This window comes from Carboxylicivirga marina (genome assembly GCF_016612505.1).
Taxonomy (GTDB): domain Bacteria; phylum Bacteroidota; class Bacteroidia; order Bacteroidales; family Marinilabiliaceae; genus Carboxylicivirga; species Carboxylicivirga marina.
Genome location: NZ_JAENRR010000044.1, coordinates 1 through 43,254 on the forward strand (window position 1 = coordinate 1; position 43,254 = coordinate 43,254).

The following is a 43,254-nucleotide window of genomic DNA, read 5'->3' on the forward strand; positions in this document are numbered from 1 at the left end:
TTCGGCTGATTTTATCGCCTGAAAATACTAATACACATCTGTATGTCAAAGTTTTAATTTATAGAAGTCCCCTTAAGAGGTATACTGTTTTTTTTTATTATTATTTTCCTGGATAAAGTCTGGTGATTATTGTTCTGTAATGTGCTGGACAGACTGCTAATCAATGTTTTGGCTTTTACTTAACGATAATTGCTCACGCTCACCAAGTAGTTTGAAAGCATCGTAAACATTAACGATACCGCCACTTTTTGAGAGGGTTGAAAACTTAACTTTTTTCCGCTTTTCGCCTGACAGGCTCGGGATAAGCACCTTCTTAGGTTTTTTAACCTTGTAGGCGCTATCCATGATAATTGCGATTAATTCATCGGTTGATAACTCAGGGTAATATGATAGAATAAGTGCTGCAACTCCAGAGATAACAGGAGCGGCAATACTGGTTCCGCTTGTTTTCAGATAGGCATCACGCTCATCTAAGGAGATAACGTCAACACCAGGGGCAAAAATATCAACGTGATTTTCGCCGTAGTTAGAGAAGATGCCAGCGAGTTCTTCGTCCAGCTTCATTTGGGTAGCGCCCACATTTAACCAGTTGTAAGGTTCCGAATTATCAAGGTACTTGTCGCTCGGAAAGCGTTCGTTTACATCCAGGTTTTCGCCCTTATTGCCGGCGCCATGAACCAATAGAACACCTTTTTCTTCAGCATATTTAACAGCGATATCTACAAACTCTTTTTGAGGCGAAAGGTCCTTGCTAAAACTCATGTTAATAATATCAGCACCGTTATCAACGGCATACATGATGGCTAAGGCCACATCTTTATCTCGTTCATCACCTTTAGGTGTGGAGCGTAATACCATTATTTTCACATGGCTGGCAATGCCATCAATACCAATGCCGTTGTGGCGATTAGCAGCTATAACACCTGCCACCGATGTGCCGTGATAAGCTTCCGGACCAGCGACATCATTATTGCCATAATACTTGTCTTCTATATTTAGAGGGTCGTCGCCAACTAGCTCTCTTGGGTTGAAGTTCATGTTTAAATAATAATCCAAGTACACAGCATTATTTTCCAGCAAACGATTAATCATAGCATCGTTGACCCCTTGTGCGTATTTTTTCTCTAAAAAGCTCTTAGCCTTTAGCACCGCCTCATTATTTGATTTTACCTTTAATAAATCTTCATGCGACTGTACCTCAATGCTTGTGTGTTCCTTTATCAGAGAATTGGATTTATCCCACATGGCTTTAAACTGCGTATAGTCCTTTTTTTGAGCCAGTCGTTTTTTTAATTCGCGCTCATATAATTCTTTGGCCCTGGCATAATCCTTATGGTTGGCATCGTTAGACTTTACAATACGTGTATACTCCAGGTTCTCGTAATAAACGTTTTTGCCATCGGCATTGCCAATGAAATTCCATCCATTAATATCATCGATATAACCATTGGCATCATCGTCAATGCCATTGTCGGGTATCTCATCGGTGTTAATCCATATTTTTCCTTCTAGATCTTTGTGGTGAATATCAACACCACCATCAATAACAGCTACCACCACCGTCTTTTTCGGCGTGAGGCCACTGAGCAGATCGCTATAGGTTTTATCAATGCTGGAGCCAATTATATTATCGCTCGAATAGTCTTTGTTATACCAATTGATATAATGTGGTTCAAAGTCATCAATCGATTGTTTTTGAGCCAAACAATTTCCTGCTATCAGGAAAGAACAAAAGAGGCTTAGTACGTTTTTCATAAGGGTTGTTTGTTTTAATGCATGTTATTTTGTTGAAAGAGACGTAGCGAGACGCTACGCTGGGCAGCGGTATTAATTACTTCTCTCTATTTCACTTAATTCAAAGGTGATAGTGTTGTTTTGAGCTAAACTGTAGTTGGCGCTTACCGAGCCTTTAGAAGTACCATTTTCTGCTGAAGTAACTGTCCAGGTTTCTTTCCAAGGTTCGGCTGTATAGATTTCAAGATTATCATTAACCAGTTTGGCAGTAACCAATACGATTGTTTTCTGTGTTTCATTTTGTTGACTTCCATGCCACAGGCCATTTTCATCTTTGTCATAGAAATAAAACGTACCGTTACAGAACACTTCTTCATTAATGTAAGACGTAAATTGATAGGATTTATCCAATGGAATGCCCTCTTTTCGTGCTTCAAAAGTGATGGTGCTATTTTGTGCCAGACTATAACTGGCAGTTACCGTACCACTTGCTATTTCATTCTTTATTGAAGTAACTTTCCAGGTTTCGTTCCATGGTGCAGCCGTGTATACCTCCAGGGTGTCATTAAGCACTTGGGCAGTAACAATGGTTTCTTTTTGCGTGGTCTCATTTTTTTGAATACCATGCCAAACTCCCTTCTCATCAATTTTGTCAAATACAAATATTCCACGACAGAAGAATTTCCCGTTCACCTGAGAAGCAAATTGGTAATTTTGATTTAACTCAATGGCATTATAATTTGTTTGTACCTTGCATGTCAAAACAAGTAATAGAGCAGGAAGTATAAGAAGGACTTTTTTAAAGGATGAGGTGTTTTGTTTAACTGGTTTCATCATGTTTTTGTTTTAAAGTTATTGTTATCAGCTTATTTTGTTAGCGCTTTCTTTCGTTTTATCTTTCGATAGAAGTATATGATTAGCAGACCAATAATCCAGAATGGCCAAAACTTTGTTAGGAGAAGTAAAAAATCGATGAATCCAAACCACCCTTTGGATAACGATTGTTTGATCCTTTCAGAGAATTTATCTCTTTGGGCAGGGTTATATTTGAATTCCTTTTGTTTACGAATATTTAATCTAAGTGTACTGTAGTCCACCAAATCACCTAAGTATTTGAGTCGTCCTGTTGTACTTTCAATTTCTTCTTCTAACCGGCGTATCTTTTCTTCAATCGCTAAGATTTCTTTAATAGTTTGGGCTTTCTTTAATAAGTCCTGATACCTTTTTAGATAAGCACGTTTATTTTGAAGCCTTGTTTCCAAGTCAATAAACTGATCTGTTACATCTCGTGCATCAATCTCTTTGTAAAGTATCTCGCCTTTAGTTCTTTCAATAGCAGTAATAAAGCCTTCGAAAGTAGAAGATGGTATTCTAATTGTGAGGTTATAGGATGATTCCCAATCCGTATTATTTAGCTTTTCATTTGAGTAGTAGGCTTTATGGTTCTCAACAAGAGAATCAACTCTTGCTTTTGCTAATTTCAGGTCTGAAACCTTAACGCCAATTCTACCATCCTTAATGATTTTCTTTTTTATAATTTCTTTGGTTGTAATTGGAGGCGCTGGAGGGGGAGGAGGCGCTACAGATGCTTGTCTGGTTATTGGAGCAATTTCCTCTTCCATAAATGAGTCAGCACCGTTATAACCTTTCAATGATGGTTCTTGATGACACGATGTGATTATGACGGTTAGAATGATTAATTGAATTACTTTTTTCATGGTTTGGAATGATGTTTTGATGATTGTTATTTATTGCAGCTTTGACCAAAATGTCTCGTCATTGGTTAAGAAATACATATCCCGATGTTTCCATTCAAGTTTTTGATTTAGTGTATATTTATTTGGGTTGTAATTGCTTGGATATAGCTCTACATATGTTTTTCTTTTATTGGATGTCTCATATCCACTTTCACTATTTAATGGGGTGGAAAAACGATATAAATTCTTAGTCATGTACTTGTAAAGGTATTTATTTCCTCTTGCCAGTTTAGTATTTGATAGTATTCTTTATTCAACTGTATGCTTGTTTTAAGACGACGTAGCGTGACGCTACGTCGAACTATGGGCTTGTAGGCTGAAGCGTTTGTAGAATATTTCAAACGGCGTTTTCTCTTCATTAACTAAATCAAAAGGAATTTTAGCCAACTCAGCATCAAACCATATTTCCCGCACTTTTGACAATGAGATATTGCCTGACTTACTTAAATGAACATGAGGATAGTGAATGCCAAAGTTCTTATTGTTTCTAAAGCTTCCAATAAAATCATCGTTGGTAGTATCATTATCGATTTTACAGATAAAATCCTCCATTGCGATACGTTGATTCTGACAGAAAGCGATGACGGCCGATGGCTGTTTATATTTCATTGATTCATCATCTAACCACCAGACCAGGGAGATGAAATCAGAAAATGTACTATTCTTTACTTCTAATATATGCCAACTTTCGCGCTTTAATATAGAGAGAACTTCAATTTGAAGACTATTCTCTCCAGCAAAAATCTTATCCCAGTCCTCAGATATTTTCTCATACAAGGTATTGAGATCAACAACATCATTGTTATCTCTTTTATTAACTTTTATATACTCATCAACTGATAGACCTGAATCAATATAGTTATCAAGTTCTTCAAACGAAGCATCTGTACCATCTTGACCCAGAAAACGCTTTATCTTCCTTATAATATATTCTTCATCTGTATCCTTGATGAAGATATAAGTACGGTAATAGCTAAAGTTAATTGGTTTCCAATTGGAATCTTTATCTGGTTCTGGTTGAACCATATGGTGGTATGACTTTTTCTTAAAAGATCTGCTTAACTTGGCATAAAGCACATACAATAAAAAAAATACGCCATATACGCCTGCTACAGCCAAAATTCCTATTAATATATCTATTAGAGTCATGTGTATTTACCTTATTTACCGCGTGTTGTAAACCGTTTTATTCTTCTTTAATTCGTTTTTCAGTCTTAAAGTATTTGTAGGTTGATGCTAAAGACTCCCAATCACTAATTTCTTTCATAATTAAGCTGTCCGAATCTAGTTTTAGCAATTCATATTTTCTGTTTCCTAAAGTAAGTTCTTTAAGGCTTAACTGATATTGTGCGTCGTAGCTTTGCGGTCCTTGTTTAACTTTAATAGTCCCATCTTCTTTAAACATCAAAAGAACTTCAATTGGTTCATTATTTGAAATTCCAATCTGGATTTGGGGGTCTGCACGTTTTTCTTCTACTCTTTCCCAAGTGCCAGTTATCTGATTTTTCTCTTGATGGTCACAAGATGCAAAGGTTATTGCAGTAAAAATGGCAACTACGATTATTAGTCTTTTCATTTCAAGTATTGATTATATTTCTGTTTTACTACGTTATGCAGAATGCTTTAACTATTTCTACCCGCACATTTATGCCCTATATATCTCCGATAAGCATTGTCAATATGCCTATACAGACGTATATAAACATATATCGGCACCATTATGCAGATACATTTATTTTCCCTATTGATTTACCGCCCTGCTAACGCTCACATTATCCCCGGATGGGGGCGGCTTTTCCCGATTAGTGCTTACTAAAATAGCTTTTTTATGTTGGCTTCTATCATTTTGTTGATTAAATTCTTCAATTTGTTGGTCGGGAATTGTAAATGTTGGATGGGTAAATGGTAGGTATGAAATAGGTAGTGTCAAAAGATAGTTGCAGCTAAAATACTTTGAAACCAAAGCCAACACTAATACCGATTATTCAATGAAATAAGCCTTATCTTAAACTTCGTTTGGCCAAGTCTCTTCATTGATATATCGGCATTTACTCCCGTTTTAAACGGGACAAGCTATTGTAAATCCAAGTTTCGCTTAAGGCTCAACTTGAACAACAATTGGTATAAGTTGAATTTGAGAGTTGCAATGTGAAATATTTTTAAAATCCTTGATTTTACTATCCCGCAGAGGTTTTCAATAGTTCTCGTGCAATTTAATTAAGTCATCGTACAAAAAAAATTAAGACATCTTGCAAAAAAATAAAGCCATCGGATAGCCAGGGACACATTTCGTGCAATTAATTAAACTTTTCGTTTTATTTTTCTGACTTTGGGATTAAGTATTGGCAGCTCTCGGGCTAATATTTGCATTTTTCGTTCATTTAAATAATCTACTCGCGCCATTGTATTAGTGTATTGTGCAAAATAGTTGATTGTTCGTCAAGATTATCCGTTTCAATCAAATATTAGAAAGCTAAATGTAGTATAATCTTAAAATTTACGAGCCTATGTAAGTGATAGAAAATCAGATGTTATTATGGGACCGAAAAAACATACTTACGTTTTTTTATTTACAGATTCTAAAAATCAAAAATGGACGTTATCATTCATTGCACAAACAATATTTCAACCCTTCGGTTGGCTTTGCGACCCGCCTCTGTATCATTGTCGTCAATGGGCTGTGATTCGCCAAAGTATTGGATGGCTATTCGCTCATTTGATATATGATGTTGAACCATAAAGGTTTTTACCGCCTGTGCCCGCAGACGAGAGAGTTCCTGGTTGCTGTCAGAACTTCCAATATTGTCGGTATGACCGTGAATCTCAATTTTTAAACTACTTTGTTTATTCATGAGCTTCACTAGCCTAAGCATTTCACTCTTCGATATATCGAGTAAGTCGGCCTTGCCCGATTCAAAAAGTATATTATTAAGTGCGATGGTTGATGAGTGGTGAAGTGGCATCTAATCATGGCTGACCCATATGGGAACATTAGATATTCCTGTGGACAAAATTGAACTCTAACAGCTATCAATGGTATGGCATTCGTGGTTTTTTTGAAAAACTCTTCGGCATGCTTGCGATCATTCATTGGCATTGCTTTGTATCTGCTTCGGGTTCTCATTGTTACTTCTTCGTTTCTGTTTCGGGGCATCTTCGCACCTGCAGCGGTACAACTACGCTTCCAGCGAGGTTGAGCCGCAGCAGACTACTAGTTGGTACAACGTAACTACCAGTGAGAGTTGAAGGGAATGTCGGATTGGAGACCTATCAGGTCTGTGGGGGCAGGCGTGTGTATTACTTAAATAACGCAGAACCCCCATCGCCTTCGGCACTTGCCAATTTGTGTTTGTTTTTAATGGTATTAGCGAAACTTCGTTTTCCCCCGGTGGAAGATGATTGCAGCTGTGAATTTTTTCGTCATGTTAATCAATGCTCTCCCTGATGGTCAACGATCTGCTCTCTTCAGTTTAAGTGAACATTTGAACTGTTAAACAACTGCAAAAAGGGCAAATACTTATTGAAGATGGATTAGAAATAATGGTTTGTTATCCCTAAAGGTTGTTGGCCAAATAATTACACTTGAGAGTTTGAGATGAACACCGTAACTTGCCAGATCTATTTTTTAATATAAACCGTTGAGTTATGAGAAACAATTACACTTTTAAAAAAGGACTAAGTCCGTTAATGTGGCTTAGCTTATTATTCTTTGTACCATTACTCGTTCAAGGGCAGATGCATCATAAAGAGGCCTGGAAGCAAGTAACAGACGATGCACAATGGTCTCCAAGAGCCGGATTACAAATTGTTCACCTGAATAATAATCTTTATGTGCTGGGGGGGCGAACCCCTATTCAATCAGATATTCCGGGTGACAGTGAGATATGGGGGGATGTTTGGAAAAGCAATCTTAAAGGTAAAAAGTGGAAGAGAATACTTGAAACAAATGATCAGGATCATTGGCCGGCACGTGCCTATTTTAGTGCTTTTAGCAAAGGTAAATATATGTATGTTGTTGGTGGGCAAAACTTTAATCCATTCGGCCCCTCCACTTTCTTTAACGATGTGTGGCGTAGTAAAGACGGCGTCAAATGGAAGAAGATGACTAAAGATAATGATGATAATATTTGGGTAGGACGCGCCGGATTAAGTTGCTTTGTCTTCAACAATGAGATATATGTACTGGGTGGTTCTAAAAATGATGACAGTGCAGTAGTTGGTGGCCCTCCGAAGCGTATATATTTTAAAGATATTTGGAAGTCAAAAGACGGTAAACATTGGGAATTAGTGACAGATGATCCGGGTTGGGAGCCTCGTGCTGGTATGCGTACCGTTGTGAAGGGAAAATTCATTTATATGATGGGTGGAGAGCGTGGCTTTACCCCTGAGGAAAAAGGTGAAGATCCTCCATATTACAATGATGTATGGCAAAGTAGCGATGGCAAAAACTGGACAAAAATGATTGATCATGCGCCTTGGTCTGCACGTCCCGGATTTGAAGTATTACTTTATAACAAGCATTTTGTATTATTTGGAGGGTTTAACCTGGATCCAGAATTCAATGTCGATCCAGATTATACCAAAGGAGAACAATATTCTGCCAAACCCAATAATCCAATGGATATTTGGATGAGTCGTGATGGGAAAAAGTGGATTCAGCTTCCTGGTTCTCCCTGGAATGCTAAGGAGCCGATGGATGTTAAATATGATTTCCATGCGATTGTGGTACCTGAGTCAAAAAGAAACAGAAGCAAATCGATTATGACGGTTGGCGGAGACCGTGAAACCTTTGATTTCAGAGATCCATTCAATTACCTGAATGTAGACAATGATGTGTGGCGTTTTTACCCGAATACCAGTATTCGTCATCATGTTCATGATAAAGTACATGAGGTTGTGAAACTCTTTAAGCGTGCTTATCCAAATCCTTTTGTACATGATTGCACATTCGAATACCATTTGCCTGAAGATGGTCATTTAGCGATTCATATTTATGACGTTGCGGGTAACTTAATTCAGACCTTATGTGATAAACACCATGTCAAAGGCGAGTATAAGTTCGTTTGGAATGGTAGGGATATTAGTGGAAAAACAGCACGAAAAGGCATGTATTTTGTAAAAATGACCTATCAAAATAAAACCGATGCAAATATAGTTATTAAGAAATAAGGATAGTAGAAGTTAGTTTGATGACTGTTAGTCAGGTGGATGGGGTGTCAGTAAAGATGCCCCATCTATTTTTCTTACAGGGCATAGGTGGGGCTGTAGAAAATGCCCCCATCGCCTCCGGCACTTGCCAATTTGTGTTTGTTTTTAATGGTATTAGCGAAACTTCGTTTTCCCCCAGTGGAAGATTATTGCAGCTGTGAATTTTTTCGTCCTGTTAATCAATGCTCCACTTGGGGAGCTGTCCGCAGGACTGTGGGGCGGGAGTAATTAGCGCTTAAATAACATAGAACCTCCATTGGTACTGCACCATCCTGGCAAAGACAGGCCAACACACTTTCAAAACACTGTTTTGATAGAGGAATGAGCCTGACGATATTTACAAGGATTCTGACATCAGCAACGCAACTTGGGCCCCACTTGATGAAGCGTAGGAAATGAAAGATTTGGAGCATGTAAAGGGAATCTTTAAATTTTTCCCGTAGCAAGTCAATAGTGGGTAAGTGAGTGCTGTAGTCAGCGGGGTTTTTCGTTAGTATTTGTTCACAATAGTTTAATATTTAATGGAGTTCACGATTTCCACTTCGTTTCAATTGCCCTGCAGCAAAAAGTAACTCTGGTTTGGGCGAAACGCCAATTCTTACTTCCTTTTGCATTGCCCAAAAGGAACAATCCCGTTCATGATTTTTGTGGATTTTAAAACTAAAATCCTACAAAATCGATGTCGGGCCTAGTCTGGCAAAATGTCCCTCACGCTCAAACTAATTTCTATACATCTAATAAAAGTAAAGCCTTTTATCAAAGGCAAAAGCAAGCTCCTTTAAAGAAGTATCACGAAATTAGTTTTTCACCCCACCACTGGCTCTATTGCCAGACAGGCCACCGCGCTGTCAAAACGCTGTTTTGATTGGTGCATGAAAAGACGATAATTTCCAAGGGGTTCTGACATCAGCAACTTAGATGGGCACCTTTCAATCGAATTGAACGTAGAATAAAAAGCTGTTTGAGACCGATGACTATCGGTTGAGTTCTTTTAATTCAGTGAATAAGATTAGAAAGGTCATCGAGTGCTGTAGTCAGCGGACTTTTTGTATACTTTCTCGACTGTAGGAGAAAGTATAAGCCCTCGCGGCTAGAGCGAACGCCTTATCAGGCAGATTTTCTTTTACCATTGCTGTAAAAGAAACAAAAGATCTATCCGGAAAGAATGCCCTCCCGCTCTTATCTCTTCTCAATAATTCTAATGAAGTAAGATGTTTTTCAAACATAAAGGCAAGCCCCTTCATTGAATTATTAGTAGAAGAGACAATTCACTCCATATCTGGCCTCCACTTTCCGGCGGGCTATCGCGCCATCCAAAAAAACCGTTGAATTCCCTAGGGTTCTGACATAAGCAACGTAACTTGGGACCCACTTGATGAAGCGTAGGAGATGAAAGATTTGGAGCACGTAAAGGGAATCTTTAAATCTTTCCCGTAGCAAGTCAATAGTGGGTAAGTGAGTGCTGCAGTCAGCGGGGTTTTTCGTTAGTATTTGTTCACAATAGTTTAATATTTAATGGAGTTCACGATTTCCACTTCGTTTCAATTGCCCTGTAGCAAAAAGTAACTCAGGTTTGGGCGAAGCGCCAATTCTTACTTCCTTTTGCATTGCCAAAAGGAAATAAAGTCTAGTTCCATTGATGCTTCTTAATCTTTATCCTTTATAATATGAATATCCCTCTGTGGGAACGGAATCGATATACCTTCCTTATTCAATGCATCATACACCATTTGAGTGACTTCACTTCTGATTTCCAGAATATTTGGAAGGTTCGAAATCCAAAACAGCAGTTTAAAGTCCAATGAACTTTCACCCATGTTTATAAAGAGCACTGTTGGGGCAGGTATCTTAAGAATGTCTTCGTGTGATTTCAGTACCTCTTGAAGGATGTTACTCACTCTTTCAGCATCTGAGCCATAGGCAACACCAACAATAATTTCCAGGCGTCGAAGTTGGTCAGAGTGGGTCCAGTTAATCACTTCATTGGATATTAGCTGGCCATTTGGTACAATCACTTCTGCTCCGTCAAAGGTACGTACAATGCTCGAACGAATACCAATTGACTTGACTTTGCCGAGTAATTCGCCTACTTCAATGGTGTCGTTGATCTTTATGGGACGTTCAAAGAGTAAGATTAATCCGGATACGAGGTTGTTAAAGATATTTTGCAGACCAAAACCAATACCAACACCAAAGGCACCAATCAAAACAGCAAAATTCTGCATGGGAATACCAGCTGTATAAATGGCAAATGAGACACCAATGGTTATCAGGCTATACTTGGCTAACAAGGCGATGGTATGCGGCAGTCCCTGGCCCATTTTGGTGCGCGCCAAAAGGTCTTCCTCTAAGAGTGTTTTTATCACATTGGAAACAAAAATAGATAATGATAAGACGATAATGAGCATGATGATGTCTCCCAGCGAGAAACTCATGTTTTCACCAATTTCAAAGTTGTAAATGATCACCTCTTTGATGAATGAAACCACATTATCGCCCATATTAAAAGTTTCTAATATGGAATAAATGGCCAATAGCTGTGCCGTGAAGGTTAAGCCTTTTATAAGTTTGTTTTTAATGCTTTGGCCATAAAACTGAAAAACTTTGAGGTTGGATTTACTGAGTTTTTTGAATGCTATTTCGAGTAAGCCATTGGCAATTAATAAGGATACAAATAGCAGTGCAAGGGTATAAGTGTTGGTAAGAATAGAGCTGACAATTAACTCCATTAAAACCACAAAGCCCAAAAAGCCAAGTATTAAAACCAATGCCAATGTCATCAATGATATAGTGAGTGTTTTGCTTAGTATAGTGCCAAACACCTTCCTTTTAAAAGGGTAGCTATTAATAAAATTGCGTAAACGAAATACAACCATAAACTCCAATATCACTGCCATAAACAAGAAGACTTTGTATATCATGTGATTGGGCGGAAATAAATTGACAAATGATTGGGCTATAACCAACACAAACAATATTAGAATGGCAAAGAACAATTTGCGATCGAGCAAACGATGCAGGATAATGGCCAGAGGCACACATATAATGACGCGCATGGCATCTTTAAAGAGCAAAGGCTGGTTAGGGAATATTACAGCCGATAACCATATGATTAAAACAAAAGCAGTGCTTTTATAGGCCGATAGGATTCGAATAAATTGTTTTTCGAAATAACTGTCAGTTACCGTGTCGGTATGGCTATAGGCCGCTTTTTTAACTTGTCGGAAAGCCATCATACCAATGGCCATAATAATCAGTAGCAGAAAACCGCTCGTGCTGTTCGTAGAAAGGTAATCAGCCAGAAATCGAGATTCAATGATGATGCTTTTTTTCAATTCATGATATGCCGAACGATATTGGTAGCCATCAATCAGTTTACCATATACTATTTTACTTCGTGCAAATACATTATTCTCTTCATCATCAATCCTTATCTGAATCATTTCAAGCATGGTTGTTAGCTCAGATACATCGAATATGGCTTTATCCTGAAGGACCAGTAACTCGCTTCTATGATGTATTAACTTATTGAGTATGCTATCTTTAACAATGCTTACCCGTTGAATATTTACATTAACCACGCTATCAACTTCTTCATCACCTAAGCCCTTAGCTATTTCAATCCATTCGTTCTCAATATCCTTTACCTTTAAGGTTTTAGCCTCAATTTCTTCAAGGCTTTGCGACATGTTATTTTCAATGGATTGTGTTTGTTTAAGGCGTTGTTCCCAATAGGTCTTTTTATTGATGAGGTGCCGTAGATTAAATATTTTTAGATTAACCTGCTTTTCATTGATAAGCATGCTGTCAATAATATCCAGCTTTAGCAGGTTGCTCTGAATTAGCTGATTAAACTTTGCTTCGCTTAATATGGATTTATTAATTCTATTTAGCTCGGCTATTGAAGCGGCACTTTTGCTGGGTATTTCAATAACATCAACTTGTTGATGAACAATCGTATCAGTGGCTTCTTCTTGCTGTGTTTGAGCAATGCCTATATTGTAGCTAATAGCTAATGTCAAAAGTGCAATCAGTCGAAGTGGCTTCATAGGTTTTGGTTTGTTATAGCGTAATCAATACAGATTCTATAGAATTTTGTTAAACTGGCTGCGTATCATTTTCCATTCTTTGTCAGTCATGATATGCGTTAAGTCAAAATAGGTTTTCTTAAACTGTTCATTAAAATCAATCCTTATTTGAATGATCTCATTTCGGATATTAAGCATTTCTTCATCGCTCGAGTCGTATTTTATTAAATGATTGTTCAGTTCCTTTCTTTTGGCCACAAATGCATCCAGCGTATAGTTCAGGTGTTCTTCAAAACTCTTAATAATCAATTTAGCCGATGGATTCATTCCCTTTTTTAATATCATTTTTTCGACCTTATTATGCAATTTATTAAAACGTTTGTCAAGTTGTTTACGCTTTTTTACGAAAGATTTTTCATGTTTTTCAATGGTTTTATCAATGTCTTTCACTGATTCTTTCCACTGTTGGGGTGTAAACTCTGCCTTTAGTGTTTTTCGCCTCACGTTTGAAAGGCTGTCCAGTGTTTTAAAACCTGATATTCTTTTTGCAAAAAAAGCATCAAATTGCTCTTTCTTAAGGTCTTTCCTAAGTCTTTGTTTTTGAAAGCTTTTAACGCGCTTATGATGTTTTTTATAAAACTCTTTGGCTTCAGCTTCATAGCTGTCGAGCCCTTCTAAAACAATGGTCTTTGAAACGTTATCGAGGTTTCGCTTGGCATATTTCTCAATGGGAGGCATCATAAAGTCATCTTGTCCGCCGCCAAAGAATAAGGAAATTAAAAGTGCGATTATCATATTATCTGATTATCAGTGTAGATTATGCTTATTAAACTATTAAACAGGGGTATGTGTTCAGCTTATTTTTTTATTTTCAATCAATAGCGTCCTAAACGATTTTATTCAAGGCTCTAAACATCATGTTACGAACCGGCCTCAGCCGGTAAACAAAAAAACAAGTTTGATTTGACGGTTAAGAATCGTTTTCTGTGTGAGCGAAGCGAGTTTAAACGATTTCAGTCAAAGAACTGTAGTTTTATGAGTGAAGCAGGTGCAGCCTTGATGCTTTTTCCTTAGTTTTTGTCATCAAGAACAAAAATGAAAAGCCTGTCCGGCTGGAGGATAATGGTTGTTAATATCAGATTTTTGTTTACCCACTATAATCCATATAGAAAGACTATCTTTAAAGGTACTCAACAAATCAGTTATGCTCAATATCTATCAAAGTCTGCTCAAATTTATTAACGATGGTGATTCAGTTATTTTGGGAACCTTAGTAGTTAAGAAAGGCTCTGCGCCGCAAATACCTGGTTCATCTGCTATCTTTAATGCGAAAGGTTTGCTGACCGGAACTTTGGGTGGTGGGATTTTGGAGGCGGAAGCCGAAAGGTTGGTGACCGCACCATCTGCTGGCATAAACTTGTTTCGTACCATTAAATATAATGCGAAAATTGAAGATGATACTGGAGCCATATGCGGTGGTGAAGCGAGTTTTATTCTCGATTTTTCACCCCAAAAGCATAGTCATGTATTTGAACAAATGCACCAATCTTTATCGAATGGTTTATCTGGATACTTGATAACGTTTATTGAAAAGAATCATAACATTAAACGCTATTGGCTGCAAGAAAAGGATCCAATAAGTGATGAGCTAATCAAGTTTCGAAATGACATAGTCAATTGTAATAAACAGCAGGCTGTTGTGACTTACCAACTAGAAAATGGGTATTTAATGATTGAATTGTTACAAGCTGCTCCTCGTTTAATAATAATAGGTGGTGGGCATATCGGACAAGCTCTGTGTCATTATGGTCATATGTTAGGTTTTGAGGTGACTGTATTGGATAACAGACCAGAATATGTCAGGGCTGAAATGTTTAAGGAAGCCAAACAATTACTAATTGGGGATTTAACAGATAGTATGCAGGCATTGAAATTAAAGCCGGATGCTTATGTTGTCATCGTTACGCAGGGGCATAAAACCGATTATGCCGCATTGCTTGCCTGTCTTCAAGCTGATGTTGCCTATCTTGGAATGATCGGTAGTAAACGAAAGGTGAAGCTCATAAAAGAAGATTTATTGAAGAAAAAGTTTTCTACGCAATCGGAGCTTGATACTATATATTCGCCTATTGGCTTGGATATTGGCGCTAAAACGGTGCCCGAAATAGCCTTAAGTATCGCTGCAGAGCTGGTTCAGGTGCGTCGCTCTAAAAAAGTTAGGAATGATGTGGCGATGATCATCCTGGGAGCTGGTAAAAGCTCACGCATGAAACAAGTTAAAATGCTTCTGCCGTTTAATAACGAAACCATTATTGAATCAGTAGTTCAAACGGCCCTGAATTCAAAGGCATCACATACTATTGTGGTTACCGGTGCATATGAAAAGCAGATATCTCAACAGATTAAGCATTTGCCTGTAAAGGTGTGTTATAATGCTGATTTCGAGCAGGGGATGCTCTCTTCGGTGCAATGCGGCGTTAACAATGCCGATGCATTTGAAGCATTTATGGTATTACCAGGCGATCAGCCGCTGGTTAAGGCATCCACAATCGATCGCCTTATTGATGCTTGGCGCAGAAGTGATAAAGGCTTGGTTATTCCAACTTTCAATGGTAAAAAAGGGCATCCGGTATTAATCCATCATCGATATAAAGAACAAATCAATCACTTGGATTCTAACATCGGGCTACGGCAGCTTTTTCATGAACATACTGACGATATTCTTTATGTAGAGATTGATTCAGAAGAGGTATTGATGGATTTGGATAAGCCAGATGATTATAAGAAGGCCTTAAAATGGGATGCTAAATCTAAAAAATAACCAACAATCGGCTGTATGTAATTGGATTGTTAATTGCTTAATGGTTAACTTTATGTCATTGGTTTCATATCACTTAGTCGCTTATGATTTCCCGGATCAATTGTTTTATGTGCCTGATTGTGCTGCTTGTTTTGGCAAGCTTTGTATCGTATCAGCAATCATCAATCCCATTAGAGGAGCAGTTAGATGCCATCTTTGAATGTGATCGCTTTAAGGTGACCATTCCTCACCACGGCGGTTATGCAGCCAGCATTTTCGGCAAAGGTATTTTACGTCTTCAACGGCAGAAAAGCGATTCGACATACCTGGTTTGTTATAAAGATGCCATTGACAAACGTAAGTTAGAATTTACCATTGATGAAAAAGAGTATGGTAAGTTTAAAGACTTGTTTCTGAGGCTGATTGACATTCATAACCCTTCAAAGAAACTTTCGGGTAATTGCCTCACCATTGACCACAATTACATCTTGGAAGCAACAAAGCATACGTTGGTTATTAAGCCAGATAAAGGGCAGACTGAGTCAAATTGTTTGATTAATTGGATATATAATAAGGAACTAAATAATTAGCTATCTTACGTTATTAATTTACCAGATAAACTGAAAACCTTGCATTATGGAACAAATTTCATTCACGCTTAATAATAAAACCGTTAATGTGGATTCTGATCCCAATGATCTTTTATTATGGGTTTTGCGGACCAAGCTTGGACTAACAGGTACAAAATATGGATGTGGTATCGGTTTTTGCGGTTCATGCACCATTCTAGTTGATGGTGAAGCCATGCGTTCATGTGGGATGGCTGTTAGTGAAGTAGAAGGCAAGCAGGTTACCACTATTGAAGGTTTGGCAGTAGGCAACAAGCTTCACCCTGTACAAGAATCGTTTGTGATGCACGATGCGCAGCAATGTGGCTACTGTACACCCGGTATGATAATGAATGCTGTGGGCTTGCTCAATAATAACCCTAATCCGAGCCGAGAAGATATTATAGCCGGGATGAATGATAATCTGTGTAGATGTGGCTCGTATGGAAGAATTGCTGATGCAGTTGAATCAGCTGCTCAAAAAATGAATGGAGGGCATGAGTGATGAATGAAAAACAGATAAACAAACTCTATTTTGGTGATGTCGATCGTCCTGTACGAAGCATGGATCGCCGTAACTTTATAAAGAAGCTGGGTGGTGGTTTAATTATCGTCTTTTCTTTAAGTACCCAGGCTTTTAAGTCAAGGTCGGAAGATGATCATGATAAAAGAAGCGATGAGGAACTAGACCTCAATGCCTACCTGAGAATAAAGGAGGATGGCACCGTAGATTGCTATACAGGTAAAATTGAAATGGGACAGGGCATCATCACGTCACTGGCTCAGGTATTGTCAGAAGAACTGGAAGTGCCTATGAATACCATTAATATGGTGATGGGCGATACCGATTTGTGTCCATACGACGCGGGCACCTGGGGTTCGTTAACCACGCGCTTTTTCGATCCGCTTCTTAGAGCAGCTGCTGTAGAGGCCAAAGGCGAATTGCTTAAGATGGGTGCTGCTAAATTGAGGTGTCAAGAAAGTGAGTTGCTTAATAAAGGCGGATTTGTCATTTCGAAAACGAATTCTGCACAACGGGTTAGCTATGCTGAGTTAACAAAAGGGGAGAAGATTGTCAAAACCATCAGTTCACCACCCATTCTTAAAAAAGCCAAAGATTTTAAGACCATCGGTCAGCCAATCATTAGCACCGATGCCATAAAAAAAGTAAGCGGACAAGCAATTTATACCTCCGATATCCAATTGCCTGGAATGCTATACGCCTATATAAAAAGACCGCCGGCCCATGGAGCACAACTAAAATCAGTGGATATAACCAGGGCTAAAACTTTAAAAGGTATCACCATTATCAATGAAGATGGCCTGATTGCTGCCTTACATGAAGATCTGCTAATGGCAGAGGAGGCCATGGTGAAGATAAAAGCTGAATGGGATATACCAGCTGCTAAGGCTGATAGTGAAAGCATTTTTGACCATATATTGACAACCGCTACTAATAGCAGAACAACTGAAGAGAAAGGCGATTTGTCTATCGGCTTTGAACAGTCAGAACAAATTATAGAAGCAACATATTTAGATGGCTATAAAGCGCATGCATCCATCGAAACACATGCGGCAACAGCCCAGTTTGAGGGAGATAAACTCGTGATGTGGGCTTCCACGCAAACACCTTTTGGAACCAGGGAAGCTGTAGCGAATGCGTTGAATATGCCTATTGATAAGGTACACATAAAGCAGGTTTTCATAGGTGGTGGATTTGGCGGTAAAATATATAACCAACAAGCCATTGAATGTGCTAAATTGACAAAGATTAGTGGTAAGCCGGTTCAGGTAGCCTGGTCGCGCCGCGAAGAGTTTATGTACGACTGTTTTCGTCCTGCTGCGGTAATAAAGGTAAAAGCTGGTTTACAAGGTGGTGGTAAGTTAAAGGCCTGGAGTTTTGATGTTTATTGTGCAGGACCAAGAGGGACGCAGGATTTTTACAATGTGCCGAATGTGAAAACACAGATATTCAGAGGTAAAGAAGTTCATCCGTTCGCTACAGGAGCCTGGCGTGCACCTGGTAATAACACAACTACTTTTGCTCGTGAGTCACACATCGATGTTTTAGCGCACAGTATCGGGATGGATCCCATAGAGTTCAGATTACTTAATGCTGAAGATCTGAAAATTAAACGAACCATTAAACTGGCAACAGATACCTTTGGCTATAAAAAGGCCCAAACGGGAACTAATCGTGGTTGTGGTATGGCCATTGGTACCGATGCTGGTACTATTGTTGTGTTAATAGCTGAGGTAGAAGTGAATCCTGCAACAGGTGTTGTAACACCATTAAGAATGGTTTGTGCCCAGGATATGGGACAAGTCGTTAATCCGCATGGCGCAATTGTTCAGACCGAAGGTGGTTTAACCATGGGCTTAGGTTATGCATTATATGAAGATGTTGAATTTAACTGGGGCACTGTTGAAACTCAGAATTTTGATTCTTACGAGATAACAAAAATGGCGGTTACGCCACCAATAGAATGTGTGTTTGCTGATGATATGGATTCACCACCACAAGGAGGCGGAGAACCTGCCATTGTAACTGTTGGAGGAGCTATCGCAAATGCTGTTTTCCATGCCTGTGGAGCCCGGGTGAAGCAGATGCCTGTAACACCTCAGCGAATATTGGAGGCATTAAGGTAATTAATTATAAAAGGCTGTTAGCTATACGTTAACAGCCTTTGGTATTATTCTGAAAGAAACTATCGGACAGATCTAAGTAATCTAATTCCTGAGACAGCTCAAATTGCAAATTATATCCTTTGGGTATGGTGATATTGCCATCGCCACCTAAGAGTGAAACGGCACCCATTGTAGCTGCCCCTCTGCCAGCTCCTTTGCCACCATTGTAAACAGCTCCAACGCCTGCGCCAACTGCTACATTTCTAGCTGTTTTCCTTCCTTGACCTTCCGAAGCAGCAACAGTGATGGCCGAGCTGGAAATGTCAAGGTACTCATTGCCTTTCTGAATTTTAGTTATGACCAAATTAACATCAGCTTTTCCGGCAATTCGACCTGCCGTTGTTGTAGAAATAACTTGTCCCATAACTTTTGTACCTGCCGGAAGCCTGTATTAATTCAGGGACTGAAATGCTTCAGTCCCTGATATTTTTGTGTTTATGGTAAAGGCATACCTTCCACCCATGGACCATCATTGGCCAATAGAAGGTTCATAATTTGTACAAACTCAGTATCAAGCATTTTCTTAACACTGTCTTTAACTTCTGCCATTGCTTTCTGTGCATAAACGAGGTTTTGCTTCTGAGTGGCAGTTGGCCCGTAGGTATTATTGGCAACATTGGTTGATGCTGCTTGTATTCGGCTATTGATAGATGGCTTAGTTTTTTCACCAACCAGGTTTTTACTGGCATTTCCATTCAATTTTTCATCGATTTCAAATAGCTGTTGCTTTAAAGCATGTAGCCTGCTTTCTAGTTCACCACTTTCCAACTTTGAGTTTTGGGCCGATAACTCGAAGGCTTGAATTTGTTTGAAAGCCTTATTAACACTGCTGTTGATAGCCGATATCTCTTTTTGAGTATTTTGAAGATCTGTAATATAGGCGTTAATCTCACTTTCAGGCAGGGCTTCAAGGTAGCCTTTATAAAGTGGTGCCACTTCAAAACTAATATCGGATGATAAGGGACTAATTATACCATTCTCTTCTTTTGAAAGCGTGGCCAAATAAGTGCCTGATGGCGCCAGATAACCGCTTCGGCTATTATTTGCTTTTTGCCCTGGAGCAATGGTTCTCATTGGTGCGTAACGTAAATCCCAGGCCACCCTGTGAAAACCTTTCCCAAGGGGAGCACGTAATCGTCTGATGACATCTCCACTTTCGTCTTTAATCGTTAGCCAAATCTTAATGCTATCTTGTCTTCGCTCTGCTTCCAGTTGTTCCCAACCAGGAAAGGCTACTGCATCGCCTTTCTTAAGGGCTTTCTTCTCTTCTTTTTGTCGCAGTTCACTTAGTAGTTTGTCATCATCCTTTAGATAATAGGTGAAAACGGCACCAAAATCAGGATTAGGTGATGAAAAGAACCCAGCACCTTGCGAACCTTTACCTCTCATTGTCATGCCCGGGCGCGGAATATACTTTAATGCTTTACGAGTGGAGAAGAGAATGGCATTTTCATTTAGTCGTTCTTCAGAAATATCCCTTAGAGCTGAGTAATCATCCAAAACAAAGAATCCACGTCCAAATGAGGCGGCCACCAAGTCATTTTCACGCCGCTGAATGGCTAAATCTCTGAAAGAAATTGTTGGTACATTTCCTTTTAGCTTAATCCAATTGTCTCCGCCATTAATTGTAAAGTAAAGACCAAATTCGGTTCCAATAAAACATAAGTTTGAATTGATGTGATCTTGTACAAATCTCCAAACCAATGTTTTGTCAGGTAAATCTCCACTAATGGATTTCCATGATTTTCCCTTATCAGTACTTTTCAAAATGTAGGGATTAAAATCACCAAACTTGTGATTGTCCAGTGAGATATAAACCGTATTGGCATCAAATAAATCTGCTTTGATATCATTCACGAAGGCTGTTTCTGGTACGCCAGGCAGTTTGTCAACTGTTATCGTTCGCCAGTTTTCACCACCATCGTCCGTCATACTTATCTGCCCATCGTCGGTACCCGCATATATTAGGCCCTCCTGCAAAGGAGACTCAGCCAGTGATGTAATGGTATTATAGGTCGACATGGCATAAAAATCCCAGGCATTATCCCAACTTTGGGTACTGCCCATAATTGGCAAACTCATTCGTTCCTCATTTTTGGTCAAATCACCAGAAATAGCCGTCCAGCTATCGCCACGATTATCAGAACGCCAAACACGTTGAGAGGCAAAATACAAGCGTGTTGATTGATGAGGACTCACGAGGATAGGAGCATCCCAGTTATAGCGCTCAAAAGGATCGCCTTCGAGCGGTTGAGGTTGTATGTGAACTATCTCACCGTTTGTTTTATCAACGCGTACTAGGTTTCCTTCCTGCCATTCGTTATAAATGATGTTGGGATTACCAGGTTCAGTAGCTGGTTGATGGCCATCGGCAAACAGGGTTAAATACCAGTCGGCATTTGTAATACCATTGGCTTTATCGGTGCGTGACGGACCGCCTTGCGTATTGTTGTCTTGTGTACCACCATAGATGTGATAAAAAGGTTCAGCATCGTCCACAGCTACTTTGTAAAACTGTGTAACCGGTAGGTTTGAAACGTATTTCCAGTTACGTGTGGCATCAAAGGTTTCATATAAGCCACCATCTGTTCCAACCAATAAATAATTTGGGTCGTTCTTTTTAAAGGCTATTGAGTGATTATCCGAATGCTTGTGTTCTTCGGCCATGCGCTTAAATGTTTTTCCTCCGTCTGTAGATATCTGCATTCTCACATCCACCAGATAAAGCTTGTCGAATTGATGAGGGCATGCATACAACTCCTGGTAATAGTGCGGGCCAGTAGCACCAGATACAGCATTGGACATTTTCGACCACGATGCACCTTTGTTGGATGAGCGAAATAATCCACCTTTACGATGGTTCAATTCAATGGCTGCATACACCACGTCAGGCTGTTGTGGCGATATAGCTAATCCTATTTTCGCCAAATTGCCAGTAGGAAGACCTTTTGAGAGCTTTTGCCAATTGTCTCCACCATCATCGGAGCGATAGATAGCGGTTCCGGGGCCACCACCCATATAAGCTGCCACATTTCGGTGGCGCTGCCAGGTTGCAGCATACAAAACATTAGGATTTCTTGGGTCAATTAACAAATCAGTGGCTCCAACCCACTCATTATCACCCAAAGTTTGTTTCCAGTTTAGGCCACCGTCGGTAGATTTGTAGATGCCGCGTTCACCACCCTTATTCCATAATGGACCTTGTGCAGCAACCCAAATAGTATTTGAATTTTCAGGATGTACAATGATCTTAGAAATGTGCTGTGACTCTTTGAGTCCCATATTTTTCCATGTGGCACCATCATCTTCACTTTTGTAAATACCATCACCAAAGCTAACATGGCGACCGCCCACATTTTCTCCGGTTCCAAGCCATATCACATGGGGGTTATTCGAATCAATAGTGATGCATCCGGTTGAATAGACATTTTGATTATCAAAAATAGGTTGCCAGGTGGTACCTGCATTTACCGTTTTCCAAACACCGCCAGAGCCAACGGCTACGTACCAGGTATTTTCATTACACGGGTGGATAGCCACATCGGCTATACGCCCAGACATTAGAGCAGGTCCAATGTTACGCAGTTTTAATCCGGCAAAAGTGGTGTCGTTTAATAATGATTGTGCTGTTATCGAAATAGAGGTGTACAGCAGCATCAATAAAAGGATGGATCCTTTTGTTTTGATTCTTTTCATGGTTTGTGTATTGGTGATAATGTAATTTAAATATACATGAAATATATTTAAATATAGAGGGGTGAGTTGGTAATGATGTGTTTTTATAGTGTCGACTGTGTGTTTAAGTGGGGTATGTTCTTGAATAAATGCAATATAATTACTTGATAATGGCTATTTGTGTGATTAACTTAAATAGGTTAAAAATCAGCATTAATATAAATGAAAACGCCCCACATTCGATTTGAAGTGGGGCGTTTAATGTCATATTCAATATGTTTATGGCAGATCTAAATCCACGTTATTTCTATAATCACCAATTAAATGCTCTGAGAAATGATACCAAATCATCTTTTCAAAATAAGGTGAGTACTGGGAGAAACCGTGTCGCACATTAGGAATAATCATAAAGTCAAATCGTTTGCGTGCATCCATTAATGCTTTTACCACGCGCATGGTATTAGCGGGGTGAACATTGTTATCAATCTCACCATGTACCAACATTAAGTGTCCTTTCAGGTTTTTAGCAATTGAAGGATTGGTAGGTATTTTGCTTTTAAAGCTAATTTCATAATCATCTTCTGGTGCCTCCACCTTTGTTGAATCTTTAACTTCCTCTTTTTTCTTAATCTTTTTCTTCACCTCTTTAACACCATGATGTGTTTCACCCCACCATTTGTTATAGATGTTGTTGTCATGGTTTCCTGCTGATGAAACAGCTGCTTTGTAAAAGTCAGGGTAGGCAAACATGGCCGCTGTTGACATAAAGCCACCACCACTATGGCCGAAAATACCCACTTTATTGATGTCGATAAAATCATAGCGATTGGCCAATTGTTGCAGGGCAAACATATCATCTTTCAAAGCATAATCGCGCAGATTGTCATAACCATAAGTGTGGTAATATTTATGACGCTTTGGGCTTCCGCCACGGTGACCAACTGAAACAACTACAAAACCGAGTTGTGCCAGTGCAGTATTGTATCGGGCAGTGACAGTAAAGTCGCGCACAACAGCCTCTGTTTGTGGGCCAGGATACACATACGATATAACCGGGTATTTCTTTGTTGAATCAAAATCAAATGGTTTCCAGATTACTCCATGCAAGTCAGTAACTCCATCATCTGCTTTTACTTTGAATTTTTCAGGGAAACTCCATCCTAATTCTTTTACACGCGATAAGTCCATGGTCTCCAACTCCATGATTACGGTACCACTTTTATCGCGTACCACTGCTTTTGGTGCCTGATCAACTCGCGAATAGTTATTCACAAAGTAGTTGGCATGTTTATCTGTTTTTGGCATGCTAAAACGATGGTTGGCTTCTTCAGGTGTTATAATGCGCGTTTCACTACCGTCAAAGTTGGTGCTGTAGAATATATCGTAATAAGGGTCAAAACTTTTTTCTTTTCCATACGCGGGATAATATAAGGTGTTGGATGCTGTATCGATACGGGCTACCTGACCAACTACATAATTGCCTTTAGTAATCTGATTTTTAAGCTGACCATCAGTATCGTAGCGGTAAAGTTGTCCCCAGCCAGTTCGTTCAGACCACCAGATGAATTCCTCACCTTCGTTAATGATATGTAGCTGATTCATCTGATCGTTAAAGTAAGGTTTTGATTTCTCACTAAATAACGGTTTTACATCTCCGTTATTCGTATTGACTTTCACTACTTCTAACTCATCGCAGGTGCGTTTTTTACGAATAACAAATAAGTTATCTGAGGTCTTTCTGGGACGATAGGTTCTGATGCTTTGATCTTTCCATTTATCAAGGTTTGGCTTGACCCATTCCTTTGAAGCAAGATCGTATATTTCAAGGTGTGAGACGCCGATATGCTCATCGCCGGGCATGGCATATTTATAGGTTTCAACAGTTGGACGTGGATTAGCGGCTGAGTTAATAACTGCCATCTCTTTCACTTTTCGCATATCGTATCGAAGTGTATAAAACTTCTTTTCGTCTTTAAACCAGTAAACTCTTGTTTTAAGTCGCTTGTCAGAAGCTGTATCGCCACCCTTGCTTTGATAGCTAAACCAGCGTTCGCCCTCAGTTGTTAATTGAATTTCTGTACTATCTGTATCATCAGCACGTAGCATGTACAAGTTGTGTTGACGAGCAAATACAATATATGTACTATCTGGAGAGTAGCTTTTCCAGGTATCTTTCTTTTCCTTTTTGACAGTATCAATCTTACTGACCCATTTTGTCTCAGTATTGTATTTGAATTTTAAGTCATCCATTTCAAAAGTGAAACTGGATTGGCTGTTTTTTTCAAATTCAATCTTTTTTATTGGCAGGTCGTTAACATTATAGGGTTTGTGAGTAATGGCTGTTACCTTCGAGGCCAGGTCATTATTATCAAACAGAGGCTTCTTTGTTCGTTTATCAGGGTCAACGAACCAAAAGTTATTACCGTCAGCTGTTTTGTAGCTGTACCAGAACAAGTGACTGTTTTCAATCCAGTTTGGGTTTACACGACTCGAGCCTAAATATTTCTTGACATTGTTTTGGGTAAACTTATTGGCCTGCTCAAAGTTGGCCTTCTGTGCAAATGGTGAAAAATTGGCTAAAGCAATAAAACACCACAGTAAGAGTAAGTATTTCTTCATGGAAATATGATTAATGTGTGAAATACGAAAATAAACAATCTTTTGATATTTGTTATATGATATTTATCTCGTTAACTAGTGCTTAACACGAATTGCTGATGTAGCTTGAATTATTAGAATTATTTAATTTGTTAAGCAATGTCTTTATAAGGCGCTTTTCACGATAAATAAGGTAATCCTTCATTAAAAAAACAATGACTGAAGCATTACATAATGCTTGCAATAGTGACGATAAGGTCTTATTTTACAAAGCCCAATGAGCATGGTTATGCTTGATGTTGAAAAAGGGTAATTATAAAAAGAAAGATATAAAATGAAACTTCCTATATATCAGATTGACGCTTTTACTGACGAGATTTTTGGTGGTAACCCGGCTTGTGTAGTGCCTTTGCAAGATTGGTTACCCGATGAGTTGCTCTTAAAAATTGCAAAGGAGAACGCGGTGGCCGAAACGGCTTTTTTTGTAATGGGTAAGAGTAGTATACACCTTCGTTGGTTTACACCTGATTTGGAAATGGATTTATGTGGACATGCTACACTTGCTACCGCTTATGTGCTTAAAGTACATTTAGATTATGAACCTGAAGTGATTGTATTTGATACATTAAGCGGAGAGTTAAAAGTTGAGTGCCATGCTGATATGCTTACTTTGGATTTTCCTACTCGTGAGCCTGTTAGAGCCGAACTGCCACAGGCAATAAAAGAAGCCATTAGTACTCAGCCCGATGCAGTTCTGGTAGCCCGAGATTATGTATTGGTATATCCATCGCAAAGTATGGTTGAGAATATTCAAATTGACCGTCACAAATTTGATGAAATCGATTTAGGAACGGGTGGCGTTATCGTGACTTCCAAAGGCACACAATGCGATTTTGTATCACGATTTTTTACTCCTCAAGCTACTATCTTAGAAGATCCTGTGACCGGATCAGCGCATTGTTCATTAATTCCTTATTGGAGCAAGAAGCTTAATAAACAAGACCTGGTGGCCATGCAGTTATCAGATCGAAAAGGAACCCTGTATTGCCACAACAATGGAAAACGCGTGCAAATAAGCGGAAAGGCCCGTACTTTTATGGTAGGTCATATTTGGGTGGATTAATAAGCACCTATTGTCAATACGTATTGAGTATGTGTGATGCCGAAATAATTTGATTAATATTTGGATTCTTCATACGCATGGGTTACTTTCGTTTTGTCCCGTTTAATAACTTGGTTTTCAGCATCTGATTGAGTAAATTTATATGCAACTAACCTGGTTATAATGAATAAAATTAGCTTTATAGCAACTCTTCTAATGGTTGTTAGTTGGTGCATGGCCCAGAATTCACCCATGCGCTTTCAAAGTATTACCATTAATGACGGTCTTTCTCTTAGCTCGGTATATTGTATTGCCAAGGATAGCAAAGGTTTTATGTGGTTTGGAACCGAAGATGGTCTCAACCGATTTGATGGTTACAAGTTCGAAATATATCGTACTGATGTGAAGAATCCTAATAGTATTTGTTACAAATGGATAGAGCACATTGAAGAAGATGAAGCAGGTATGTTGTGGTTTGGTTCTCGTAACGGATTATCACACTTTAATCCTGTTACAAAAACCTTTAAGAACTTTCATAGTCGACAGGAAAATTCAATTCAAAATGATACCGTTACTTCTTTGGTGTCATATGATTCTGAGGTTTATGTAGGAACAAAACAAGGTTTGTCCGTTTTTAATACTGCAAGCTTATCTTGTGCCACCTACAAAGGTATTGATGGTGTAAATACCATAATTAAAACTGAAAAAGGCATACTCATTGCAGCTTCCAATGGTTTGTTTCAATTAAGTAAGAACAATGAACTAACAATGTTATGTGATTTCAATGTTCGCGATGTCAGCATTCTTGATGAGTTAATAGTTTGTGCCCATATGTCAGGCATTCAAGTGTTTGATTGTAAAAGTGAAGAATGGACCATTCCTCATCTGAAAGATAAATTATCTGATATTGAAAGTATTGAAGTGGATAAAAAAGGGCGCATATGGATAAATGCGCAGAATGGTCTGTGGCTGTATAATTTATCGACAAAGAGTTTGAAAAAGATTATCGATACACAGCAAACGAGTAATAGCCTGGCCATCAATAGTAGTAAGGTTCTTTATATTGATGACCATGCTAATGTATGGTACGCCACGCATGGCGATGGACTTTTTATTATCAACCATCAACTGGAAGTAACGAAATGCGTGCACAATCCCACCGATAAAGAAAGCATTAATCAAAATGCGTTTAACTGTATTTATGCTGACACAGTAACCGGAAATATTTGGTTGGGAACATATGGTGCAGGAATAAATATTTATCATCCGGCGGCTAACAAATTTGACTTACTCAAGCACAATCCTTTGAATGAAAATAGTTTGCCAAGTAATTTTATTTGGTCAATATTTGAAACGAAGGATAGCTGCCTATGGATTGGTACGAATGACAAAGGAGTGTGCCACTATTGTCCGAAAGCTGATAAATATACTTCCTTTGAGCATCAACCAAATAATAGTTATTCTTTATCGAATAATTCGATTCGTGAGGTATTTGAAGACAGTGATGCCACTATTTGGCTAGGAACTGACGGAGGAGGTCTTAACCGTTACAATCCATCCACAAGGAGCTTTACCAGGTATGTATATGATAAAGAAGATGAGCGGTCGATTTCGGATAACTCAGTAAGAGTTGTGTTTGAAGATAGTGGCGGTCAAATGTGGGTTGGTACCCGAAATGGGCTCAACTTATTTGATAAGGAAAAGGGGTACTTTAAACGCTTTATTCATCAGCCAGACGATCCCGCCTCTTTATCGCATAACTTTGTCTATGCCAGTATTATTGAAAGTAAAGATGGCGCATTGTGGATAGGGACATATGGTGGTGGTCTTAACCGATTGAATCTTCAAGATTACAAATTTAAGCATTATACAAACGATGGGGAAGAAGGGAAGAGGCTGAGTAATAACATTGTATTTAGTGTATACGAAGATGAGAACGGTTTTATTTGGGTTGGAACCAATGAAGGACTGAATATTCTGAATCCGACAACAGGAGATGTGAAAATATTGGGATTGAAAGATGGCTTGCCAAATGAGGTGATATACAGCATTCTTCCTGATGGAATGGGAAATGTATGGCTAAGTACGAACCATGGAATTTGTCGCATTAACCAAAAAACACTGAAATGTGTAACATACGATGTGAGTGATGGATTACAAAGCAATGAGTTTAATGGAGGAGCTTTTCATAGTGGTAGGTCAGGGCGATTGTATTTTGGAGGCGTTTACGGATTGAATATTCTTAATCCGGAAATATTGCAAACGAATACGACGGTTAGTCAGCCTGTTATTACCCGATTAGAAGTATTAGGCAATGTGGTTGATGTATCGGGTTTGGCACAAAATAAATCAGTAGTAGAACAGGATAGCCAGGTTGTGATGCCCACCGATATTAGCTATACCAAACACATCACACTCGATTACGAGCAGCGCTTTTTTGCGCTTGAGTTTTCGGGTTTAAACCATTTGTTTCCGGGGAAAACGCATTATGCTTTTCAACTATCACCAATGGATAAAAAATGGAATAAGGCTGGTCTTCGTAACTATGTGTCATTTGCCAATGTAAAGCCGGGCGATTACCAGTTTAAAGTAGTTAGTACCAATAGTGACGGGGTATGGAGTGATAAAGTTGCAACACTTGGTATAACGATTCGTCCACCTTTCTGGCAAACTACCTGGTTTATTTTCTTGGAGATAGCTTTGTTGTTGGTACTCATTAGTTTTGGATATTGGTTTTTGTTGAAAATAAAGACCAATAAACTGTTGCGTGCTCAAAACGAACGAATCAAAAATGCAAATGCGCTATTGCATCGATCTGAAGAAAACCTGCGGCATATGAATATCACTAAAGATAAATTCTTCTCCATTATTTCGCATGACTTAAAAAATCCATTTACCAGTTTAATGTCTATTAGCTCTATGCTTGATGAGAATTATCAATATGCCGAGGAAGATGATAAACGTGATGCTGTGAAAAGAATCAATCACTCGGTCAAAAATATTTATTTACTACTTGAGAATTTACTTACATGGTCGCGTTCACAGCGTGGTAAGATCTGTTTTCAGAAAAAGGATTTTAACCTGTCAGTATTAATTTCTGAAAACATTAACCTTTATAAAGCAGCTGCCGACAAAAAAGGTATACAGTTTATCAACGAGGTAAATGAAGAAGTGATTGCCATTGGAGATAGAAACACCATCAATACTATTATTCGTAACCTGTCGGGCAATGCGATTAAGTTTACACCATCTGGTGGCAAAATCAAATATACAATCATAAAAGAGGATGGGTTCTGGAAAGTATCTATTCAGGATTCAGGAGTTGGTATAAAAGGCGATGATCAGGAACGTTTATTCTGCATTGATAAAAAGCTGAAGACAGATGGTACTGATGGTGAGAAAGGAACAGGACTTGGATTAATTATCTGTAAAGAATTTGCTGAGAAAAATGGGGGAGAGATCGGCGTTATGAGTCAGTCAGGTACAGGATCAACGTTTTGGTTTACTGTCAAAGCATGAAATTGCTAAGTAAATTGTCAATAAACTTTTCGGCACAATTTTGGTTTATCCTAAAAAGACTATTTTTGCAGCGGAAAAATCAAAACAGAGATAAATGGCATTAGCGATTACAGCATATGGCACCAAAGTGCTTCGTAAGGTGTGCGACGAGATTACTAAAGATTACGATGGGCTTCAGGCACTTATTGATAGCATGTGGGAAACGATGTACGAAGCTGGTGGTGTAGGTTTGGCTGCTCCTCAAGTCAATAAAGCCATCCGATTATTTACAGTAGATACTGTGCAAGTGTTTGAGGGGATGAATGATGAAGACAAGGAAGACTTGTTTGAAGATGAAGCACCGGTAAAAGAAACGTTTATTAATGCACAAATTGTTGGTGAGTCGGAAGAAGTATGGGCTGATAATGAAGGTTGCCTTAGCTTGCCTGACCTGAGTGGTGAAGTGGAACGCCCATGGGCTATTGAAATTGAATATTACGATAAAGATTTTAATAAGCAGTCAAAAACGTTTTCTGGTTATAATGCCCGTGTTATTCAGCACGAATATGATCACACCGAAGGTATTTTGTATGTCGATCATTTATCGGGTATTGCCAAGCGATTGATAAAAGGAAAATTGAACAAAATTGCAGAAGGAAAAGTGGCACCGCGCTATCGTATGCGTTTTGCTAAATAAGGATATAAAGTACCCCAAAAATGGCCTTAATTCATGCGAGTTAAGGCCATTTTTGTATTTACTCACTTCGTTTAATGCATCATGTCAACCGTTTGATGCCAAAGAATAGCAGCTTCAGGCAAATAACACCTATGTGCCCTTGGTTATCTAATACTTTTGTGAATGGAATTAATCTGTTTATAAAGGAAATAAGAAAACTAACAGGATATTAAAATCATGAGAAAACAAACATTACCGTTGATAACAGCACTTGTATTAGTGGCAATAAGTATGGTTAGCTGTGGCTCAAAAGGTGAAGCAAAACAAACGCCAGCACGTTATGTAAAGGTGGAACAACTTGGGGGAAATAATAATAACGAAGAACTTATATTCCATGGCCAGCTAAAAGAGAAGAAAGAAGTTAGCATTGCCTTTAAGGTAGGCGGTCAGGTATATAATGTATTGGTTGATGAAGGTGATTATGTGAAAAAAAATCAGGTGATTGCACGCATTGATCCTCGCGATTATAAAATTCAGTTACAGTCTGCTAAAGCACAGTTTATTCAGGTAGAAGGCGAATATGCTCGCTATAAGGAGTTGTATAAAAAGAACAAACTTCCGATTAACACACTTGAGAAAATGGAAGCTGGTTATTTAGCTGCCAAAAGTGGCTGCGAAGCAGCACAAAATGCCTTGAACGATACTGAGTTAAAAGCGCCTTTTGAAGGTTATATCTACCGCAAGAATATTAGCAATTTTGAAAACGTAGCTCCAGGTCAATCGATTTTTGCTTTGCTTGATGTTAGTCATCTCGAAGTACATTTTAGTCTTCCTGAAAGCAAGGTGTCAACAGCTAAGCGATTTAAAGATATTGAATGTGATGTGCAAACAGCAGGGCTTTATGGTGTAAAAGCCGAAGTGTTATCGGTAAACGAAAAAGCCAATGGAAACGACATGTTTGATGTGCGCTTGATGGTGAATAATAACAAAGACAACGTGCTTAAACCAGGTATGTCGGTTAAGGTTCGTATTCAATTACCTGATGAAACAGGAAGTGGTGTAATGGTGCCTCTTGAAGCTATTTTTCAGAATGAAGGAAAATCCTATGTGTGGGTGTTTAATCGTCAAAATTCGGTGGTAAACAAGAAAGCCATTCAGATTAGTAAACTAAAGAACAATGGTATGATGTCGGTTTCATCTGGATTAAGCGGAAAAGAAACGGTTGTAATTGCAGGTGTTTATAGCCTAACAGATAATCAGCCCGTAAAAGTACTAAACAACAAACTCTAAAGCTCATATCAATATGTTAGAAAAGATTTTATCTCAAAAAGCATTTTTGAGCTTTATTTTTGTGGCCATACTTGTCGGAGGATTAGTATCCTATGATTCGATGGGTAAGCTTGAAGATCCTGAGATACCGGTAAAAGCGGCAGTAATTATAACACAATATCCGGGTGCATCGGCCGATGAGGTGGATCGCGAAGTAACCGATGTACTTGAAAAGGCGATTCAACGTTTAGAGAATATCGATTTCCTTGAATCACGTTCTATTCCAGGAATGTCAGAAATAACCATCAATATAAAGTCAGGTGTAAGGTCAGAGGAGCTACCACAGCTTTGGGATCATATGCGTCGAAAAATATATGATGTAAGAGGCAGCTTGCCAGCAGGTGCCCGCGAGCCCATTATCAACGATGATTTTGGTGATGTGTCAGGTATTTTTCTGGCGGTGTCTAATGATGGCTATGCCTATCATGAGTTCCAGGATTATGTTGATGAACTAAAAAAAGAATTGCAGCTGGTTGAGGGTGTTAAGCGAATTGAAGTATTTGGTAAGCGCACCGAAGTGGTTAATATCAGCTTTGATAATGAGTACTTTGCTTCTTTAGGTATTAACCCAATGATGATTTTCCAGGCGTTTAATGATCAGGGAGTCATCGTTAACCCAGGTACCTTTACAGCAGGTAGTGAACGTATCCGGGTAAGCATTGGTAATAAATTCCAGACCATTGATGAAATTCGCGACTTTGAGGTGAAGCTTCCCAATGGAGGACGTTACCGTTTAGGGCAAGTAGCCAAGGTCGAGCGTGAGTTTTATGAGCCAGAATTACAAAAGTTGAAGTTCAATGGTCGTGAGTCTATTGGTTTAGCGCTTTCGATGGAAAGTGGGGGTAATGTGATTGTATTGGGTGAAGCTGTTGAAAAGCGCTTAGCCGAACTGCAGCAAGATTTACCGATTGGTATTGAAACGCATAAAATATTTTATCAGCATAATAATGTGGAGGAATCGATTGATAACTTTATTGTTAATCTGATTGAATCCATTGTTATTGTAATCGTTGTCCTTCTTATTTTTATGGGCATGCGAGCTGGCTTGTTAATTGCCAGTGGGCTCGTATTTACAATTCTTACAACATTCATACTAATGGCGGGTATGGATATTGAATTACACCGCGTGTCGTTGGCAGCCATTATTATTGCCATGGGTATGTTGGTTGATAATGCCATTGTTATTGCCGATGGTATCCTCATTGATTTAGATAGAGGCATGGAGCGCAAAAAGGCCTTTACGAATACAGCTAAGAAATCGGCTATACCGCTATTAGGAGCAACCATGGTAGCCATTTTGGCTTTTATGCCTTTAGCTTTTAACAGTACTGCAGCCGGTGAATTTTTACGTCCCCTGTTTTGGGTATTAGCTTTGTCCTTATTTGCCAGCTGGGTGTTGGCCATGGTTCAAACCCCCTTTCATGCGCAGTATTTTTATAAAAAGCGCAAGAAAAAGAGTATGGGTGACGATGAGCATGATCCATACGGCGGTCGTTTCTATCAAATCTTTGGTAAGTTTATAAAGTTTGCTTTATGGCACAAATCATTAACAGTAATCGCAACAGCTGTTGTTTTGGTACTGGCCTTCTGGTCTTTCCAATTTGTTAAACAAGATTTTTTCCCCGGAGCAACCTATGATCAATTTATTTTAGAATATCGTTTGCCCGAGGGACAGGACATTTCTAAAGTAGAAGCAGATTTAGAACAGATACAGGAAGAACTGAACGAATGGGATAATATCAACTATATCGTTACCGGTTTAGGAAGTACGCCTGTGCGTTATACTTTAATGCGTCCGGTTAACGGATTGAGCCTGAGTTATGGCGAGTTGATTATCAGTATAAACAATGCAGAGCTAAAAGATGAAACGATTGCTCAAATTCAGGACTATGTCATTAAGAATTATCCACAATCATTTGCCAGGGTAAGAGAATACATGGCGATTGGTGGTGATTTTAAAATAGAAGCAAAATTTACAGGTCCTGATGCCAGTGTGTTACGGGAATTGGCCGAGCAAGCTAATCAAGTGATGCGTGAAGAGCCAAAAGCGGCTTTTGTAACACAAAACTGGCGTAATTCAGTGAAGGTACTAACACCTGTTTATTCGCAGGATAATGCTCGTGAATTAATGGTGAGTCGTTCTGATGTAGCCAATGCCCTGGCCATTGCTTCAAGTGGAATGCCGGTGGGGGTATTTTATAACGGAGACTACCAGTTGCCGGTAATGCTTAAGCTCGATAAAACCATTAGTGACGACATGGGGCAGCTGGCTTCGGTGCCTGTTTGGTCTGGTTTGCCACAAAGTGTCGCCCTTAGTCAGTTGGTTGATTCAATTGATGTACGTTGGGAAAATAGCATGATTCGTCGTTATGACGGACAGCGTGCCATTAAAGCGCAATGCGACCCTATTGCTGGTGTGGCACCTCCTGAGTTGTTAATCGAATTGAAAGATAAAGTAGAAGCCATTCCATTACCAGAAGGATATAAGTTAGAGTGGCTTGGCGATTACAAAAGTAGCAATGAAGCCAACGAAGGATTGGCCGAAAATATGCCATTGGCTGCCTTATTAATATTGGTGATTATCATTGGTTTATTTAATAACTTCAGACAACCAATAATCATTCTGTCATTAATGCCATTGGCTTTTATTGGAGTGATACTAGGTTTTCTTGCAACAGGTTTCTACTTCTCATTCTTCTCGGTAATTGGTACGCTTGGTTTAATGGGTATGATGATAAAAAATGCGGTGGTTCTGCTTGATGAAATCAACCTGCAGATATCGCAAGGTAAAAATAAGCTCAATGCTATTATTGACTCAACCTTGTCGAGGGTACGTCCGGTAATGATGGCATCATTAACAACCATTCTGGGGATGTTACCATTGGCTTTTGACGATATGTTTAAAACCATGGCTGTTGCGATTATGTTCGGCTTGCTGGTTGGTACGGTCATTACACTTATTGTTATTCCGGTACTGTATGCTGTGTTGTATAAGGTAAACACTAAAAGCTTGCATTGTGATGATAAGCAGGAAGTGAAAAAAATAGCAGAATAATCGATTTTTCATGTATAGGTTAGTAGTAGGAGCTGCTGTTTGTAACGGCATTTTGGCAGCTCCTATTTTAAGCCAAAAAGGACTGATTAAAAAGACTTTAAAACTATAAAATGAGACACTATATATTAATTGTATTAGGATTATTGATTGGCAGTAATGTCAGTGCTCAACAACAAATATCCTTGTCTGAGAGCCGTCAGATGGCTCTGGACTACAATAAGTCGTTAAAGTCGGCCAAGCTTAGGCACCACGAAGCGGAAGCTCAACAAAAAGAAGCGCGTACCGCTTATTTGCCTAAGATTAGCGGAACGGCCTCAGCGACCTACCTGCCATCAATGGATGATATTGCCATACCCGGCTTTGAATTGCCGGTAATGGACGGTGCCGGTAACGAAACTGGTAATACTGTTGGTTTTCCAGGTATGAGCATAGGTACTGAAAAGTTACAATACTACAATGGACAGCTTGCAGCACAAGTCCCTATTTATCTGGGAGGGCAAGTGCGATATGCCAATCAAATGGCCGATAAAGGTGTTGAGATGGCTGGCCAGGCGTATCAATTACAAAGCGATGAGGTGGTTTATAATACCGATAATGCCTATTGGCAACTGGTAGCTTTCAAAGAGCAACTTAAAGTAGCTTACAAGTACTTTGAAATGCTTGATTCGCTTGAACAGCAAATGAAAGACATGTACGAACTGGGTTTGACACCCAAAAGTGAGCAGCTGATTGTAACCGTTCAGAAAAATGAAGCTCAATTGAACCTCATGAAGGCCGAAAATGCCTATAAAATTATGAAAATGAACCTGTGTCAGATTGTGGGACTTGATTTGAATACAGATATTGAAGTGGCCGATTCATTGGTTGCCGAACCAGATTTAATTGTGATGAGCAACAGTGTTGAGCAGGCTTTGTATAATCGTAATGAATTAAAGTTGCTGGATGGTCAGCTGAGCATATCGGAGCTTGAGAAAAAAAGTGTGATGAGTGCCTACAAACCGCAGTTAGGTGCACAGGTAAGTTACGGTTATATGGAAATACCTGACTTAGTGGATGGGCAATCATTAACACAGGCCTCGGCACAATTATCCATTCCACTGGTTCACTGGCGTGAGAAAAAACACAAAAAAGATGCGGCTCGTTTACGTATTGAGCAAGCACGTCTTCAGTTAGATGAATCAAAGGAGTTTGTGCAGCTTGAAGTGCAGCAATACATTATTCAGGTTAATGAGGCCTACGAGTCCATCATTTTAGCCGATAAAAGTCGTGATGAAGCCATTGAGTCATTAGAAGAGGTGCAAGCCAGTTTTGATGCCGGTTTAAATACCACAACAGATGTGTTAAATGCTCAGGCATCGTGGTTAAGTGCCAATGCCAGCTTCTTAAATGCTTTGGCAAGCTATGAAGTCGCAAAGTCAGCATACTATAAAGGTATTGGTCAGCTTAACCTGGTTTTGGCCGATAGCAATCAATAGTGTTTCTCAATAGGTGGTGGCTCGTTTTAAAAAGTTAAAAGGAGTCATTACCTTTAGCACGTTACTTAGGGTGGATAAAATTGTTGGAGATGAAAAAGTTTGATGCTTGTTATAATGATAAATTCCTAAAAGGTAAACCAATCCTCTTTGTGAATTATAAAACCAGGTTTCTGTTTGAATTCTTATTAGGAGTGGTTTATTATGCCATTTTAACAACAACCTTATTTGTTGATGAAGAGCCTGATTGGAAGGGTTTTGTGTTTTCTGTTTGGCTGTTCTTTTTTATCGCTGAAGGAATATTCGCCTGTAATAAAATCATTGCTTGCAAACACCCCTGGCACACGCATACCAGAGGACGTATCATTATTTTGCTTTGTTTTTCGGCAATTTGGTTCTACGTTGCTATTGTGATGGCTCACCTTGTTAAACCCTGGTTAGAAGAAGGAGAACCATTAACAGATATGGCCTATAATGTGGCGCTCGTTATTTCAATGTTGTTTGTTACCATTTATGTAGTACTCTTATTTGCTTATAACTATCATCAAAGTCTGAGCGTTGTTATGATAGAAAACGAGCGCTTGCAGCAAGATAAACTTAAGCAAGACTATAGGGCATTGCAAGATCAGATTAATCCTCATTTTTTATTTAATAACCTGAGTACACTTATTGCCATCATCAGGCAAGACAAAGATGCAGCTATTCGTTTTGCCATCAATTTTTCCGATGTTTATCGTTATGTATTGCAAAGCAACAAGCACACATCCATAAAACTGTCGGAAGAAATGAACTTTATGAAAGCATTTGGTTCTTTGCATAAAGAACGGCTTCGCGATGGTCTGATAGCTGAGATAAATATCGAAGAAAAATACCATGATTGGTACTTACCACCTTTAAGTCTTCAGTTACTGGTTGAGAATGCCGTTAAACACAATGTGGCAACCAAGGCTTCACCATTAACTATTAAAGTATATACCGAAAACGGAAGCTTGATTATATGGAACTCCATTAATTCTAAATCAACGACTTATTCGACCAATACCGGTTTGAGTAACCTTAAGAAACGATACGAGATCCTGACCGACGAAAAGATTGTTATTGAGAAAGGTGATACAAGTTTTAAAGTAGAGCTGCCTTTGATAAAGCAAATGGGTGATAAACAGATTAATGAAAGCTAATATGGATGTAAATTTTATTATAGTTGAAGATGAAATTCATAGTGGTGAGATGCTACGCGATATGATAGCTGATTATCGTCCGGAGTGGAAATTGCAAGCTATGCTGCAAAGTATTAGCGAAACAGTTGATTACCTGACAAACAACGAACACCCGCAAATAATATTTTTAGATATTGAATTAGCTGATGGCAACTGTTTTTCAATATTTGAGCAGATAGAAGTAAAGGAAAGTGGCATTGTTTTTACAACAGCTTATAACGAACATGCTCTTAAAGCCTTTAACTTAAATAGTATTGATTATCTATTAAAACCAATTAAACAGGAAGAATTAGAACGTGCGATTGGCAAGTTTGAGATGGCAGTTGACTTCATTTTGCAACAGCATGAAAAGGAAGAGACTAACAAAACTAATGATATTGACTACGAGGAACTGGCACGTTCGATAGCTAAAACACAAGGCGGCTACCGTAAGCGTTTTCTTATTTCAAAGCGCGAATCATTCTTCAAGCTTGGCGTTGAAGATGTTGCTTATTTTTATTTCGATGCCCGTGTGACGTTTGCAGTTACTTTTGACGGTCGCCAGCACATACTAAGTCAATCGCTTGATAAACTGGAAGAGGAACTTGACCCTGAAATGTTCTTCCGAAGCAATCGCCAAACCATTGTAAATGTGGAAGGTATTGATAAGTTTGAAAGCTATTTCAGTGGCAAGCTGGTTGTTAAGCTGGTTAATAACCTGAATGATAAAATCATGATTAGTCGTGCAAAGGCCGGTGCTTTTAAAGATTGGATGAATCATTGATTAGTCCGAAGTCATAAGTCCGAAGTGATTGACAGTTTGATTAAAGTTTATGAGTTGAAATGTTGAAATTATACTCACTCGCTGGCGCTAATTTGTAATTAGTGCCTTTTGAGCAAGTTTGTATCTGTGCTATTCAACAAATTCTCATTTCTTTAAGCTTTTCTACTATTCTCACCATTCTCTTTTGTAAGTTTGCAAACAAATACTTCATGAATGGAAAACAATGATATATTACGCCGATTACGATTTACTTTAAGCCTTGATGATGATAAAATGATTGCTTTGTTTGGATTGGGCAATCTGAAAGTTGACAGGGCCGCTGTAAGCAATTGGTTAAAGCGCGATGGTGATGAGTATTTCATTGAGATGAGCGACAAAGAGCTTGCTTCTTTTTTCAATGGCCTAATAGTCGACAAGCGAGGCAGACAAGAGGGCCGCGAGCCCATTGCTGAAGAGCGTTTAAACAATAACCTTATACTAAAGAAACTAAAAATAGCCTTGAGCCTTACTTCCGATGATATTGTTGAGGCTTTCCAGCTCATTGACAAACGCATAACCACAAGTGAGATTGGTGCTTTTCTTCGTAATCCAAATCATAGTAAATACCGCGAGTTTAACGGACAGTATTTACGAAACCTCTTAAATGGTTTACAGGCCAAATATGTTACTAAGAAGGATCGTTAATAGCGAATTTATTTCATGAAATGTGAATGAGAAATTGAAAGTGGATAGGTCTATCTAAGTATTTGCTTTTTAAACATTGACTTCTTCCTTCAGTTCTAATATGTTGCTCATATAATTACATATTCGTTATATTGCAGTACAATTCTAACTCTATGAAACGAAACAAGAAAAGCATACTGCGTAAGCTATTCATTTATATGATGGGATTTGGCATAACAATGGGATTTATTTTTCCGGTGTATGCCAATTTTTTTGTTGAATGGAAAGAAGGTTTTTTTCCTTACTTTTTGGCAGGTTGTATCATGGCCGGCATAACCGTAGGTGTGGTCAGTTTCTGGTTTGTTAAAGTGATATTGATTAAGCAACTACTTAAGATGTCAAGTATTGCAGCGAATATTTCTAAGCGTGATATTTCTAATAAGTTAGATATTAAAAGCAATGACGCTGTTGGAGATATTGCTGATGGCTTTAATATGGCCATTGAGAGATTGAATGAATTTGTTGAAGAAATAAAAGTCATTTCCGGTACTGCCAGTAATTTAAGCGGAGACCGTACTAATGTCGATGGGTCTATCAATCATTTAAACACAACACTTGAGCAAGTAACATCATCGGTGCATAATGCCAATGAACATTCTAAAACCATACAGGAAAAAGTAATGAGTAGTAAACACTCATTAAAAGCCACCACCAGCAATTTGGAAAATACATCGGAGAGCATCAAAGGGTTTTCGGCAACAGTCGAAAAACTAAGCACGCATGTGGAAGAAATTAACCGGATTGTTCTGCTTATTAAAGAAATTGCTATTCAAACCAATTTACTGGCTTTAAATGCTGGAATTGAAGCTGCTAAAGCGGGTATTCACGGGCGTAGTTTTTCTGTGGTAGCCACCGAAGTGCGGGATTTATCTGTGAGTATTTCATCGTCGGTTAATGAGGTGGAAAGTATTTTTAATTCACTAAATGAGGAATTAAGTCGAACCGAACAAGTGAATCAGATTATTGTATCTCAATTCGATGAGAATATGGCGCAGAGCAAAACGTTTCAAGATGTGTTTGCTGCCATTGAGTATGCATCACAGGCCAACCTTGAAGAAGGTCATCAGTTGTCGGCAGCTATAGGTAACTTAAACAATAGTGTAAATACCATAAACGGTGCATTTGAGTCATTTTCGCAATACATGTATGATTTGAATGAAACAATTGGCTTATATAAAACGGCCAATTAATTGCGTCAAAAATAGGGCCGACATACTGAAATACTAAATTTGGTTTAAGCACTTATCAAAATAATGGCAGGCCATTAAAAAAGGTGCCATTTCTGGCACCCTTATGTAGTTGATTTTACTTAATGTTATTCTAATGTGATGACTGCTAAAAGAATATCATTAGCCAATGATTCTTCAAGTTTGATATGGCGCACAAGGTCAAGATACTCGTCAAGATGTTGTCGCATTAAATCATTTTGTCCTTTCAATTCAAATACTTTAGCCTGCCAAAAGGTGATGGAAGCATCATTGGGCTTGTATTGTTCGGCCATAGAAAGGTACTTTTGTGCACTGTTTACCTTACGCTTTGTTTTTTTATCAGCCATAGCCTCATTAGAATTATTGCCTTCAATATTCATTACCTGCACAATTCGGTGGGTTGCTTCATCCAGGTAATCAATGGCTATTTCGTTGTGACTAGCATTGCCAGGGATATCAAATTTAACATACACGGTTTTGTCCATAGCACTTGTTACACCGTTAATCTTACCGGCCCGCCACATGCTTTTACTTTGGTTAACAACTTTGAGCACTGCTTCATCAAAGGTTTGTGATACTGAATTGCTTATCATGATATTGGATATGCTGCCATCTGCTTCAACAATGAAGTCGACAGCCACAATACCTTCTTCTTCAAGATAATCGTAACGTGAGAGGTACTTTAGCTCTTTTTGCAAGTGCTCAGTAAAGTTCTGCGATGCGGGATTTTCTGATTTAGTTTCGCCAATAAACACAGGAGCCTCGATGCGTGTTTCTTCTATAAACTTCTGCTTCATTTCTTCTTGTGCTACAACACCTACTGTAAGCATTAATAACACCACTACTAAATTGACCTTTTTCATGGCTAAATGTTTAATTGGTTAATGCACGTCAGGCGTTCAAAGTTTAGGCCACAAAGCTTAACAAACAGTATCATAAAGCATGAATGATTTTGGCATACTTTTTAAATAGGTAAAAGCGTACTTAAATGAACGGAATGTGTTCGATAATGAACAGAAAGCTGTTTTGTACATACTTATTAAGTATGTTTTTTGATTTAATTAAATCCATATCTGACGCTATATCAGGTGTGGTTATTTATGTAGTATCAAATATTTACTGCACTTCAATCAACTTGTTTCGAGTGGTGCATGAAAAGACGATAATTTCCAAGTGTTCTGACATCAGCAACGCAGATGGGTACCTTTCAATCGAAGTGAACGAAGAATTAAAAGCTGTTTGAGACCGATGATAATCGGGTGAGTTCTTTTAATTCAGTGAATGAGATTAGAAAGGTCATCGAGTGCTGCCGTCAGCGGGGTTTTTCGTTAGTTTTTTTCCTGAAGAAAAAAGTAACTCGGGTTTGGGCGAAGCGCCAATTCTTATTTCCTTTTGCATTGCCCAAAAGGAACAAAAGTCTAGTCTGGCAAAATGTCCCTCGCGCTCAAACTAATTTCTATACATCTAATAAAAGTAAAGCCTTTTATCAAAGGCAAAAGCAAGCTCCTTTTAAGAAGTATCACGAAATTAGTTTTTCACCCCACCACTGGCTCCATTGCCAGACAGGCCACCGCGCTGTCAAAACGCTGTTTTGAATGGTGCATGAAAAGACGATAATTTCCAAAGGGCCTGACCTCAGCAACGTAGATGGGTACCTTTCAAGCGAAGTGAACGTAGAATTAAAAGCTGTTTGTAGATTACTGCTGTTTTATGAATAATACCTTCAACTCCCTAGTGCCGGGAAGGCATTCCCATTTTTTAGAAAAACGGGAAACAAAAACCTTATTGAAAGAGGTGATTGCTGCGCATCAGAGTTGGATTTATTGCTACAGGCTTCCCTTCTCCTTCGTCGAAGCCGCATTTGTTCATTTGTTTTTGTTTTTATGTATTCACGATTTCCACTTTGTTCCAATTCGCAATATCCACTCTTATCACTTCCTTTCAATGATTCGAAACCTTGTTTCGAGTGGTGCATGAAAAGACGATAATTTCCAAGGGTTCTGACATCAGCAACGTAGATGGTAACCTTTCAATCGAAGTGAACGTAGAATTAAAAGCTGTTTGAAACCGATGACAATCGGGTGAGTTCTTTTAATTCAGAGAATGAGATTAGAAAAGGTCATCGAGTGCTGTCGTCAGCGGACTCTTTGTATACTTTCTCGACTGTAGGAGAAAGTATAAGCCCTCGCGGCTTTAGCGAACGCCTTATCAGGCAGATTTTCTTTTACCATTGCTGTAAAAGAAACAAAAGATCTAGCCGTAAAGAATACCCACGCGCTCTTATCTCTTCTCAATAATTCTAATGAAGTAAGATGTTTTTCAAACATAAAGGCAAGCCCCTTCATTGAATTATTAGATGAAAAGACAATTCACTCCATCACTGGCCGTCACTTTCCGACAGGCCAACGCGCCACCCAAGAACCCGTTGAATTTACAGGGGGCCTGACCTCAGCAACGTAGATGGGTACCTTTCAAGCGAAGTGAACGTAGAATTAAAAGCTGTTTGTAGATTACTGCTGTTTTATGAATAATACCTTCAACTCCCTAGTGCCGGGAAGGCATTCCCATTTTTTAGAAAAACGGGAAACAAAAACCTTATTGAAAGAGGTGATTGCTGCGCATCAGAGTTGGATTTATTGCTACAGGCTTCCCTTCTCCTTCGTCGAAGCCGCCATTCCGCAATATCCACTCTTATCACTTCCTTTCAATGATTCGAAACCTTGTTTCGAGTGGTGCATGAAAAGACGATAATTTCCAAGGGTTCTGACATCAGCAACGTAGATGGTAACCTTTCAATCGAAGTGAGCGTAGAATTAAAAGCTGTTTGAAACCGATGATAATCGGGTGAGTTCTTTTAATTCAGTGAATAAGATTAGAAAGGTCATCGAGTGCTGTAGTCAGCGGGGTTTTTCGTTAGTTTTTTTCCTGAAGAAAAAAGTAACTCGGGTTTGGGCGAAGCGCCAATTCTTATTTCCTTTTGCATTGCCCAAAAGGAACAAAACTCTAGTCTGGCAAAATGTCCCTCGCGCTCAAACTAGTTTCTATACATCTAATAAAAGTAAAGCCTTTTATCAAAGGCAAAAGCAAGCTCCTTTTAAGAAGTATCACGAAATTA

Annotated in this window: 28 protein-coding genes; 15 read left to right on the forward strand and 13 right to left on the reverse strand. The window is 38.9% G+C overall.

What is annotated here, in order from left to right:
- Positions 1–156: 156 nt before the first annotated feature.
- The 7 genes from JIV24_RS16040 to JIV24_RS16070 all read right to left on the reverse strand — a co-directional run bounded on the left by JIV24_RS16040 (position 157) and on the right by JIV24_RS16070 (position 6,454).
- Positions 157–1,755, reverse strand: coding sequence for a S8 family serine peptidase (locus JIV24_RS16040; RefSeq protein WP_200466080.1), 1,599 nt, complete (start codon positions 1,753–1,755; stop codon positions 157–159).
- Between the two features lie 72 nt (positions 1,756–1,827).
- Positions 1,828–2,568, reverse strand: a complete 741-nt coding sequence (locus JIV24_RS16045) for a hypothetical protein (RefSeq protein WP_234445855.1) — start codon at positions 2,566–2,568, stop codon at positions 1,828–1,830.
- Between the two features lie 32 nt (positions 2,569–2,600).
- Positions 2,601–3,452, reverse strand: coding sequence for a DUF4349 domain-containing protein (locus JIV24_RS16050; protein WP_200466082.1), 852 nt, complete (start codon positions 3,450–3,452; stop codon positions 2,601–2,603).
- Positions 3,453–3,482: 30 nt separating this feature from the next.
- Positions 3,483–3,686 (reverse strand): hypothetical protein, encoded by a 204-nt coding sequence (locus tag JIV24_RS16055; RefSeq protein WP_200466083.1) that lies wholly within the window; start codon positions 3,684–3,686, stop codon positions 3,483–3,485.
- Positions 3,687–3,782: 96 nt separating this feature from the next.
- Entirely contained in the window at positions 3,783–4,640 is an 858-nt protein-coding gene (locus JIV24_RS16060) for a hypothetical protein (RefSeq protein ID WP_200466084.1), read from the reverse strand.
- Positions 4,641–4,677: 37 nt separating this feature from the next.
- Complete coding sequence (locus JIV24_RS16065; RefSeq protein ID WP_200466085.1) at positions 4,678–5,067, reverse strand: hypothetical protein; 390 nt, start codon at positions 5,065–5,067, stop codon at positions 4,678–4,680.
- Positions 5,068–6,097: 1,030 nt separating this feature from the next.
- Entirely contained in the window at positions 6,098–6,454 is a 357-nt protein-coding gene (locus JIV24_RS16070) for an OmpA family protein (RefSeq protein WP_200466086.1), read from the reverse strand.
- 682 nt (positions 6,455–7,136) lie between these two features.
- Here JIV24_RS16070 and JIV24_RS16075 point away from each other — a divergent pair.
- Complete coding sequence (locus JIV24_RS16075) at positions 7,137–8,660, forward strand: Kelch repeat-containing protein (protein WP_200466087.1); 1,524 nt, start codon at positions 7,137–7,139, stop codon at positions 8,658–8,660.
- A gap of 1,685 nt (positions 8,661–10,345) precedes the next feature.
- Here JIV24_RS16075 and JIV24_RS16080 read toward each other — a convergent pair.
- Positions 10,346–12,748, reverse strand: a complete 2,403-nt coding sequence (locus JIV24_RS16080; RefSeq protein WP_200466088.1) for a mechanosensitive ion channel family protein — start codon at positions 12,746–12,748, stop codon at positions 10,346–10,348.
- Between the two features lie 36 nt (positions 12,749–12,784).
- Positions 12,785–13,522 carry a hypothetical protein gene (locus tag JIV24_RS16085; protein ID WP_200466089.1) on the reverse strand — a complete coding sequence of 246 codons (738 nt, stop codon included), beginning with the start codon at positions 13,520–13,522 and terminating at the stop codon, positions 12,785–12,787.
- A 409-nt stretch (positions 13,523–13,931) separates the two neighbouring features.
- Between JIV24_RS16085 and JIV24_RS16090 the strand changes: the two genes are divergently transcribed.
- From JIV24_RS16090 to JIV24_RS16105, 4 genes are all read left to right on the forward strand, one after another.
- Positions 13,932–15,548 (forward strand): XdhC family protein, encoded by a 1,617-nt coding sequence (locus JIV24_RS16090; protein ID WP_200466090.1) that lies wholly within the window; start codon positions 13,932–13,934, stop codon positions 15,546–15,548.
- A gap of 83 nt (positions 15,549–15,631) precedes the next feature.
- On the forward strand, positions 15,632–16,117 hold the full coding sequence (locus JIV24_RS16095; protein ID WP_200466091.1) for a hypothetical protein: 486 nt from the start codon (positions 15,632–15,634) through the stop codon (positions 16,115–16,117).
- Positions 16,118–16,163: 46 nt separating this feature from the next.
- Positions 16,164–16,640, forward strand: coding sequence for a (2Fe-2S)-binding protein (locus tag JIV24_RS16100; protein ID WP_200466092.1), 477 nt, complete (start codon positions 16,164–16,166; stop codon positions 16,638–16,640).
- Positions 16,640–18,784, forward strand: a complete 2,145-nt coding sequence (locus JIV24_RS16105) for a xanthine dehydrogenase family protein molybdopterin-binding subunit (RefSeq protein ID WP_200466093.1) — start codon at positions 16,640–16,642, stop codon at positions 18,782–18,784. The genes JIV24_RS16100 and JIV24_RS16105 overlap by 1 nt, the downstream gene beginning before the upstream one ends.
- A 28-nt stretch (positions 18,785–18,812) precedes the next feature.
- Here the strand turns inward: JIV24_RS16105 and JIV24_RS16110 are convergent, their stop codons facing one another.
- The 3 genes from JIV24_RS16110 to JIV24_RS16120 all read right to left on the reverse strand — a co-directional run bounded on the left by JIV24_RS16110 (position 18,813) and on the right by JIV24_RS16120 (position 25,117).
- A complete protein-coding gene (locus tag JIV24_RS16110) occupies positions 18,813–19,187 on the reverse strand; it encodes a hypothetical protein (protein ID WP_200466094.1) in 375 nt (124 codons plus the stop codon).
- A gap of 71 nt (positions 19,188–19,258) precedes the next feature.
- The gene (locus JIV24_RS16115; protein WP_200466095.1) at positions 19,259–22,519 is read right to left on the reverse strand and encodes a VPS10 domain-containing protein; all 3,261 of its coding nucleotides are present in this window, start codon (positions 22,517–22,519) and stop codon (positions 19,259–19,261) included.
- Positions 22,520–22,777: 258 nt separating this feature from the next.
- On the reverse strand, positions 22,778–25,117 hold the full coding sequence (locus JIV24_RS16120) for a S9 family peptidase (RefSeq protein ID WP_200466096.1): 2,340 nt from the start codon (positions 25,115–25,117) through the stop codon (positions 22,778–22,780).
- 313 nt (positions 25,118–25,430) lie between these two features.
- Here JIV24_RS16120 and JIV24_RS16125 point away from each other — a divergent pair, with 313 nt between their 5' ends.
- The 10 genes from JIV24_RS16125 to JIV24_RS16170 all read left to right on the forward strand — a co-directional run bounded on the left by JIV24_RS16125 (position 25,431) and on the right by JIV24_RS16170 (position 40,121).
- The gene (locus tag JIV24_RS16125) at positions 25,431–26,219 is read left to right on the forward strand and encodes a PhzF family phenazine biosynthesis protein (protein WP_200466097.1); all 789 of its coding nucleotides are present in this window, start codon (positions 25,431–25,433) and stop codon (positions 26,217–26,219) included.
- 162 nt (positions 26,220–26,381) lie between these two features.
- Complete coding sequence (locus tag JIV24_RS16130; protein ID WP_200466098.1) at positions 26,382–29,717, forward strand: ligand-binding sensor domain-containing protein; 3,336 nt, start codon at positions 26,382–26,384, stop codon at positions 29,715–29,717.
- 94 nt (positions 29,718–29,811) lie between these two features.
- Complete coding sequence (def, locus tag JIV24_RS16135; protein ID WP_200466099.1) at positions 29,812–30,393, forward strand: peptide deformylase; 582 nt, start codon at positions 29,812–29,814, stop codon at positions 30,391–30,393.
- Between the two features lie 216 nt (positions 30,394–30,609).
- The gene (locus JIV24_RS16140) at positions 30,610–31,662 is read left to right on the forward strand and encodes an efflux RND transporter periplasmic adaptor subunit (RefSeq protein ID WP_200466100.1); all 1,053 of its coding nucleotides are present in this window, start codon (positions 30,610–30,612) and stop codon (positions 31,660–31,662) included.
- Between the two features lie 13 nt (positions 31,663–31,675).
- The gene (locus JIV24_RS16145; protein WP_200466101.1) at positions 31,676–34,756 is read left to right on the forward strand and encodes an efflux RND transporter permease subunit; all 3,081 of its coding nucleotides are present in this window, start codon (positions 31,676–31,678) and stop codon (positions 34,754–34,756) included.
- A gap of 110 nt (positions 34,757–34,866) precedes the next feature.
- Positions 34,867–36,231, forward strand: coding sequence for a TolC family protein (locus tag JIV24_RS16150; RefSeq protein ID WP_200466102.1), 1,365 nt, complete (start codon positions 34,867–34,869; stop codon positions 36,229–36,231).
- Between the two features lie 89 nt (positions 36,232–36,320).
- On the forward strand, positions 36,321–37,406 hold the full coding sequence (locus tag JIV24_RS16155) for a sensor histidine kinase (RefSeq protein ID WP_200466103.1): 1,086 nt from the start codon (positions 36,321–36,323) through the stop codon (positions 37,404–37,406).
- 1 nt (position 37,407) lies between these two features.
- Positions 37,408–38,208 carry a LytR/AlgR family response regulator transcription factor gene (locus JIV24_RS16160; protein ID WP_200466104.1) on the forward strand — a complete coding sequence of 267 codons (801 nt, stop codon included), beginning with the start codon at positions 37,408–37,410 and terminating at the stop codon, positions 38,206–38,208.
- Between the two features lie 213 nt (positions 38,209–38,421).
- On the forward strand, positions 38,422–38,892 hold the full coding sequence (locus JIV24_RS16165) for a YehS family protein (RefSeq protein WP_200466105.1): 471 nt from the start codon (positions 38,422–38,424) through the stop codon (positions 38,890–38,892).
- 152 nt (positions 38,893–39,044) lie between these two features.
- Positions 39,045–40,121, forward strand: a complete 1,077-nt coding sequence (locus tag JIV24_RS16170; RefSeq protein ID WP_200466106.1) for a methyl-accepting chemotaxis protein — start codon at positions 39,045–39,047, stop codon at positions 40,119–40,121.
- Positions 40,122–40,246: 125 nt separating this feature from the next.
- Here the strand turns inward: JIV24_RS16170 and JIV24_RS16175 are convergent, their stop codons facing one another.
- Positions 40,247–41,002, reverse strand: a complete 756-nt coding sequence (locus JIV24_RS16175) for an energy transducer TonB (protein ID WP_200466107.1) — start codon at positions 41,000–41,002, stop codon at positions 40,247–40,249.
- Positions 41,003–43,254 lie beyond the last annotated feature (2,252 nt).

What these genes read in the sequence shown, in the direction of transcription:
- JIV24_RS16040 (WP_200466080.1), bottom strand. Translation starts at nt 1,755, where the DNA reads ATGAAAAACGTACTAAGCCTCTTTTGTTCTTTCCTGATAGCAGGAAAT.
- JIV24_RS16045 (WP_234445855.1), bottom strand. Translation starts at nt 2,568, where the DNA reads ATGAAACCAGTTAAACAAAACACCTCATCCTTTAAAAAAGTCCTTCTT.
- JIV24_RS16050 (WP_200466082.1), bottom strand. Translation starts at nt 3,452, where the DNA reads ATGAAAAAAGTAATTCAATTAATCATTCTAACCGTCATAATCACATCG.
- JIV24_RS16055 (WP_200466083.1), bottom strand. Translation starts at nt 3,686, where the DNA reads ATGACTAAGAATTTATATCGTTTTTCCACCCCATTAAATAGTGAAAGT.
- JIV24_RS16060 (WP_200466084.1), bottom strand. Translation starts at nt 4,640, where the DNA reads ATGACTCTAATAGATATATTAATAGGAATTTTGGCTGTAGCAGGCGTA.
- JIV24_RS16065 (WP_200466085.1), bottom strand. Translation starts at nt 5,067, where the DNA reads ATGAAAAGACTAATAATCGTAGTTGCCATTTTTACTGCAATAACCTTT.
- JIV24_RS16070 (WP_200466086.1), bottom strand. Translation starts at nt 6,454, where the DNA reads ATGCCACTTCACCACTCATCAACCATCGCACTTAATAATATACTTTTT.
- JIV24_RS16075 (WP_200466087.1), top strand. Translation starts at nt 7,137, where the DNA reads ATGAGAAACAATTACACTTTTAAAAAAGGACTAAGTCCGTTAATGTGG.
- JIV24_RS16080 (WP_200466088.1), bottom strand. Translation starts at nt 12,748, where the DNA reads ATGAAGCCACTTCGACTGATTGCACTTTTGACATTAGCTATTAGCTAC.
- JIV24_RS16085 (WP_200466089.1), bottom strand. Translation starts at nt 13,522, where the DNA reads ATGATAATCGCACTTTTAATTTCCTTATTCTTTGGCGGCGGACAAGAT.
- JIV24_RS16090 (WP_200466090.1), top strand. Translation starts at nt 13,932, where the DNA reads ATGCTCAATATCTATCAAAGTCTGCTCAAATTTATTAACGATGGTGAT.
- JIV24_RS16095 (WP_200466091.1), top strand. Translation starts at nt 15,632, where the DNA reads ATGATTTCCCGGATCAATTGTTTTATGTGCCTGATTGTGCTGCTTGTT.
- JIV24_RS16100 (WP_200466092.1), top strand. Translation starts at nt 16,164, where the DNA reads ATGGAACAAATTTCATTCACGCTTAATAATAAAACCGTTAATGTGGAT.
- JIV24_RS16105 (WP_200466093.1), top strand. Translation starts at nt 16,640, where the DNA reads ATGAATGAAAAACAGATAAACAAACTCTATTTTGGTGATGTCGATCGT.
- JIV24_RS16110 (WP_200466094.1), bottom strand. Translation starts at nt 19,187, where the DNA reads ATGGGACAAGTTATTTCTACAACAACGGCAGGTCGAATTGCCGGAAAA.
- JIV24_RS16115 (WP_200466095.1), bottom strand. Translation starts at nt 22,519, where the DNA reads ATGAAAAGAATCAAAACAAAAGGATCCATCCTTTTATTGATGCTGCTG.
- JIV24_RS16120 (WP_200466096.1), bottom strand. Translation starts at nt 25,117, where the DNA reads ATGAAGAAATACTTACTCTTACTGTGGTGTTTTATTGCTTTAGCCAAT.
- JIV24_RS16125 (WP_200466097.1), top strand. Translation starts at nt 25,431, where the DNA reads ATGAAACTTCCTATATATCAGATTGACGCTTTTACTGACGAGATTTTT.
- JIV24_RS16130 (WP_200466098.1), top strand. Translation starts at nt 26,382, where the DNA reads ATGAATAAAATTAGCTTTATAGCAACTCTTCTAATGGTTGTTAGTTGG.
- def (WP_200466099.1), top strand. Translation starts at nt 29,812, where the DNA reads ATGGCATTAGCGATTACAGCATATGGCACCAAAGTGCTTCGTAAGGTG.
- JIV24_RS16140 (WP_200466100.1), top strand. Translation starts at nt 30,610, where the DNA reads ATGAGAAAACAAACATTACCGTTGATAACAGCACTTGTATTAGTGGCA.
- JIV24_RS16145 (WP_200466101.1), top strand. Translation starts at nt 31,676, where the DNA reads ATGTTAGAAAAGATTTTATCTCAAAAAGCATTTTTGAGCTTTATTTTT.
- JIV24_RS16150 (WP_200466102.1), top strand. Translation starts at nt 34,867, where the DNA reads ATGAGACACTATATATTAATTGTATTAGGATTATTGATTGGCAGTAAT.
- JIV24_RS16155 (WP_200466103.1), top strand. Translation starts at nt 36,321, where the DNA reads ATGAAAAAGTTTGATGCTTGTTATAATGATAAATTCCTAAAAGGTAAA.
- JIV24_RS16160 (WP_200466104.1), top strand. Translation starts at nt 37,408, where the DNA reads ATGGATGTAAATTTTATTATAGTTGAAGATGAAATTCATAGTGGTGAG.
- JIV24_RS16165 (WP_200466105.1), top strand. Translation starts at nt 38,422, where the DNA reads ATGGAAAACAATGATATATTACGCCGATTACGATTTACTTTAAGCCTT.
- JIV24_RS16170 (WP_200466106.1), top strand. Translation starts at nt 39,045, where the DNA reads ATGAAACGAAACAAGAAAAGCATACTGCGTAAGCTATTCATTTATATG.
- JIV24_RS16175 (WP_200466107.1), bottom strand. Translation starts at nt 41,002, where the DNA reads ATGAAAAAGGTCAATTTAGTAGTGGTGTTATTAATGCTTACAGTAGGT.